The 57,671-nt window shown below is 36.5% G+C and carries 57 protein-coding genes and 5 tRNA genes (1 of these 62 running past the window's edge); 17 read left to right on the top strand and 45 right to left on the bottom strand.

Annotation, left to right across the window (positions count from 1 at the left end):
* The 5 genes in view from GXX20_03680 to GXX20_03660 are tightly spaced (at most 26 nt apart) and all read right to left on the bottom strand, a layout consistent with a single transcriptional unit that may run on beyond the window.
* Positions 1-576: the start of a pyrimidine-nucleoside phosphorylase gene (locus GXX20_03680; protein ID HHW30763.1), read on the bottom strand. Its footprint begins 747 nt before the window's first position; 576 of the gene's 1,323 nt are visible here — the first part of the coding sequence; the start codon lies at positions 574-576; the stop codon falls past the left edge of the window.
* Positions 577-602: 26 nt separating this feature from the next.
* Entirely contained in the window at positions 603-1,277 is a 675-nt protein-coding gene (deoC, locus tag GXX20_03675; protein HHW30762.1) for a deoxyribose-phosphate aldolase, read from the bottom strand.
* 14 nt (positions 1,278-1,291) lie between these two features.
* Entirely contained in the window at positions 1,292-2,164 is an 873-nt protein-coding gene (locus GXX20_03670; protein ID HHW30761.1) for an NAD(P)/FAD-dependent oxidoreductase, read from the bottom strand.
* Between the two features lie 14 nt (positions 2,165-2,178).
* Positions 2,179-2,850 carry a TlpA family protein disulfide reductase gene (locus GXX20_03665; GenBank protein HHW30760.1) on the bottom strand — a complete coding sequence of 224 codons (672 nt, stop codon included), beginning with the start codon at positions 2,848-2,850 and terminating at the stop codon, positions 2,179-2,181.
* Between the two features lie 14 nt (positions 2,851-2,864).
* Positions 2,865-3,560, bottom strand: a complete 696-nt coding sequence (locus GXX20_03660; GenBank protein ID HHW30759.1) for a cytochrome c biogenesis protein CcdA — start codon at positions 3,558-3,560, stop codon at positions 2,865-2,867.
* A 277-nt stretch (positions 3,561-3,837) separates the two neighbouring features.
* On the opposite strand from GXX20_03660, the gene GXX20_03655 reads away from it, so the two are divergent.
* The 5 genes from GXX20_03655 to GXX20_03635 all read left to right on the top strand — a co-directional run bounded on the left by GXX20_03655 (position 3,838) and on the right by GXX20_03635 (position 5,827).
* Entirely contained in the window at positions 3,838-4,032 is a 195-nt protein-coding gene (locus GXX20_03655; GenBank protein ID HHW30758.1) for a hypothetical protein, read from the top strand.
* A 150-nt stretch (positions 4,033-4,182) separates the two neighbouring features.
* A complete protein-coding gene (locus tag GXX20_03650) occupies positions 4,183-4,485 on the top strand; it encodes a hypothetical protein (protein HHW30757.1) in 303 nt (100 codons plus the stop codon).
* Between the two features lie 139 nt (positions 4,486-4,624).
* A complete protein-coding gene (locus tag GXX20_03645) occupies positions 4,625-4,948 on the top strand; it encodes a membrane trafficking protein (protein ID HHW30756.1) in 324 nt (107 codons plus the stop codon).
* 99 nt (positions 4,949-5,047) lie between these two features.
* Complete coding sequence (locus GXX20_03640; protein HHW30755.1) at positions 5,048-5,440, top strand: hypothetical protein; 393 nt, start codon at positions 5,048-5,050, stop codon at positions 5,438-5,440.
* A 12-nt stretch (positions 5,441-5,452) separates the two neighbouring features.
* The gene (locus GXX20_03635) at positions 5,453-5,827 is read left to right on the top strand and encodes a hypothetical protein (GenBank protein ID HHW30754.1); all 375 of its coding nucleotides are present in this window, start codon (positions 5,453-5,455) and stop codon (positions 5,825-5,827) included.
* A gap of 15 nt (positions 5,828-5,842) precedes the next feature.
* Here the strand turns inward: GXX20_03635 and GXX20_03630 are convergent, their stop codons facing one another.
* The 12 genes from GXX20_03630 to GXX20_03575 all read right to left on the bottom strand — a co-directional run bounded on the left by GXX20_03630 (position 5,843) and on the right by GXX20_03575 (position 18,239).
* Complete coding sequence (locus GXX20_03630; GenBank protein HHW30753.1) at positions 5,843-6,682, bottom strand: hypothetical protein; 840 nt, start codon at positions 6,680-6,682, stop codon at positions 5,843-5,845.
* A 484-nt stretch (positions 6,683-7,166) separates the two neighbouring features.
* On the bottom strand, positions 7,167-8,273 hold the full coding sequence (locus GXX20_03625; GenBank protein HHW30752.1) for a peptidoglycan-binding protein: 1,107 nt from the start codon (positions 8,271-8,273) through the stop codon (positions 7,167-7,169).
* A gap of 413 nt (positions 8,274-8,686) precedes the next feature.
* Entirely contained in the window at positions 8,687-9,481 is a 795-nt protein-coding gene (locus tag GXX20_03620; GenBank protein ID HHW30751.1) for an SH3 domain-containing protein, read from the bottom strand.
* Positions 9,482-9,661: 180 nt separating this feature from the next.
* Complete coding sequence (uvrC, locus tag GXX20_03615; protein ID HHW30750.1) at positions 9,662-11,449, bottom strand: excinuclease ABC subunit UvrC; 1,788 nt, start codon at positions 11,447-11,449, stop codon at positions 9,662-9,664.
* A gap of 70 nt (positions 11,450-11,519) precedes the next feature.
* The gene (locus GXX20_03610; GenBank protein HHW30749.1) at positions 11,520-11,789 is read right to left on the bottom strand and encodes an HPr family phosphocarrier protein; all 270 of its coding nucleotides are present in this window, start codon (positions 11,787-11,789) and stop codon (positions 11,520-11,522) included.
* Positions 11,790-11,959: 170 nt separating this feature from the next.
* Complete coding sequence (locus GXX20_03605) at positions 11,960-12,856, bottom strand: VanW family protein (protein ID HHW30748.1); 897 nt, start codon at positions 12,854-12,856, stop codon at positions 11,960-11,962.
* Positions 12,857-13,062: 206 nt separating this feature from the next.
* On the bottom strand, positions 13,063-13,512 hold the full coding sequence (rimI, locus tag GXX20_03600; protein HHW30747.1) for a ribosomal protein S18-alanine N-acetyltransferase: 450 nt from the start codon (positions 13,510-13,512) through the stop codon (positions 13,063-13,065).
* Positions 13,509-14,249 carry a tRNA (adenosine(37)-N6)-threonylcarbamoyltransferase complex dimerization subunit type 1 TsaB gene (tsaB, locus tag GXX20_03595; protein HHW30746.1) on the bottom strand — a complete coding sequence of 247 codons (741 nt, stop codon included), beginning with the start codon at positions 14,247-14,249 and terminating at the stop codon, positions 13,509-13,511. The genes rimI and tsaB overlap by 4 nt, the downstream gene beginning before the upstream one ends.
* A 46-nt stretch (positions 14,250-14,295) precedes the next feature.
* A complete protein-coding gene (gene tsaE, locus GXX20_03590; GenBank protein ID HHW30745.1) occupies positions 14,296-14,766 on the bottom strand; it encodes a tRNA (adenosine(37)-N6)-threonylcarbamoyltransferase complex ATPase subunit type 1 TsaE in 471 nt (156 codons plus the stop codon).
* Complete coding sequence (locus GXX20_03585; protein HHW30744.1) at positions 14,753-15,946, bottom strand: amidohydrolase; 1,194 nt, start codon at positions 15,944-15,946, stop codon at positions 14,753-14,755. Before GXX20_03585 ends, tsaE begins: the two co-directional genes overlap by 14 nt.
* Before the next feature lie 155 nt (positions 15,947-16,101).
* The gene (locus GXX20_03580; GenBank protein ID HHW30743.1) at positions 16,102-16,794 is read right to left on the bottom strand and encodes a hypothetical protein; all 693 of its coding nucleotides are present in this window, start codon (positions 16,792-16,794) and stop codon (positions 16,102-16,104) included.
* Between the two features lie 530 nt (positions 16,795-17,324).
* Complete coding sequence (locus tag GXX20_03575; GenBank protein HHW30742.1) at positions 17,325-18,239, bottom strand: EamA family transporter; 915 nt, start codon at positions 18,237-18,239, stop codon at positions 17,325-17,327.
* 621 nt (positions 18,240-18,860) lie between these two features.
* Here GXX20_03575 and GXX20_03570 point away from each other — a divergent pair.
* The gene (locus tag GXX20_03570) at positions 18,861-20,429 is read left to right on the top strand and encodes a diguanylate cyclase (GenBank protein HHW30741.1); all 1,569 of its coding nucleotides are present in this window, start codon (positions 18,861-18,863) and stop codon (positions 20,427-20,429) included.
* A gap of 131 nt (positions 20,430-20,560) precedes the next feature.
* Here GXX20_03570 and cysK read toward each other — a convergent pair whose 3' ends face one another.
* Complete coding sequence (gene cysK, locus GXX20_03565; protein HHW30740.1) at positions 20,561-21,493, bottom strand: cysteine synthase A; 933 nt, start codon at positions 21,491-21,493, stop codon at positions 20,561-20,563.
* Positions 21,494-21,801: 308 nt separating this feature from the next.
* Between cysK and GXX20_03560 the strand changes: the two genes are divergently transcribed.
* The 3 genes from GXX20_03560 (at position 21,802) to GXX20_03550 (ending at position 24,869) form a co-directional block, all read left to right on the top strand.
* On the top strand, positions 21,802-22,248 hold the full coding sequence (locus GXX20_03560) for an Rrf2 family transcriptional regulator (GenBank protein ID HHW30739.1): 447 nt from the start codon (positions 21,802-21,804) through the stop codon (positions 22,246-22,248).
* 166 nt (positions 22,249-22,414) lie between these two features.
* Positions 22,415-23,551, top strand: a complete 1,137-nt coding sequence (locus tag GXX20_03555) for a PLP-dependent transferase (protein ID HHW30738.1) — start codon at positions 22,415-22,417, stop codon at positions 23,549-23,551.
* Between the two features lie 136 nt (positions 23,552-23,687).
* A complete protein-coding gene (locus GXX20_03550; protein ID HHW30737.1) occupies positions 23,688-24,869 on the top strand; it encodes a pyridoxal phosphate-dependent aminotransferase in 1,182 nt (393 codons plus the stop codon).
* A gap of 17 nt (positions 24,870-24,886) precedes the next feature.
* Here GXX20_03550 and GXX20_03545 read toward each other — a convergent pair whose 3' ends face one another.
* Positions 24,887-26,689 (bottom strand): hypothetical protein, encoded by a 1,803-nt coding sequence (locus GXX20_03545; GenBank protein HHW30736.1) that lies wholly within the window; start codon positions 26,687-26,689, stop codon positions 24,887-24,889.
* 602 nt (positions 26,690-27,291) lie between these two features.
* Here GXX20_03545 and GXX20_03540 point away from each other — a divergent pair.
* The 3 genes from GXX20_03540 to GXX20_03530 all read left to right on the top strand — a co-directional run bounded on the left by GXX20_03540 (position 27,292) and on the right by GXX20_03530 (position 31,200).
* The gene (locus GXX20_03540; protein ID HHW30735.1) at positions 27,292-28,497 is read left to right on the top strand and encodes an OFA family MFS transporter; all 1,206 of its coding nucleotides are present in this window, start codon (positions 27,292-27,294) and stop codon (positions 28,495-28,497) included.
* 317 nt (positions 28,498-28,814) lie between these two features.
* The gene (locus GXX20_03535) at positions 28,815-29,972 is read left to right on the top strand and encodes an amidohydrolase (protein ID HHW30734.1); all 1,158 of its coding nucleotides are present in this window, start codon (positions 28,815-28,817) and stop codon (positions 29,970-29,972) included.
* Between the two features lie 55 nt (positions 29,973-30,027).
* Positions 30,028-31,200: a pyridoxal phosphate-dependent aminotransferase gene (locus GXX20_03530; GenBank protein HHW30733.1), complete on the top strand. Its 1,173-nt coding sequence runs from the start codon at positions 30,028-30,030 to the stop codon at positions 31,198-31,200.
* 189 nt (positions 31,201-31,389) lie between these two features.
* Here the strand turns inward: GXX20_03530 and GXX20_03525 are convergent.
* From GXX20_03525 to ugpC, 26 genes are all read right to left on the bottom strand, one after another.
* A tRNA-Cys gene (locus GXX20_03525) sits at positions 31,390-31,464 on the bottom strand.
* Positions 31,465-31,510: 46 nt separating this feature from the next.
* The gene (gene thpR, locus GXX20_03520) at positions 31,511-32,110 is read right to left on the bottom strand and encodes an RNA 2',3'-cyclic phosphodiesterase (protein HHW30732.1); all 600 of its coding nucleotides are present in this window, start codon (positions 32,108-32,110) and stop codon (positions 31,511-31,513) included.
* A 25-nt stretch (positions 32,111-32,135) separates the two neighbouring features.
* Positions 32,136-33,062, bottom strand: a complete 927-nt coding sequence (locus tag GXX20_03515) for a DMT family transporter (GenBank protein HHW30731.1) — start codon at positions 33,060-33,062, stop codon at positions 32,136-32,138.
* Positions 33,063-33,151: 89 nt separating this feature from the next.
* Positions 33,152-33,226: transfer RNA gene (locus GXX20_03510), tRNA-Gly, on the bottom strand.
* A 47-nt stretch (positions 33,227-33,273) separates the two neighbouring features.
* Positions 33,274-33,349: transfer RNA gene (locus tag GXX20_03505), tRNA-Phe, on the bottom strand.
* Between the two features lie 58 nt (positions 33,350-33,407).
* Positions 33,408-33,484, bottom strand: a tRNA-Asp gene (locus tag GXX20_03500).
* A gap of 172 nt (positions 33,485-33,656) precedes the next feature.
* Positions 33,657-34,616 carry an alanine-tRNA synthetase second additional domain-containing protein gene (locus GXX20_03495; protein HHW30730.1) on the bottom strand — a complete coding sequence of 320 codons (960 nt, stop codon included), beginning with the start codon at positions 34,614-34,616 and terminating at the stop codon, positions 33,657-33,659.
* 250 nt (positions 34,617-34,866) lie between these two features.
* Positions 34,867-35,184 carry a DUF4387 domain-containing protein gene (locus GXX20_03490; GenBank protein ID HHW30729.1) on the bottom strand — a complete coding sequence of 106 codons (318 nt, stop codon included), beginning with the start codon at positions 35,182-35,184 and terminating at the stop codon, positions 34,867-34,869.
* Positions 35,181-36,551, bottom strand: a complete 1,371-nt coding sequence (locus tag GXX20_03485) for a DUF1446 domain-containing protein (protein ID HHW30728.1) — start codon at positions 36,549-36,551, stop codon at positions 35,181-35,183. Before GXX20_03485 ends, GXX20_03490 begins: the two co-directional genes overlap by 4 nt.
* 7 nt (positions 36,552-36,558) lie before the next feature.
* Entirely contained in the window at positions 36,559-37,818 is a 1,260-nt protein-coding gene (locus tag GXX20_03480; protein HHW30727.1) for a methylaspartate ammonia-lyase, read from the bottom strand.
* A gap of 12 nt (positions 37,819-37,830) precedes the next feature.
* Positions 37,831-38,013 (bottom strand): hypothetical protein, encoded by a 183-nt coding sequence (locus tag GXX20_03475; GenBank protein ID HHW30726.1) that lies wholly within the window; start codon positions 38,011-38,013, stop codon positions 37,831-37,833.
* Between the two features lie 4 nt (positions 38,014-38,017).
* Positions 38,018-39,469, bottom strand: coding sequence for a methylaspartate mutase subunit E (locus GXX20_03470; GenBank protein HHW30725.1), 1,452 nt, complete (start codon positions 39,467-39,469; stop codon positions 38,018-38,020).
* Complete coding sequence (locus GXX20_03465; protein ID HHW30724.1) at positions 39,466-40,854, bottom strand: MutL protein; 1,389 nt, start codon at positions 40,852-40,854, stop codon at positions 39,466-39,468. Before GXX20_03465 ends, GXX20_03470 begins: the two co-directional genes overlap by 4 nt.
* 1 nt (position 40,855) lies before the next feature.
* Positions 40,856-41,269, bottom strand: a complete 414-nt coding sequence (locus tag GXX20_03460) for a methylaspartate mutase subunit S (protein HHW30723.1) — start codon at positions 41,267-41,269, stop codon at positions 40,856-40,858.
* A 56-nt stretch (positions 41,270-41,325) separates the two neighbouring features.
* On the bottom strand, positions 41,326-42,354 hold the full coding sequence (locus GXX20_03455) for a GntR family transcriptional regulator (protein HHW30722.1): 1,029 nt from the start codon (positions 42,352-42,354) through the stop codon (positions 41,326-41,328).
* A gap of 233 nt (positions 42,355-42,587) precedes the next feature.
* Positions 42,588-42,663, bottom strand: a tRNA-Val gene (locus GXX20_03450).
* A 138-nt stretch (positions 42,664-42,801) separates the two neighbouring features.
* Complete coding sequence (hslO, locus tag GXX20_03445; protein HHW30721.1) at positions 42,802-43,689, bottom strand: Hsp33 family molecular chaperone HslO; 888 nt, start codon at positions 43,687-43,689, stop codon at positions 42,802-42,804.
* A gap of 241 nt (positions 43,690-43,930) precedes the next feature.
* Positions 43,931-44,134 (bottom strand): cold shock domain-containing protein, encoded by a 204-nt coding sequence (locus GXX20_03440; GenBank protein ID HHW30720.1) that lies wholly within the window; start codon positions 44,132-44,134, stop codon positions 43,931-43,933.
* 307 nt (positions 44,135-44,441) lie between these two features.
* Positions 44,442-45,212: a class I SAM-dependent methyltransferase gene (locus GXX20_03435; protein ID HHW30719.1), complete on the bottom strand. Its 771-nt coding sequence runs from the start codon at positions 45,210-45,212 to the stop codon at positions 44,442-44,444.
* A gap of 60 nt (positions 45,213-45,272) precedes the next feature.
* Positions 45,273-45,446, bottom strand: coding sequence for a small, acid-soluble spore protein, alpha/beta type (locus GXX20_03430; GenBank protein ID HHW30718.1), 174 nt, complete (start codon positions 45,444-45,446; stop codon positions 45,273-45,275).
* Between the two features lie 108 nt (positions 45,447-45,554).
* Positions 45,555-46,694 carry a S41 family peptidase gene (locus tag GXX20_03425; protein ID HHW30717.1) on the bottom strand — a complete coding sequence of 380 codons (1,140 nt, stop codon included), beginning with the start codon at positions 46,692-46,694 and terminating at the stop codon, positions 45,555-45,557.
* Positions 46,695-46,886: 192 nt separating this feature from the next.
* Entirely contained in the window at positions 46,887-48,020 is a 1,134-nt protein-coding gene (locus GXX20_03420) for a peptidoglycan DD-metalloendopeptidase family protein (GenBank protein HHW30716.1), read from the bottom strand.
* A 25-nt stretch (positions 48,021-48,045) separates the two neighbouring features.
* Entirely contained in the window at positions 48,046-48,954 is a 909-nt protein-coding gene (locus GXX20_03415; protein HHW30715.1) for an ABC transporter permease, read from the bottom strand.
* Positions 48,917-49,624 (bottom strand): cell division ATP-binding protein FtsE, encoded by a 708-nt coding sequence (ftsE, locus tag GXX20_03410; protein ID HHW30714.1) that lies wholly within the window; start codon positions 49,622-49,624, stop codon positions 48,917-48,919. The genes GXX20_03415 and ftsE overlap by 38 nt, the downstream gene beginning before the upstream one ends.
* 142 nt (positions 49,625-49,766) lie before the next feature.
* A complete protein-coding gene (locus tag GXX20_03405) occupies positions 49,767-50,846 on the bottom strand; it encodes a PucR family transcriptional regulator (protein ID HHW30713.1) in 1,080 nt (359 codons plus the stop codon).
* Positions 50,847-50,961: 115 nt separating this feature from the next.
* Complete coding sequence (gene ugpC / locus GXX20_03400; GenBank protein HHW30712.1) at positions 50,962-52,074, bottom strand: sn-glycerol-3-phosphate ABC transporter ATP-binding protein UgpC; 1,113 nt, start codon at positions 52,072-52,074, stop codon at positions 50,962-50,964.
* Between the two features lie 296 nt (positions 52,075-52,370).
* Here ugpC and GXX20_03395 point away from each other — a divergent pair, with 296 nt between their 5' ends.
* The 5 genes from GXX20_03395 (at position 52,371) to GXX20_03375 (ending at position 57,422) form a co-directional block, all read left to right on the top strand.
* Positions 52,371-53,411 carry an N-acetyl-gamma-glutamyl-phosphate reductase gene (locus GXX20_03395; protein ID HHW30711.1) on the top strand — a complete coding sequence of 347 codons (1,041 nt, stop codon included), beginning with the start codon at positions 52,371-52,373 and terminating at the stop codon, positions 53,409-53,411.
* 101 nt (positions 53,412-53,512) lie between these two features.
* Positions 53,513-54,382, top strand: a complete 870-nt coding sequence (gene argB, locus GXX20_03390) for an acetylglutamate kinase (GenBank protein ID HHW30710.1) — start codon at positions 53,513-53,515, stop codon at positions 54,380-54,382.
* Positions 54,383-54,397: 15 nt separating this feature from the next.
* On the top strand, positions 54,398-55,597 hold the full coding sequence (locus tag GXX20_03385) for an aspartate aminotransferase family protein (GenBank protein ID HHW30709.1): 1,200 nt from the start codon (positions 54,398-54,400) through the stop codon (positions 55,595-55,597).
* 332 nt (positions 55,598-55,929) lie between these two features.
* Positions 55,930-56,847, top strand: a complete 918-nt coding sequence (gene argF, locus GXX20_03380; protein ID HHW30708.1) for an ornithine carbamoyltransferase — start codon at positions 55,930-55,932, stop codon at positions 56,845-56,847.
* Positions 56,848-56,933: 86 nt separating this feature from the next.
* Positions 56,934-57,422 carry a GNAT family N-acetyltransferase gene (locus tag GXX20_03375; GenBank protein HHW30707.1) on the top strand — a complete coding sequence of 163 codons (489 nt, stop codon included), beginning with the start codon at positions 56,934-56,936 and terminating at the stop codon, positions 57,420-57,422.
* The last annotated feature ends 249 nt before the right edge of the window (positions 57,423-57,671 follow it).

Below are 57,671 nucleotides of genomic sequence, written 5' to 3'. Positions count from 1 at the left end.
ACCGGCAGCAATCTTCTTACTCATAATACTTGCTGCAATTAGAGAAATATTGTCTACAGTTCCGGTTACATCCCTTAGCGCATATAACTTTTTATCTGCAGGTGCAAGATTAGTTGTTTGGCCTATAACGCTCAATCCTATTTCTTTAACAATTTTTATAAACTGCTCAATAGGGATTGATGTTGTAAAGTTTGGAATTGATTCAAGTTTGTCCAAAGTACCCCCCGTATGTCCTAAACCGTGTCCGGACATTTTTGCTACCGGAACTCCGCAGGAAGCAACAATAGGGCAAACTACCATGGTTGTTTTATCTCCTACTCCTCCCGTACTGTGTTTATCAACCTTTATGCCGGGAATGGAGGATAAATCCACCATACTGCCTGACTCTGCCATAGATTTGGTTAACAGGGAAGTTTCCTGGCTGTTCATACCTCTAAAAAATATTGCCATCAATAAGGCAGATATCTGATAATCTGGTATTCTACCATTGGTATATCCATCAACAAAGAAACGGATTTCTTCCTCTGTCAGGCTTCCACCGTTTCTTTTTTTGATAATGATATCATACATCCTCATAAATCCTGCACCTCGACGTAAACAACTTAATAAGTCTCACTGCCTTCAATCTTCTGGCCTTTTATGTTTTTTATCAGTGTACTGGTTCCTAATCTGGTTGCACCAAGATTAATAAAATCTTCTGCAGCTTCTAAGGTTTTTATCCCGCCTGCTGCTTTTATTCTTACACCTTTACCTACATTTTCAGCAAATAGCTTAACATCTTCCCTGGTAGCTCCCCCCACGGTAAAACCCGTTGAAGTTTTAATGAAATCAGCACCTGCATTTGTAACTATTTTACAGGCGGCGATTTTTTCCTCTTCTGTCAGGACACCTGTTTCTATTATTACTTTCAGAGTTTTGTTTCCAACTGCTTCTTTTATTGCTTTAATTTCATCTTCTACTGCCTGAAAATTTCCAGACTTAAGCCATCCAATATTTAGAACCATATCAATTTCATCTGCGCCATCTTCTATTGCTTTCTTTGCCTCAAATATTTTTGCCTCTGTAGTATTATATCCATAGGGGAACCCGGTTACAGAACCAATGTTAACCCTGTCCCCTACATATTTCTTTGCATTAGCCACATAACAATTGGGAACACAAACACAGGCAACTCCATATCTTATGCCATCATCACATGCCTGCTTTATGTCTTCCCAGGTGGCTGTATTTTTAAGTATTGTATGGTCCACCATACTTAAAATTTTGTTAACCTCCATGATAAACCCTCCATTCATAAACTTCTCACATATTCTATTATTCTTCTTGCAGCCAAAGCACCTTCTCCGACTGCTGTTGCTATCTGTTTCAATCCTCCTGTACAATCTCCCGCGGCAAAAATGCCAGGTATATTGGTCTGTTGATTTCTATCTACAGAAATAGAATTTCCTTCGGTCATTATCCCCAGCTTTCTTGCAAAATCAATACTGGAAGCACTGTCATAGGCAACAAAAAGCCCGTCTATCTCCTCACTTGTACCATCCTCAAACACTATCTTGCGAAGGAAATCATTTCCTTCTAACTTTGCTATTTTATTAAAGTTAAACTTAAATCTTGTAACCTTTTCTCTAAAACTATCGGATATGTCAAGACTGGCGCCATTAGTATAAATGATGATGTCCTTAGTAAACACCTCCATTTCCATAGCCTCATGTATTGCATAATCTTTAAACCCTAATATTCCAACTTTGCGTCCTCTATAGAAGAAGCCGTCACAAGTTGTGCAGTAACTTACTCCCTTTCCGACAAAATCATCCAGATTACCTATTTTGACTTTTTTCTGTGTCTGCCCTGTTGCCAGCAGTACTGCTTTTGCCTCATATTTCCCGTTGGGCGTGTGTATATGAAAATTCTGGTCCTGCTCAATAGATACAACTTCATCTTCAATTATTTCCGTTCCAAGTCTCAATACTTGTTTTTCACCTTCACGGAGCAACATTTCTCCGCTGACAGGTTCAGAAAATCCAAAATAATTTTCTATTTTATCCGCTTTTTTCAACGCACTGTTGCCCTTCCCGATAACCAGAGTTTTTAGGTTTGCCCTTACAGTATATAAAGCTGCAGATAAACCTGCAGGTCCTCTTCCGATTATTATTATATCATACATGATCTACAACTCCTTTACTTTTCTGATTCTTTCATTATTTCTTCCAGAACTCCCATAATAGTATCATAGTCTGTAGCTCCAATTATTCTCCCATATAGGGCACCTTCTCTGTCTATAACATAGGTAACAGGAATACCACTTACATGTATTCCATATAGCCTGCTTGCCTCCCCTTTATAATCCATAAGTACAGGCATGGATAAATTTCCCTCTTCTATAAATTTTTTAACCGTTTCCAATTCTTCCTGAACATTTACAGCAATAATAACAGCATCTCCTTCTTTTTCCATTTCTTTATATGCTTTGTCCAGGTCCGGCATTTCTTGTACACAATAACCACACCAGGTAGCCCAGAAGTTCATAAAAACATATTTACCTCTGAAATCTGATAAAGAAACTTTGTTTCCTTCCATATCTTCTATGGTAAAATCAGGAGCCAAAGGAGCATCTTTTTTTGTAGAATTTTTCTCAGAATCAGAAGTATTATCTTCAGGTTCTTCAGCATTTCCTTCATCACTTTCATCAGTATCTGATAAGTTATCTTTTTTATCTAAAGTGTCTTCTTTCTGGCTGTTCGGAAACTTCTCTATAGCATCAGGCTTTATCTTGTTATAAATCAACGTTGCTGCAGCCATAATAACAATAAATAGTATAATCCATATTATAACATTTTCATTTCTTTTCAATAATATCTTCCTTTCTATAAACTAATACTTATATATTTTAACTTGTCAAAATACACCAGAAGGCCTGCAATTATTAATACAGTACCCGAAACCAGGTTTATTATTCTATTATGCTTTTGTATAAGCTTAAAGGCAATTTTCGCTTTATCAAATATAATTGAAGATATAATGAACGGAATACCCAGACCTGCCGAATAAATAACAAGTAACAAAATCCCCTGTCCTATGGTATCTGAATTCCCGGCAATTAATAATGCTGACCCAAGAAATGCTCCTACACAGGGAGTCCACCCAAAACCAAAAGCCGCTCCAAAAATTATTGAGTTAATAAACTTTAGTTCCTTGAATTTGTAATTTATTCTCCTATCCTTGTTTAAAAAACCAAGGTTAATAATGCCCAAGAAATTAAGCCCAAAAATAATCATTATAATGCCACTCAATTTTCTGAAAAAATCTATATTTTCTTTCAGAAAATGGCCAAGAGAAGTAGCTGCGGCGCCCAATACCACAAAAACAATGGTAAATCCTATAACAAATCCTATAGAGTTAGTTATTAGTCTTCGGGACTCAAATCCATTTGAAGATGCGTCATCTTTTATTTTTTCACCTGCCAGGTAAACAAAGTATACAGGCAGAAGGGGTAATATACATGGAGAAATAAAAGTAAGTATACCCTCTACAAATCCCAGAATATATGAATTAAAACTCACATAATCCTCCTTTCACTGCAGGTATTTAATACAGGTAAGTTTTGCCAGAATGAAATTTAAATCATAGTTCTTCAAACCATGGTTCTTAGAGATAATAATTATTCTGCAAACCTCAAATTATCACCATTAGCAATAACTGAGTATAAATTAATTTATACCACATAATTAATAAACAAAACAGTTGTATTTTCTCATTTTATTTTTCCCCCTGGAACACTAACTGTTTCCCGGCAATATTATGTAATATGAATATTAACAAAGGGGGCTTGTTATTTATATGACAAATATTAAATGTAAATCAGAAGACTGCACTATACTGTTTTTTATCCTGGTCTTTCTTATGCTGTTCTATGACACCAGGCCTCTAGTACTTTTAAGAGGTGGAACACTTTCAGATAATATAGATTTATATCGCGGAGATGATACTATTTTATTTTTCATCCTTGTATTCCTAATGCTGTTCTATAAATAGGACATACAATAAGGATAATCAAACTCGCTTTGCTCGGGGATTAAATAAAAGTGGCATTGCCACTTTTATTTAATATTTCTGTAACATTTTTCCTTCATTGCTCATAGAACTATATATGGCAATATATTAATAATTAATGGAGGAGATGAAATGGGTCTGTTCAAGCAGTTTTCCCAATCCATCGAAAGGTTGTTTGCCAGCAATAATGATGAAATTATTTTTTTCATCATAGTATTTATTCTCTCGATTTTCGGCGGCAACCGTGATGATAGAAATACATGTCCTGACGGCAGCAGCCCAAATAATGCTTTGTTATTTATTATTATTAGCTTTCTGTTTATGTTTATAGCAAATGAAAGCAGGAACGATGAGATTACTCTTATTCACGAACCGGCTGGAGCATTGGATAGAACTGAGCAAAGAGTTGATTTAGACCAGCAATTACATAATTAACTACAAAATTAAAGTTTAAATCAATGCTCAAAGTAGGATCCATTACTTAAAGTTTAAATCATTATTCAATAACAAGACTTATAAATAGCATAAATAGATATTCAATAACATTACTAGAAAATTAGAAAGGGATGGTTTTATGAATAATTCTTTTAACAAAAAGCTCGCTGAAATATTTGGGAAAGTGGATGAAAAAGTTTTACAGGCAAAGCTAAATGCTGCCATTGATATGCTTAAGAAAGGAGAAATAGATGATCTGGTAAAGAAAATTAATAAAATGGATAAAGATGAACTTATGAGAAAAATAAATGAATTTGATATGTCAAAGTTTAATGATTTAAACATAGATAAAGATGAAATAAAACAACTGGTTTCCAAGTCTGATTTTGATAACATGGCTAAACTTATAGGTGACCAAGGTGAAGAAATAATAAAAAAAATAAAAGACATTATTGAATATTAACTGAATATACTATTAATTGAAAATATTTTAATTTCATACATACATTTTGAGTTTAAATAGCAAAAAGTGTTGCGTAAAAAGCTTTTGGAGGAATATTAAATGAGTGATGAGCTGAACAACAAAATAAAACAGCTGACGGAATTGTTAAGCCAGGAAAACCTTCCGGAAAACCTTATGGGAATTCTTTCTCTCTTGGGGGGCCAGTCCGGCAAAGAGGATTCTTCCCCAAAGGCAAATGAGCAAAAAGAAAAGAATCAAGAAAAACATGAAAAGCAAAATTCTTCACACCATCCAGATAATACAGAAATGTTGAATTCACTTATGAGAACTATAAATGCTAATATGGCTAATGATCCAAGGATTAATCTCTTATCCGCATTAAAACCCTTTATGAGCAAGAGAAGACAAAAAAATATCAATAACTGCATTAATATTATCAGAATGTCAAAGTTAGCAAACATTCTGGATAATAGTAATAAAATCGACTATTAGGAGGGTGAGCTTATGTTATATGGAAAGCCCCCGTACATAAACAGAAGATATTACTATCCGGAAGTAAAGAGAAGGCCTGTTACAGAAAAAACTTGGACTGAGAAAGAAAAAGAACAGATTGATGATGCCGGTGCTGAAGCTTCATCCTCAAAATCAAAAATTGATATACCTCTTCCAAACCAGGAAGAAAATATCAGCTCTACAGACAGAAAAATAACGGGCAGAGTTCTGCATCCTTCTCAGTATAGGCCTTCTTTAATAGATATTATCAGAGAGCATATACATCTGGAAGAATTAATATTGATAGGGCTGATTATTTTATTTCTTAAAGATGGAATAGAAGATGAATTGCTTACAATATTACTGATATATATACTTCTGGCTTAAACAGCCCTGGCTTTTTCACTTGGTATATTCTTTCCTGAATATTTCATATGTATAGAATATATATGAAACATATAAAAGAATTAAAAATGTATAAAAAATCAACTTAGCTATGAAAACCAGGGTTGCATTTGGGACTTTCCCTAACAGGAAATTAACGCCTACCAATATTGCATCAAATAACAGAAAACTAAATACAAATCTCCAAAAATGTTTGTTTACTAACTTCCGGGAAGTCAGAAAAGGTTTTTTTGCTCCCTGTATTATTGCAGGGTACCAATAGGATATATATACCCTGAAGTACATGAATAAAAAATAAAGTGTTAAAGCTGTCAATATCCCAATAAGTATTGAAGGTGTGCCAAATCCGGTTCTTCCCTCTGAAGCAAGCTTAGAAATAACAATTGCAGGAATTGATGATATAGCCATAAATATCATTAAAGCCAATCCGAACAAGATGACCCTGAATGTTGCCAGAATGATTTTACCGCCATAAATTCTTACTCCTGAATAGAATTCACCCTTTTTTCTTGGTTCTGCAATCAAAGCATTGTATAAAACGTTAAAGTATCCTGAGATAAAAATTCCCAGCAATACAGATCCAATTATTGATAAACCTAACAGGGCTGCAAGTATGTAGGGAAAAATTTCAGGATCTATTGATATCTGCAAAAAAGAAATTATGCTCTCAGAAACAGTACCTCCTGTTACTTTTCCAAGGCCAAGAATTATCGGCATAACTGGATTATATCTTGCAAATATTAAATATACAAAAACTGCCATTGCCATTAACCATAGTAAAGCCGGTCTTCTCTTTATTATAGCAACTGTATAGTAAATGGTTTTCATTATAAACATAAACCGTCCTTTTAATTAATGTTTCATTCTCAAAAAGTAAATATCATTTCAGTCTTGCATTATATTATCATGTTTATATAATAATTTTCAATAACAAAAAAGTCACACATTACTGTATGACTTTTTGTTTATAAATTCGCTGAGTTTTATCTCTTTTCTTCGCTGATGTTCCTTGAGAGCCTTCCCTGAGCTGGATTTTCACCTAGCTGATCATTTGCAGCAGAAGGTTCTGATTTTGCACTTTTGCTCTTTTTCTTTTTCTTGCTCTTATCTCCCATTTGTTTGCTACTCCTTTCATTATTTTTACTTTTTCATAATACAATGGCAGCAAGTTTTCATTTTAGAGAAATTTTCTTGCTTATATATTATCTCCTTTTATTTCAATATTTATCCATAAAAAAAAGTACTTAAGCTATTCCACTTAAGTACTTTTCTTTGAGAGTATGTTTTATTAATGTGGCCGTAACATTATATAAATGTTACTCTAATAATTATTTTTAGCCCATTCGTTTGCTTGCTGAATTGCTTTTTGGTGGGCACTGTTTACACTGTTTGTTCCATGAGTTTTGCTACCTTTAAAGTGAATGTCAAAATGTCCGTCCATTTCATTGCCTTTAACAGTGTCAAGGTTAGTTCCTGCGCCATAACCGCCGCTTCTCCATTTAACATATGTATTGGCAGCAGCGCTTTCATTTCCGGCATGCGGCATTCCAGCCATGGAGGCAGCAATTTTTGTCCCGTCTACATCCAATATTATTGGACGCCTGTCCCAACTCCATTGTCCGCCGTATATTTCTTTCATGATTCTGGTATCCTCTGCAGTAAGTGTTTCGCAGTCTGCATGGTTATATCCATACGTTCTTTTTACATTAAAGCTCTTACCGCTCCAGATATCATATACTGTTGCAACCTTTCCTATAGTGAATATCTGGGAATTTACCTTGCTCCAGGATAAATCATAACTTTCCTGCCTTGATTCACTTCTTACATCTCCGCTTCTTGATGCAACATCCTGGTTACTGGCTGTCTCTCTTCCCAACAATCTGTTTATAAGTCCTGCAGTGGATGAACCAACCACACCGTCTATCCAATACCCGTACTCCTTCTGCAGGTTTTTTACCGCTGTTTCTGTAACATCCCCAAAATAGCCTGTAACTTCGTTGTTGAAGAAACCAAGACTTTTTAAATCATTCTGCAATGTAGTGACCAAATCTCCGCGCATACCTTTTTTTAGAGTTGTTGTATATGGATTTGCCATTTCTGCTGATGCTCTTGAAGAAGTATTATCCAAATCTCTTATGAGCTTGTCCACTAAATTCAAGGTTTCAGGCCCTGCTATGCCATCAATCCAATACCCGTATTCTCTCTGCAGGTTTCTAACTGCTGTTTCTGTAATATCCCCGTAATAACCTGTGGGATTAGAATTAAAGAAACCAAGCTTTTTAAGATTACTTTGCAGTGAAGTGACCGCGCTTCCTTCCATGCCTTTCTTCAATACTACCGATGCCGACACCGTATTAGTATTCAAGAAAATAATGGCGGACATTCCAACAGCTATCACTGTCGTGAAAGCCTTCTTTCCCTTCCTCATACTACCCCTCTCTTCTTTATGCTTACGAGGTTAGTTGACGGGTTAGGTAGAAGAGATCACCCCTTCGTTATGGCATAAAAAAGCACAACGAAATTAACCCCAAAAAATATCCCCCGTTCCTTTATTTCTATGTATGTATTTTAAAGGATTCAGCACGTGTATATTATACCATTATGTAAACAATTATCCAATATAAAAAATTACCTACAATTGTTAACTTATGTACGCATAAGCATAAAGGGACATTCCTTCACTTAATGCTAAAAGTGAAGGAGTGTCCCTTTATTGTTTTGGACGTTGAAGAATAAAAAAAGTTCCACAATCGGAAAGGGGACACTCCTTCACTAATAACACAAAATTAAAGTGTAAAAAGTGCAGGAGTGTCCCCTTATTCCGGGAGTGTCCCCCTACTCTTATCTTCCTATAAACATTTGAACAAGTATCTTTCCGTAAGTGTTACTTGGTACAATACCAAATCCTACATAATTGAAGCTTCCGTTAAGTATGTTTCTTCTGTGTCCTTCAGAATTCATCCATGCCTTGAAAGCACCTTCAACCGTTCTGTTTCCTGCTATGTTTTCTCCTGCTGTTCTGAAGCTGATATTAAACTGCTTCATCATGTCAAAAGGAGAACCATAAGTAGGTGACTGGTGAGAGAAGTAGTTATTATCTACCATATCCTTCGCCTTGAGTCTTGCTACTTTCATCAATTCCATGTCAAATTTCAATGCGCCTACTCCCGCTTCTGCTCTTGCTTTATTTACAAGATCAAGAAGCTGCTGTTCCTCGGCTGATATATCCGAAGGAGTTGTACCTGGCTGTTCTGCCGGAGGTATATCGGGCGCTGGCGTTGGTGTGGGTGTTGGAGCTGGTGTGGGTTTTGGGGTGGTCTTAGGCCAATTAATGGTCATGTAATTAGCACTGACTGCTCCTACATAATCTGTTGAAGGGTCATGTATTACATACCAGTTGCCAAGTTTCCCAAGCACTTTAACTTTTTGCCCTTTATAAAGGACATGTACAACTTTGTAATTAACTGAAGGTCCTGATCTGACATTCAGACCCGAAGAAGTTACAACACCTTCCACATATCCATATACATCAAAACTGGTTGCTGCCTGAACATTTCCCTTTTGAGAAATAAAGGCACCAATTACTGACGTTAATACTAATGTCAGTACTATTAAGCAAATTATTTTTTTCCTCATATTATCCCTCCAAATTGTCTGCTTTACCTTAGAATTAAAGTACTGATAATAGTATTAACAGATTTAACTTAATTATTTACAAATAAGCACTAATAATTTAAAAATCTGTGAAGATTATTCCAAAGAAAGTCTCTCAGGAAAACTCACTTTTATCAAAGAAATAATCAAGAATTTTCCTTATCACTTATTCACCTTATGAAAAAAATCATATATTTCCTGAGCTAACGGTTTGCTTATACCCTTTACGGTAGCCAGTTCCTCAATGCTGGCTTCCTTAATCCTGCTTACAGATCCAAAATGTTTGAGCAGGGATGCTTTTCTTGCTTCACCTATTCCCTTAATGTCATCTAATTCCGAGGCTCTATATCTCTTTGCCCTAAGTTTTTTATTATATTCCAGTGCAAACCTGTGAGCTTCATTTTGAACAGATGAAATAAACCTTAGTAAAGTTATATTAGTTGAGAGGTCAATTTCACTTTCCTGAAACACCAGGGATCTGGTACGGTGCTTTTCATCCTTTACCATACCCGCTACAGGGATTTGTGCATTTAATTCATCAAGAACAAGCTTAACAGATCTGACATGGCCTGAGCCGCCATCTACAAGTATAATATCCGGCATTTTATTAAATTCTGTATTTCTAAATCTCCTGTATATTACTTCCTGCATAGCGCCATAGTCATTTATGCCTTCCACCCATTTGATTTTAAATCTCCGATATTCTTTTTTTGCAGGCATTCCTTTTTCAAACACAACCATTGATGCAACCATCTCTGTCCGGCCTGTGTTTGAGATATCAAAAGCTTCTATTCTTTCAGGATTTGTCTTTAAACCCAGGACTTTTGACAGATTTTCCAGTCCTTCCTCGGCAAATTTATTCTCTGACAAAACTCTTTCCTTGAAACGGGATAATTCAATGGCAGCATTATTTGCAACCATTTTTACCAGATCGAATTTTTCACCTCTTTTTGGTACTTTTATATAAACACGAGTACCTTTTTTATTACTCAGCCATTGTTCAATTAATTCTCTTTCCTCAATTTCACCACTAATCAATATCTCTTTGGGAACAAAAGCTGCCGAACTATAGAACTGTTTTATAAATGAAGTAATTAATTCAGAATCCCCATCTTCAATCTGATCAAAAATATAATGTTCCCTGCCTAGAAGTTTCCCTCCTCTTACAAAAAAAACCTGAGCACAAGCCATGCCGGGTTCCATTGCAAAAGCTATAACATCCATATCTTCAAAATTTACAGATACTATTTTCTGTTTTTCCAGAACATGCTTCAGACTGTTTATTTTATCCCTGATAAATGCTGCCTTTTCAAACTCCATTTCCTCAGCAGCTTCCCTCATTTGCTGTTCAAGCCTTTCTATGATTTTTTCCTGCCGTCCTTCAAGAAAACTGCATATATCTGCCATAACAGCCCTGTATTTTTCCTTGTCGACATCTCCTTTACATGGCCCCAAACACTGTTTTATATGAAAATTCAGGCATGGCCTTTCCTTACCTATATCTCTTGGCAATACCCTGTTGCATGTTTTCAGGGGAAAAAGCTTTTTTAATAAATCAACAGTATCTTTTACAGCCCCTGCATTTGAGTAAGGTCCGAAATATCTGGAACCGTCTTTTACTATCCTCCGTGTAATAAGTATTCTGGGATATTCTTCTCCCATAGTTATCTTAATATATGGATAAGTTTTATCGTCTTTTAAAAGTATGTTGAATTTTGGCCTGTGTTTTTTTATTAAATTGCATTCCAGGATTAATGCTTCCATTTCGGTATCTGTTACTATATACTCAAATTTCTTTATTTTGGGTACCATAGCATTAACCTTTGGAAGTTGTCTGGCCTGAGGTTGAAAATACTGTCTTACTCTATTCTTTAAATTAACAGCCTTTCCTATATAAATAATTTCTCCATCTTCATTCTTCATAATATAAACGCCCGGTAATTCGGGCATTTTTTTTAATTCTTCCTGAATATTAAAATTTTCTGTCAATTACTACCTCCTACTTCCTTATTACTAAGAGTTATGTATTCTCTATACCGTCAGATTGCAGGTATTCTTCCAGTTCATTAAGCGCCTGCTGTTCATCTTCTCCGTCCACTATAATTGTAACTTCTGAACCTTTTCCTATCCCCAGGGACAAAAGCCCCAAAAGACTTTTTGCATTAGCCTTCCTCTCTTCTTTTTCAATCCATATGCTGGATTTAAAACCGGATGCTTTTTGTATAAACACTGCAGCTGTCTTTGATTGCAGCCCGGTTTGTATGCCAACCTTTATTTCTTTCATTATCATTCTAAAATCCTCCCTGCCATACTTTGCATCGTTTTTGAGCCTCGTTTATATTTTAGCAATTCATCTCCCACATTTAATGCAGGAGTATACTTGTTGATTTTTTAATAAATCTTTAAAAGTATTATAACAAAAAAAATATAATACGATAAGTACATATCAAATTTATTACTTTAGTTTCTGTTTTCATATATTTCAGCAATTACCTTCTTATTATGAAGATAGACTTTTATCATTATAGAATGGTCCCTGTTGTTTACAAATCTAAAATCTACAGATCCGTAAGAAACCGTAGCATCTTTACCTTCAGGTACATAATTAATATCTTTTGAATGCATGTGTCTTTCTGTCACTTTAAGGCCGCATTTTGCTACTGCATTATAAATTGTGGTCGATACCTGGCAAACTCCTCCTCCTACTCCATATCCTTTCTCAGGCCCATCCTCGGTGTTTACTATAATAGGAGCAAGTTCATAACCTTTGCCTTCTGTTCTTCTCCCTACTATCCTATTAAAAGAAAACTCTTCTCCGGGAGCAAGTTTTATACCATTTATTTTTTTTGCAGCCAGCTTTATATTATTAACTCTTGAAGGGGTTCTATCAATTAATGGTGTTGAATAACTTGCTATTAGTACTATATTGTTTTTAACCATTTCTGAAGTAATTTCAGGAGGAATTTCCTCAATTACATAATCTACCTTTTCTCCTTCATTAGCGTTCATAACAAGTTCAAGAGTCTTCTCAACATTAACTCTTTTACCTGCCTTTTCAGGATAAATCTCCCAGGTTTCAGGGTTAATACTAGCATTTATCATTTTAATATCCACATCCAGGGCATGCAGCTCTATCTTATGCAATACTGACGACCTTTCCATACCACCCACATCCATTTCTCCCAGAAAAACTCCAGGTTTTACTGTTGGTTCCGGAGGAGGTTCAATCTGGGTGGATTCCTGCTCGCCTAAAAGCTGCTTACCTGCATCAGGCAGGTCTTCTTCAGGCAATCTGTTTGAAGAAGCACAGCCCGTAAGTACAAATATAATCATTAATAATGCTAGTTTTTTTAGCATCAGCAAGTTTCACCTCCATTAAACTAGTATGATTTTTTTTTTAACTTATATCCCTTGCTTAATTTTCTAGGAGGCTCAACCAAGCTGATTATAAATATTTTTATCTTATGTTATATTTTAAATTTTATGTCAATTATTCTATTTTCAATCATTTAAGCCGTATTATTTTTTATTCTCTACTGAATTCCCGGGCGAAGCGAGTTTGCTCAGAAAATTTCTTTCCACATAATTATGGCATCCTCTCCATTGTCTGAGTAATATGCCTTCCGGATTCCACTGGGCTTAAACCCATGTTTTTTATAAAGTTCCTGAGCTCCCAGGTTGCTTTTTCTGACTTCAAGGGTCATTGCATATACATCATTTTCTCTTGCTATTTCAACAAGTTTGCTTAATAGTCTGCTTCCTATACCATTTCTTCTGAATTCAGGATGAACAGCTATATTTGTTATATGCCCTTCTCCGCATATAATCCACATTCCTGCATAACCCACTATCTGATTTCCTATCCTTGCACATATATATTTCGCAAAACTATTTTTTGTAATTTCATCAGTTATTGAATTACGGGACCATGGAATTCTAAAGCTAAGATTTTCAACAATCATAATTCCATCAATACATTCTGGGGTAGCATTAAAAATCTCAACATCTTTCATACTTTATCACAGACCTCTTCATTTTCACCCTTATTATTTTTTTCAAGCACTCTCTCAGCCTGGGATTTTCTCAGATAAAAGGGCACCAGTTCAAAAGCTGTCTCTATCTCGCCCCGTGAATATTTTGCAGCTGCAGCCAGAGCTACAGAACTTGCCCTGACAAGCATAAGATTTGCAGGCGTAAATACAGCCTTATTTCCTAACTGTTCAGCAATATACTGTCTGTGTACCTCAACGCCGTCACCTACAAAAGCTACTTTATTATTATCCTTCATATTATCCATTATTAATAATATTAATTCCTGAACCGCTATTCCCTTACATTCAGTAACTGCCTCCAGGAAGTTTCCCTTCCATTTATATAGCGCAGTATACACTTGATTATTTCTTGCATCCATGATAGGGCAAACCAAACCTTCCCACAGAGGCAGATTATATGCCAATGCTTCTAAAGAAGGTACTGCAATTACAGGCTTTTTTACCGCATAAGCCATTGCTTTTACCGCAGTAATACCAATCCTGAGACCGGTAAAAGAACCTGGCCCGCTGGTTACTGCATATAAATCAATATCCTCGGGAGAAATATCCAGGTTCTTTAATAGTTCTTTAACCATTAGCATCAAAATCTGCGAATGCTTTTTTTTGCTGTTTATTGAGTACTCTCCCATCAGTATGTTTTTATCCAATATTGCCACAGAGGCCACCGAAGAAGATGTATCCAGTGCAAGTATCTTCATTTCAGTCTTCGGATGCTCCGATTTTTCCATCAGGTATACCTCCAAATCATTCCGCTAAAAGTTTGTTATGATAGTCCTCGTACCTTGAACCTATAAAATCAATCTTTATCCACCGTCCATCCTGCTGATTATCCTTGTCTCTTTCAATTGTAACGCGGATATATTGGTCAGGCAAAATATTTTCTATCAATTCCGCCCATTCAATAATAACAACGCCATCGCCATCAAGATACTCTTCAAAACCGATTTCGTACATTTCATCAGTGGAACCTATTCTGTATACATCAAAATGATATAAAGGCACTCTACCGTCATAATATTCATTTACAATGGTAAAAGTGGGACTGGTTATATAGCCTTTCACTCCCAGGCCGAGGGCAATTCCTCCTGAAAATATTGTCTTGCCCACTCCAAGTTCTCCTGAAATGCAGACAATATCACCTTTATGTAACAGTTTCCCTAATTTATATCCTGTTTCTTTTGTTTCTTCAGTTGATTTGGTTTTAATTTGCTTCATATACAATATTCCCGTTAATAATTGTTGTTAATACCTTTGATTTTAGTTCAAAAGGATGGTCTGAAAAAATTACCATATCTGCGTCTTTCCCAACTTCAAGACTTCCAACTCTGTGGTCTATCTCGCAAATCTGGGCTGCATTAATTGTTATAGCCTTAAGAGCTTCCTCTTCATCCATACCTTCCTTAACTGCTATGGCAGCACACAAACACAGGTACTGTACAGGTATAACAGGGTGATCTGTCATTATGGCAACTTTAACACCGGCTTTTGAGAGTATACCCGGATTTTTCAGGCTCATACTTCTCAATTCTATTTTAGACCTGTCTGTAAGAATAGGCCCTACAATAGCTTGTACCCCTTCTTCAGCTAATATATCTTTTATTAAATAACCTTCTGTACAGTGATCAAGAGTATATCTTAAACCAAATTCTTTAGCAATCCTGATAGCAGTCAATATATCATCTGCCCTGTGGGCATGTGCCTTTAAAGGAATTTCTCCGTTAAGGACCTTAACCAGGCTTTCCAGCTTAAAATCTAATTTGGGTTTTTCATTATTATTCTTATCCTTATTATACTCATCCAATTTTTCTTTATATTCTATGGCTTTTAGGAGATTTTCCCTTAGTAACGCCGCAGTTGCCATTCTTGTTGAAGGCATTTGCTTTTTTTCTCCGTAAACCCGTTTAGGGTTTTCTCCAAAAGCAACCTTCATGGCAACTGGTTCCTTAATAATCATATCCTCAACCCGTCTGCCATAGGTTTTTAAAGCTGCAAACTGCCCTCCTATTACATTTGCGCTGCCTGGGCCTGTTACTACGGTTGTAACACCACTTTCTCTTGCTTCAGTAAAAGACCTGTCTGAATAGTAAACACCATCTATTGCTCTGAGATGAGGAGTAATAGGATCAGTACCTTCATTCCCATCTGCGCCCTCTATACCAACAGAATCTTCCCACATGCCTACATGGCAGTGGGCATCAATAAATCCAGGTAATACAAAAGCTCCTTTAGCATCAATTATTTTAACTTTATTAAAATCCATAATTAAATTCTTTACAAAATCTGCTGTACCGCTATCTCCTATAGCTGTTATCTTGCCGTTTTCTGTAAAAATATACCCACTTTCATAATTTACTCCTGCCATGGTAAGTATTTTTGCATTTTTAATTAATAGCATAAACGCCTCCATAGACTTTTTTTTAATTTTATAATATCTACAATTTAAATACAACTTAATCTGCGACTTAAATAACATAAATAAATAATACGGGGTGTTTCTATTATCATCCCCGTATTCTCCATTATCATTAATAAAACATGATATTCTGTCATTTAAGTGGCTGGATTGACTCCCTGGAACATCCTGTTAAATTCTTCTATTATATTTTCCATAGGTCTGTTTTTGTTAATATCGTCAGATAGTCTTCTCATATCTTTCATTATATCAGGTGATTCGCTTACCCTCACATCAGTAAGTGAATTATCAATTTCCTTTACTTTTTGCACTATCTGGTTTCTTACAGCCGTTCTTTCTCCTGCAGAAGCAGAAGTCCTGCAGCTTACAAGAGCTGTATTCCCGTTTATCAATACATTCACATCTTCAATGCCCCTCATCTTCTTTAGCTCAGTTTCAATTTTTCGGGACTTATCTACATCAATTCTTGTACCTTGCGTATTTGCACCGTTTACTCCGTTGTTCCCGATAGTGTTCCCGTTTCTGTTTCCTTTATTAGTTCCCAATAATCCATTCTGATTGAGGTTATTTCCTTGCGATTCATTCTGGCCGGGATTTATCCCCAGTAATCCGGTTCCTCCCTGATCAGTACCAGAAATTCCGTCATTCATCCTTTCTGAACTAAGCATGCCTATTTGTCCAGGTGCGTTTGTGGTACCTTGCATATTATCCTGAGGTGTTTGCATTCGGTTTCTGTCCTGACCGCTTTGGGCACCACATCCGCTTAATAAAATCGCAAAAAGGCTGATTGCTAAAACAAATATGGTGAAATTTCTAATTTTTTTATCCATATATTTATATTCACCTCCACCTTTATTCTTATCCGAATTATTTCTTTTATAGCCAATAAATATTGGCATTATGCCCGGTATTTATTAAAGGCGGAGTTGCTTGATATGGAATAAATTATCCTATAAAATAGTCATATTTTATTTATGTTAATTTCTTTTAATTTATATAATTCACCGTTTGGTATTTTTTTATGTTTATATTTATATAATTTTTAAGTTTTTATCATTGTTTTAATTATTTAAATAGTTTTTTATTTTTGAATTTTTTAAATTTTTTATTGAAAAACTGAAAATCTAAAATATCAAATTTACTTTATAGGCTTAATAAAATAGGCTTAATAATATAAAAAATAATGAGAGTAGTTTTTCGGTATACTCTATTCTATAAAGCTTTTTGGGGATTTATAATTATTGTATTCATATTATATTCAAACCTGAAAATATGACTGATTGAAATATTTGATTTAATTTCCACATTTCCCATATAGACATCTTTTTAACCTTCTTGGCCTGATTTTTATCCTATTGCTTTAACCCTGCTTTCTTACTTTGCTTAATGAGAAGCTCTTTTGCTTATGTTCAGGAAATATATTCACTTCAAATTCGTTTAGCAGCGTAAATCCAAGTATCATCAACCCACCAATAATCTGCACAAAATTGATGGATTCCTTCAATACAGCCACTGATATGATTATAGCAACTAGTGGATCAATATAGCTTAAAATAGCGGCTTCCTGTCCATTTAAATCTTTAAGGGAGGAAAAATATAAAACATAAGAAATACCTGTGTGAAAGAAACCCAGTATTAAAATATTTATTATGCCGGTTCTATCCATATTGCCAATATTTATCCCTGTTGTTGCGCTTACATAAGGTGTAAGAACAATTATTGCGGCCAGAAACTGTATTAATGTCCTGTCTATGCCAGTGACTTTTTTGATATATTTGTTTATTATTACAACAGTTGCATAAAGTGCTGCAGCACCAAGGCCAAAACCTATGCCCAGGATATTATTTCCAGTCTTCCCCGCACCGTCAACACCAATTACCATAATAAGTCCCAAAGTTGCCATAATAAAGCATAGAATCTGTTTAATTGTCAATTTCTCTCTGAACAAGGCCGGACATAATACCATTATAATTACAGGTGCAAAATAATAACTTAATGTAGCAATTGATACTGTTGTATACTTATATGCCTGAAAAAGCAAAATCCAGTTGAAACCCATTGCAACACCTGAGATAAAAAGTAAAGGCAGGTCTTTTTTTATTTCAGAAAAAATAATCTTCTTCCCTGATATTAGCTTATAAGCAACAATCACAAGAGAAGCTATGACTGCCCTGAAGAGAGCAATTTCACCGGTGGAAAGAGGGATATTTTTCACAAAAACTGCGATTGTCCCGAATGATGCCATAGAAAAAATTATTTTTAATTTCGCTTTCATCAATATGCAGATCTCCTTTAGTCATTAATTGCCAATATTCGAGTCACCCTTCTGCTTTTTTCTTTTATCTCCTATTACACAAAGAGTATATAGCAGAGCAGAGAATGAAACAAGACATGTAAAAATAACATGATTGAGTTCAGAAACAAATTTATGAAAAATAATTGTCGTGATAAGTACGACCAAGGATATTACTTTGCCAATTATAACTTCTATTTTCCTCATAGAATCACCTATAAAAAATTTTGATAGTCTATGCAGAACGCTCTCATTTTCGAATGAGAGATGAATGTAAAAGAATTACCCTAACTAACCTTATTGCATTATAATACCATATAAAGTTTAATTGTTAAAGAAAGGATATCACAAAAGCCATATCAGAACACTTATATCATGTCAGCACCAAAATGTTGACAATGCATGAGTACTGTATTATCATGCTTATATATGGAAGTATGGAATTCTATTGTATGGCTGCAATAAACATAAATATCAGATGTTTGAATCAAAGCAAATGCGGTATCTATTTCCGAAGAGCTTGAATTAGATGTACATGAAATATTCAATTTGTTCCATAGATAAAACCATATATAGATTGAACTCTTTTTGTGAGAGGTTAATATGGATTTAAGAACTATAATATTAATGCTGGCAATCGGATCATTCTTATTCGGAATATTGTTGATAATATTTAAATTGAACAAAAACGATCCACAAGAAGTTCCATACTGGATTCAGGCAAAAATTCTTCAGGCTGTTGGTTCACTGTTGCTTTACTACAGGACAAATACCTATGACAGCTTAACATTGCTTGCTAATATTGTTCTAATCTTAGGTTGTGCCTATGAAGCCTGGGCTGTTAAAATATTATCCGGACAACTTGTAAAACGCCAACTACATGTATTAACATCTATAGGTGTTATACTCGCATGTTCATTAACCATATTTTTAGTTGAGCCTTATCGGGCAGGATTAATATTCCTTCTTCAAAGTTTTATATATTTTTTACCGAGTTTATTTCTGTTCAGTAAATCAGAAAAGAAATTTTCTTTGCAATTACTTATGGCTGTTTGTTATTGTGTAACAGCAACAATATTTCTTATAAGTTCCATTTTATGCCTGGTTTTTCCTGAATATGCCTTAAGCCTGCACGGTAGTGCCATATTCAGCATTATACCTGTAGTAAGCTATTGTGTGTTTTTAATAAGCGGATTTATTTTGCTTATGCTTGCTAAAGAAAGAAGCGATTTGCAAGTACAGGAAATTCAGAAAACATTGCAAAAAAGTGAAATCAGATTCCAACAAATTGTGGAAACAGCCATCGGAGGAATTCTTATTTTTGATGAAAATTTTAAAATCACTTTTGCCAATGAAAACATGGCTTTAATACTTGGATATACAATTGATGAAATGCTTGGAAGGCCATATATTTCTTTTTTCCCTGAAAGCCATCTGGGTGTATATAATTATCAAGAATCCCTTCGGAAAAGTGGTAAAGATTCAGTCTATGAATGCTGCTTGCTAAGAAAGGACGGACAAAAACACTGGTTTTTGGTTTCCGCAAAATCTATTTTAGATGAATCCGGAAAATTTGAGGGATCTTTTGCCATGTTAACGGACATAAATGAGAGAAAGGAAATGGAGCTGTTACTGGAAGAATCTAACCGTAAGTTAACGGAATTAAGTAATAAGGATAGTCTAACGGGCATAGCAAACAGAAGACGCTTTGATGAAACTTTGGAACGCGAGTATTCCAGACTTAAACGTTCAAACTCTAAATTATCAATAATTTTATTAGATGTTGATTATTTTAAGACATATAATGATTATTATGGACATGTCTTGGGAGACGAGTGTTTGCGTCAGATAGGCAAAGTATTAGAACGCTGTATAAACCGTTCTGTTGATCTGGCAGCCCGTTACGGAGGAGAAGAATTTGCCTGTATATTACCTGATACAAACATTCATTCTGCAGTAAAGATAGCTGAAAACATCCGGCAAAAAATTCAAGACTTAAAAATTGAACATGAAAAATCTCCTGTTTCCGAATTTGTTACTGCAAGCTTTGGAGTAACTACAGTTAAATATTCACCAGATACCACTCTGGAAGATATTATATCTGCAGCTGATAAATTGCTATATAAAGCCAAGGTTTCCGGCCGCAACAGGATAGAATACGCGGAATCATAGCAAACTCGCTTCGTTCAGGGATTCAGTGGGGGTCTTGCAATCCCCCACTGAACAAGGTTGTCATTATAATTTGCATAAATTTATCTCCCTCTTTTAGAAGCGAGAAACTTCTTGACTCTTAGTTAAGGGGATTATTCAGAAAAAAGCGGTGTGGAAAGATACCTCTCACCGGTATCAGGGAGGACAGCCACAATAACTTTACCGGCATTTTCCGGACGCTTTGCAACTTCTGTGGCAGCCCACAAGGCCGCACCGGAAGAAATACCTACCAATACTCCTTCTGTCCTGGAAAGATCTTTGCTGGCAGCAAATGCATCTTCATTTTTTACCCGGATAATTTCATCATAAATGGAAGTCTTAAGTACTCTAGGAACAAAACCTGCTCCGATTCCCTGAATCTTATGTGGGCCGGGGTTTCCTCCGGAAAGTACAGGAGATGAATCTGGTTCCACCGCCACTACCTTAACGCTTGGCTTTTTAGCTTTCAAATATTCACCTGTACCAGTCAGAGTGCCTCCTGTACCAACACCCGATACCAAAATATCAATGGCACCGTCAGTATCTTCCCAAATTTCTGGGCCGGTTGTTTTCCGGTGGATTTCGGGATTGGCAGGATTGTCAAACTGGCCTGGGATGAAAGAATTAGGGATTTCTGCTGCCAGTTCTTTAGCTTTTGCAATGGCACCGGACATGCCCTTGGAACCATCGGTAAGTACAAGTTCAGCCCCATATGCCTTGAGCAGGTTTCTGCGTTCAATGCTCATGGTTTCAGGCATTGTAAGAATAATGCGGTATCCACGGGCAGCAGCTATCGCTGCAAGAGCAATACCTGTATTCCCGCTTGTCGGTTCTATAATTACTGATTCAGGAGTCAATAACCCCTTCGCTTCTGCATCTTCTATCATTGATTTTGCAATTCTGTCTTTTACACTTCCTGCAGGATTAAAATATTCCAGTTTTCCTATTAGTGTTGCCTGAAGCCCATGCTTCTTTTTATAGTTAACCAATTGAAGCAATGGTGTTCTTCCGATTAGATCAGTTATACTACTATAAATTTTTGCCATAATCACACATCCTTTTTTATATAATTCATATATGTTTTATATGAATTATCATACTACGTATAAATTACAGTGTCAATATTTTTATTAAAAATAACGGAAAAAATTACATATAAATTTCAAAATGTAATTTCAACTGTTTCGTTCAACCAGTTTCGTACCTGACGATGTTTTGTTTAATCGCCTGATAATGATTTTTCCCGCTTCGCATTTATGCAACAATATTAAAAACTATATTGACATCACCTTTTATTATCTTTATTATATTGTATTATAAAAACATACTATTTATATATGAAAGAGTGATAATGATGAGAATTTCAGCGAAAGGACGGTATGCCCTGGCAGCATTAACATTCATGGCACAGCAATATAATAATGGTGAGTATGTTACCATAATCACCATTTCGGGAGAACTTGGCATATCCAAAATATATCTGGAACAGGTATTTTCATTGCTGAAAAAAGCCGAACTCGTTTTTTCCTCTAAAGGTTCGCAGGGCGGTTATCAACTGTCACAAGCACCTGATCAAATAACCACCTTTGATATATTGTCTGCTGTGGAAGTATCACTATTTGAGCAAACCCAGGATACTGTTCCTGAAAAAGCACCTGAAATTGAAAAAGCCTTGCGGTTGTCCATTTTTAATGTGCTTGATCAAAATATTATAAAACTATTAAAAGGAATAACCCTGGCAGACCTTGTCAATGAAGCAGAAAAACATAAGCAGGATCATGCAATAATGTTTTATATATAAAAAAGGATACTAAATACTTGATGGTGATATAAATGAGATGTAAATATAAATGATCTGCAAAAGATATAGATATATAGATCTATAAAATATATTAAGTACTGGTAAAGGTTGATAAGAGTGTAAAGATTTATAAAACATGGTATTAAATGAGTAAAGGAAGATGTTTATGGATTTTTCAACGTTATGCATCCACGGAAGTAATAAAAAGTATGATACCGTCGGCGCTGTCAGTGTTCCAATTTTTCAGTCGGCAACCTTTGTGCATCCCGGGGTGGGCTTAAGCACAGGTTTTGATTACTCCAGATCCCAAAATCCTACCAGGGAATATCTCGAACAAACGGTGGCAAAACTGGAAGGCGGTTTGGATGCCATGGCTTTTTCCTCAGGAATGGCTGCCATTACTACACTGATGGAGTTATTTTCTCCGGGAGATCATATAATTTCCACCGATGATTTGTATGGAGGTTCTCACCGCTTTTTCCAATATGTTTCCATGAAAAACGGGCTTACCTTTGATTACGTGGATACCTCTCATATTCAAAATATTCAGGAACGATTAAGGCCTGAAACAAAAGCGGTTTTTATCGAAACACCCACAAATCCCATGATGAAGGTTACTGACATTGCAGCAGTTTCCCGGTTCTGCAAGGCAAATAATCTTTTGCTGATTGTTGATAACACCTTTCTTACACCGTATCTTCAAAAGCCGCTGCTATTAGGTGCAGATGTGGTAATACACAGCGGTACCAAATATTTGGGTGGGCATAACGATACACTGGCTGGTTTCTTAATTGTGTCCAATGAGGTTTTGGCCGAACGGCTCAGGTTTCTGTCCAAGACGATTGGAGCATGCCTCTCACCCTTTGACAGCTGGCTTCTGATCCGGGGTATCAAAACTTTACCAGTACGTATGGAACAGCAGCAGAAAACAGCCTTTGAGATTGCGCAATGGCTTCTCGAGCAGGACAAGATTAAAGCTGTACATTATCCTGGATTTCCGGATCATCCTGGATATGAGATTACAAAAAAGCAGACTTCCGGCTTTGGTGCTATGCTTTCTTTTGAAACAGACTGCAGTAAAACCGCCCACCGAATACTGGAAAAGGTATCGCTTATCCAATATGCAGAAAGTCTGGGCGGTGTAGAAAGCCTTATCACATATCCGATGCTCCAGACCCATGCGGATATCCCGGCCGAAGAGCGGGAAGCAAGAGGAATCGGGGATTGCCTGTTGCGGCTGTCTGTCGGTCTGGAGTCTGCCGGGGACCTTATAGCTGACCTTAGGCAAGCCCTGAATGGATAGATGGATGCTTAATAAATAGAGTTGTATATAATATTGGTCTATGCGGTTTATATAGGACGCGGGCCGATAGATTGAGGCTTGGATGGTGGCCTGAATAGAGACTGTAATGGAGGAACTATCAATGTATAATTTTGAAATGCCATTGTATGACTTTAATGAAATAATAGAGCGCCGCAAAACTTGCTCTTTAAAATATGATCTGGCACAAAAACGGAGCATGCCCGAAGATGTACTCCCTTTCTGGGTGGCAGATATGGACTTTAAATCACCGCCTGCTGTTCTCGAGGCATTATCCAGAAGAATACAACATGGTATTTTCGGATACAGCGATTCCATGGACGAAGCTTACTTCAATGCCTTGCTTTGCTGGTACCGGAACAGGTTTGACTGGCATATCAAGCCTGAATGGCTTATAAAAGCACCTGGTGTGGTTTTTGCCATTTGCACTGCCATTCGCGCCTTAACCAAGCCTGGAGATGCTGTTATGATTCAGCAGCCGGTGTACACTCCCTTCGAGAATTCAGTGAAGATTAACAACCGCCGATTGGTGGTTAATGAACTGCTTTACAGAGATGGCCGTTATCATATGAATCTGGATGAATTTGAACGTCAAATTGTAAAAGAAAAAGTAAAGTTGTTTATTCTTTGCAGTCCTCATAATCCTGTTGGCCGCGTCTGGACAAGAGAAGAGCTGACTGCCCTTGGAGACATATGCCTCCGGTACGGAGTTTACGTTATTTCCGATGAGATACATCATGATTTTGTCTACCCCGAATACCGCCATCTGGTGTTTGCAGGTCTTAAGCCGGAATATGCCGATATTACTGTGACCTGCACAGCTCCATCCAAAACCTTTAACCTTCCCGGGCTTCAAATTTCAAATATTTTTATAAAGAATGAAAAAATCCGCCGCATGTTCATTGAAGAATTTTGGAGAACCGGTTACAGCCAGCCCAATCTGATGGGATTGCTTGCCTGCCAGGCTGCCTACGAGCAGGGAGCACAGTGGCTGGATGCCCTAATATGCTATTTAACCGATAACCTTGCACTGTTTAGAAGTTTTTTGAATAATGAACTACCTGCTATACGCATGGTCAATCCCGAAGGCACCTACCTTGTTTGGCTTGATTGCAGAGAATTAGGGCTTTCAGACCGGGAGCTGGAACAGTTTTTGATTCAGAAAGCAAGAATTTGGCTGTTTTCTGGTCCTTCATTTGGAGCAGGAGGCCAGGGGTTCCAGCGTTTTAATATCGCCTGCCCCCGTGCTGTCTTACAAAAGGGATTGAACCGCCTGAAGGAAGCAATCGCACAATTGTAGATAAATGGAAAATAGAGTTACTTTTGGGAACCTGATAAATCTATCCCTAATTCGTAAATTCTTTTATTCCTGCTTACAGATAAAAATTTAAACATTTTTCCATCTTCTGCTCTTCGTTTAATAGGGCTTGCAATATAATCAACATCGCCCAATAATTTTTTAAAGTTTTTATCAAATTTAAACAGGTTTACACCCCTTCCTATTTCTTCATTGCAATAGTGTACGTATCCTGTTTCATCAGCCACATATGCTGTTGTTATATTCAACTTCCGACATGCCTCTATAAGATTGTCATTACTATAACCTTCTGCATCAAGGTAATCTATTAACAACCCTGCATCAATCAACATTTTAATTTCCATAGATTTGTCTCTTAAGTTATAAGCCATATCACACAAATTATTAACAAGCTTAATTAAAGAATCAACATAGGGATTCTGATTACTCATACTATTGGATGCCTGGTTCATATTTGCAGAATTCTCTTGATTAACAGCATATAAATTTGTTATTAACTCTTTAATTTCTTTTGCCTGTTCTAATATTGTTTCTCCGGACTCATTTAGTTTAACTATGTAATTTTGTGTGGATGTAGTAGATTCGTGTATTTTATCCAATAGATCATCCATATCTTTTACTCCATTTATTTCATTCTCTATAGCCGAATTTACTTTATTCAATGCATTAACGGCGCTAACTACGCTCTCAGCCAAAGCTGTTGTATAATTTTGTATTTCCTTAACATATCTATTGGTTTCGGCGGATAAACTCCTTATTTCTTCTGCTATTACTGCAAATCCCGTATTGGATTGTCCGGCTGCAGACGCCTCTATGGCAGCATTTAAAGCCAGCAGATTAGTTTGTGCGGCTATGTGTTTTATATATTCACCAGCAGAAACTATTTTATTTGTATTATCACTGGTTTCATTGACCATTTTATTTATCTCTGCAACTGCATTTGATGTTATTTCAGTTATATTACTCAATTCACTCATTAATTTTAGCCCTTGATTCTTAATATCTATTATTCTATCCATATTTTCAGTAACGCACCTTATATGCTCCCGATTATCTGAAAGAGTTTTTTCTAATTCGTCCACATGTAATGCTATTTTTTCAGTATCAGCTATTATACTTGAAGAACCCGCAGCAATATCTTCAATAGCTTTAGTGACATCTTTTAATGATACCTGGAACTCATTGCTGCCTTTCCTTAGTATTTTAGTCTCAGATTCTAATTGCGTTACTTTTTCATATATGTAATTAGCAATATCTCCAACATTCCTAAAGTTGCCTGTTATCTTCCCTGTATTGATTTTTACAAGCTCAACTGTTTCCCCATATATCCTTAATGAAATATATGTTGTACAAATAAGACCAACTAATATCAACAGATTTAATAATATATCTAACATGTTTATATTATCAGACATCTTTGAAACAGTAAAAACTACATGTGTTAATATAGCTATTGCCAAAATTGAGTATGTAAACTTCTTGTCAAAAAACATTAAAGACATGGTTATCAATATAATAAATACAATAAAATTACTTAGTGAAATTTCTGTTGCGATCATTAGGAACAAATGATTTATATATAGCCCTGCAAAAGTAATATATTTAATTAACTTAGAGACCTTGTTAGCTTTATATATAAAAAATAAAGCTATGCAACTTACTAATCCTAATACAATGGAAACAATTAAAGGTGTTTGTGTGGTTTTGTCAGTTAGATATCCTATAATACAATTAATTATAAAAATTATATATGTTATAGGTGTCAACAGAATTAATTGTTTATTAGCTTTTTCTAAATTCACTTAACTGCCCCCCAAATTATTTAATTTTATGTACTTACAAGTACAAATTATATTAATATAAATGTTTAAATCCTTTCTTTAATTTTATCGACAAAAACGGTTTCAAATTTACTACGCTTATCGTATTTTAACTTTTCTTATTTTAACAACTTTACAATAAGCTGTTCATAATATAATATATAATGTATCATTATAAAATCAGTATGTGATAACAATAACTAATTGATTATTGTTTGTAATTTGCATTAGTTAAATAAATAGTTATAGTTGGTTTTTCTTTAAATGATAAATAAAATTTAACAGGTTTTCTTAAGTTGTTTTCATAAATCTTTTATACTTGGTAAAGCTTTATGGGTAAACATCTCTAAGAAAATCAGGAGAACTTTTCTGGGACCTTCGGTTTTGGATGCCCGAATTGGTTCAGGTATTCAGGTAATAGACGGCTCCCTAAAGATTAGAGGTAGATAAAAATATCTACGCAATTTTTATTATTATCTTTAGGGGGTGTATTAATGTCAATCTTTTAATTCCTATCCGGATTCATTCCTTTAACAAATTAACAGAAAAAATAAAAATTAATATTTATAACGGAGGTTATCTTTATGCGTAATTTCAAAGGATGGATTGTAACTTCTGCTGCCACAGGTATTAATCTAATATTGGGTGTACTATATATATGGAGTATTATGAGTAAGGCATTGATAAAAGAGTTCGGATGGACCAGTACAGAGGCTTCATTGCCTTATACTGTTTGTACACTTGTCTTTGCAGTTATAATGATTTTTGCAGGAAAGTTTCAGGATATAAAAGGTCCGAGGCTAATCTCCACTATTGGAGGAATTCTTTTGGGGTGCGGACTTTTATTGTCCGGCATAACAAGTAATCCTTTAATGATGGTATTGACTTTCGGCATTTTAGGTGGTGCCGGAATAGGTTTTTGTTATGCGGCTACAACACCTTCAGCGGTAAAATGGTTCCCGGTAAATAAAAAAGGTTTAATTTCCGGAATAGTTGTTTCGGGTGTAGGTTTTGCAGCTGTCTATATATCTCCTCTGACAAACAGCCTGTTACTAAGCTATGGCATTTCAAAGGCATTTTTTTACCTTGGAACTGGTGCCTTTATACTATTGATTCTCTTTTCCCAGCTTTTATTTGATGCTCCCACGGCGCAACCAGCAAAAACATCATCTTCGGTTAATAGAAAACAGAGTTCAGAGCCTGAAAACAATATGGACTATGACTGGAAAGATATGTTGAAGACACCGAACTTCTATAAACTATGGATTATGTATGCTTTCACTTCTTCCGCAGGTCTGATGATAATCGGTCATATTGCGAATATAGCAATAAAGCAGGCTCAATGGGAAAATGGCTACATGCTTGTAGTACTGCTTGCCATTTTCAATACATTAGGCAGGATTATAGGTGGTTTTGTTTCTGACAGGTTCGGACATACAAATACAATGAGGTTTATATTCTTATTACAGGCAGTTAATATGGCCTTTTTCAGCCAATACTTATCCTATGGTTCTCTTTCTGTAGGTGTAGCTATTGCCGGACTATGTTATGGAGCCCTATTCTCTGTTTTTCCGGCTGCTACGGCTGAATCATATGGCATAAAAAATCTGGGAGTTAATTATGGTCTGGTATTTACTGCCTGGGGGTTTGGAGGAGTTATTGGGCCGATGTTGGCAGCCAGAATTATTGATTCTACTGGAAGTTATAATGCTTCTTATGTTGTATCTGCCGCACTGCTTATAATTGCATCAGCTCTTACCTTCCTTAGGCAGAGAGCAGTAAAGAATTAAATAACAGTCATTCAAGAAGTCACTCGCTTCTTTAAGCGGAATCTTAAATTTAAATAATTAAAATTATTATATCAATCTTGTTCAGTGGGGGGCTGCAAAGCCTCCACTGAATCCCTGTGCAAAAGGGGTTTTTATCATTCTGAGCATTTTTTCAGAATACTGCGAAATATTAAGTCATTAATGTAAATAAGGTTTGCCTTTCTCGGTAAAAGAACTTGCATTCTCTTTCTTAAAAAATTATCATAAGTTTAAATTATTTAATTTTCCGAAACTGAGATGATTATAATGAGATCAAATACTTAACGGGGGGCCATTCCATGAATACAGAAAAACTTGATGAATTGCATAAATATTCAGTAAAAATCAGAAGAAAGCTACACGAATATCCTGAGATTGGTTTTGATTTGGACAGAACGGTCGGGCTTGTTTCAAAAGAGCTCGAAAATATGGGTATACCATACACCCATAAATACGGAAAAGGAAGTGTTGTTGCCGAAATAGGAAATACCGGAAAAATTGTTGCCCTTCGCGCAGATATGGATGGACTTCCTGTTGAAGAGAAATCAAACCTTCCCTATTCTTCAAAAATTCCCGGACAGATGCACGCCTGCGGTCACGACTCTCATACCGCTATACTTTTGGCAGTTGCAAAATATTTAAAAGAAAATGAAAAATCTTTCCCCGGCAGAGTAAGACTGATTTTCCAACCAAGCGAAGAAGGAGCAGTCAGTGGTGCAAAAATGATGGTAGATAACGGAGTTTGCGATGGTGTTGACCATATAATATGCACACATTGTGAAAACACTCTTGAAACAGGTAAAATTGGAATTCACTATGGTGACTATATGGCGGCATGCATACCTGCAACCATACGCTTTTTAGGAAAGACCTCACATGCCACACTTCCCGAGTTCGGCATTGATGCTAACGCAATGGCTGTAGAAGCATATCAGAAAATGCGAGACATGGTAAAGGAAGAAGCAGATCAAATTCCCTATATCTGGTCAGTGGGCAAAATAAAGGGCGGCCATGTACACAACGTTATTTCCGACTTATGTGAAATGGATATTTCCTTCCGTTTTTTCGATATGGATTTTGCAGACCGCGTGGGTAAACGGGTTAAAGAAATCTGTACGGATATAGCAAAGAAATATGGCGGAAATGTAGAAATAATCTGGAACATGAGTACGGGTCCGGTACGTAATGACGAGAAAATTCTAAATGATTTTGTGAAGATAGTAAAAAGTGTAAATTTAGAAGTTGAAGAAGTACCTCGCAAAATGAGTTCAGAAGACTTTGGCTGGTATCTTACTAAAGTGCCGGGGATGTTGTTCCGCTTTGGTACAGAAAATAAAAGATGCGGAAAACTTACTGTTGCACACAATAATGACTTCGTGATTGATGAAGACGGTATGAAAAGTGCAATACTTGCTTTTTGTTCCTATATATTAGATATTAGCAATTTTAAATATTAAATTATATTATATTTTCTTGTGCTAAGTTTTGGTAATTAAAGAGGAGATAATACTTATGAAAAATAGAAACATATTAAGTACAGCAGCTCAAAACGCTCTTCCCAGCGGAGTAAGAAGAATGTTTGAGCTTGCCAGGAAATACGACGACTCAGTTAACCTTACCCTCGGCGAACCTGGCTTTATAACTCCCGAACATATAATTAATGCAGCAATCGAGTCTCTCAAGGCAGGCAAAACAAAATATACTCCCAATGCAGGTATTAAGGAGCTGAGAGATGCACTTGCATACAAGCTGAAAAAAGAAAACGGGATTGAGTGCGATCCCGATAAGAACTTAATTGTAACTGCAGGTGCCACACAAGCACTTATGCTTGCAATGGTAACTCTTGTAAACCCTGGCGATGAAGTAATTATCCAGGGGCCAAACTGGCCGGATTACCGGGGGCAGATTGATATGGTTAACGCAAAGGCCGTTTATGCAATGGTTGATGAAAAGAACGGTTTTAAAATGACTGCAGATTTAATTGAACCTCTTATTACGGAAAAAACAAAGCTGATAATAATAAATTCACCCTCAAATCCTACAGGCGGAGTTCTTGACTGGGAGGATTTATTGGAGATTGCAGAGCTTGTTAAGAAATACAAAATCTTCATTATCTCTGACGAAACTTATGAAAAGATCGTTTACGATGGCTTTGAACAAAAGAGCCTTGCATCAATTCCCGGAATTGAGGATTATGTACTGACAATTAACAGCTTTTCAAAAACATATGCCATGACTGGATTCCGCGTTGGGTACATATGCGCAAATCAAAAGATAGTTGAAAACCTCATTAAACTTCATGAAAATATGATTGCCAGCGTTCCCGAGCCTATGCAAATGGCAGCGGTTCGCGCCATATATCATGGTGAAAAGGACGTAGCTGAAATGGTGGAATGCTACGACAAGAACCGCCACTTAATTGTTGAAGGACTTAACAGAATCAGAGGCTTCTCCTGCGTTTATCCCAAGGGTGCTTTTTATGTGTTCCCAAATATATCGGAATTTGGAATGTCCTCTGAAAAAACGGCTGAACATATTTTAGAAAAGACCCATGTTGTCACTTCTCCCGGAAGCGCATTCGGTCCCGGTGGCGAAGGCTATATCAGAATTTGTTACGCATCCAGGTATGAGGACATTCAGGAAGCTCTGCGCCGATTGGAAGAAGCTTTTGGTACAAAGGAATAATGAAATAATGTGACATATTCTCGGATTAATTAATATTTAACACTCTTCTTAATTTTTGAGACCGGAAGCATATAGATTTTCCGGTTTTTTCTATGCCCGCTTTTTTCTATGCCCGCTTTTTGCTTCTTTGGTGCATGCAAAAGAAAAAATCCCTAAAATGTCTTTAAGGACACTTTAGGGATTTCAATTTGGAGGCGCCACCCAGATTTGAACTGGGGAATAAAGGTTTTGCAGACCTCTGCCTTACCACTTGGCTATGGCGCCATTTTCTCACCCGCACTGTATAGTTTAACAGGAAAACTTACTTAAGTCAATAGGGAAAATCCAGGGCTTTTGAATAAATCTCCGTATACGTGAGCTTTCCGTTAATTCTTTCAGATTTCATAAGGCTTATCTTATCTACTTGAATGGTTATGGGATTAATTGATTTTGAAAATTCTTTTCTGTCAAAACCATATTTTAAAACTATTTCTCTGCCTAATGTTATATGAGGTTTATATTCCCGCTTCTCAACATTTATTCCTCTCATGACAAGTTCATCACAAATCTGACTGTATATTTTTACAAGATTCTTGTTTTCTTCGACACCTATCCAGAATATATCTCCTCCAGTACGGTGGAAGCTTCCAAATCCCTTTAAATCAAGATTAAACCTCGGTGCATCAATACTGTCCATGGCTTGCTTAATATCATTGACTTTTGATGTTTCACCTATAAAAACTACAGTCAGATGGTAGTTCTCCCATAAGGTATAATTGCCCTTTACAGAAAGTTCCTTCAACTTCTGCCCTATATTATAAAGACAGGTTTTTGTATTATTATCAAAGTTTATTGCAATAAAGAGCCGCATATTAAACCTCATATCTGGAAGCATGGGGACGGTTCTTATGCTTCCATCTCCTCTTTCCACTTTTTATCTTCTCTTACTACTATGCTTAATTCAAACCCCTGGTTTTAGAAGGTCTTATTAACTTACATATACCATCCCAGTATACAATTATGGCTATACCAAGAATTATCAGTCCAGTACCAATAAAAAATTCAGCATAGGGTTCTTCGCCAAGAAGAAGCATTGCAAACAGGATGGAAAATACAGGTTTTAAAAAGAATACAAGAGAACCTTTACTGGCACCAGCAAGAGATAATCCTATAAAATATGTAAAGTATGCAAGTCCGGTTACAAACACCGCAAGATAAGCAAGTTTTAAAAATACAATAATATCAAAACTTGTTATTGGACTGTCAATAAAAAACAGTACTGGAATCATTGCAAGACTTCCGCCTATAAATGAGTACGCATTCATTTTCAAACTGCCAATCTTTACTGACACTCTCCTTCCAAGCACTGTGTATATACCAAATAAAATTGCTGCCAGCAATGCAAGGAGTGGTCCTTTATATTCTATGCTTCCAATTCCTATATTCTTTGAAAAAATTATAAAAATACCTGCTATTCCAATAAGTAAACCCAATAATTTTTCAATCCCGAATTTTTCCTTGTCCATAATCGCAGAAAATACCGATACAAAAATAGGATTACAGCTGAATATTACAGCTATAATGGAAGCCTGGGCGCCTGGCTGGCTGAGACTAAACTGAAGCAGGTTCATACTGAATGAAACATTGATAATTCCTACTCCTATTGCATAAATTAAATCTTTTCTGCTTATACTAATATCTTTTTTTACCAATAACAGCAAAAAAAGAACCAATCCGCCTACCAAAAATCTTACAAAACTGGTAAAAAAAGGATTTACCGCGCCTACCAGCGTCTTACCGACAACCTCAAATGTACTAAAAAGTATTACTGTGTTTAGAAGGCATAAATATCCTGTTTTACTAACATTGTTACCTTTGTCCATAAAAAAGCCTCCTACGGTTTTTTCAAATATTAATACTAATATACCACCTAATAACAAAATAAGCTGCCTTTATTGGCAGCTTATTTTTATGGAGCGGGTTACGAGATTTGAACTCGCGACTTTCACCTTGGCAAGGTGACACTCTACCGCTGAGTTAAACCCGCAAATCCTAGAAAACTGATAACAGATTTTCTGCCACCATCTCTAGTAATGGTGCCCAGAGCCGGAATCGAACCAGCGACACGAGGATTTTCAGTCCTCTGCTCTACCGACTGAGCTATCTGGGCTTGCGGTTTGATAGTGAAAGCCAGATTATTATCTGGCTGTTCAAAACTATCATTAACGTGGCGACCCGGAAGGGGCTCGAACCCTCGGCCTCCAGCGTGACAGGCTGGCGTTCTAACCAACTGAACTACCGGGCCATCTCTTTTAGTGCACTTCTTGTGCTCGGTGCCACATGCTATATATTACACTACGCCCAGATGTTTTGTCAAGCATAAATAATAAATTTTTGCTTGCCAATATAATGCTATTTTTAGTTTATCTTAAGTTTATCTTAAAAAATATCCTTAAAGCTACTTCTTAATCTTGCATTTATATCTTATTGCACTTCCTCATAGCGCTTAATAGCACTATCTTATTTAAATCTCCTATATCCACGCTTTTTTCGCTGCCAACAAGCCCCACAAGGGCATATTGTCTGGATATGGGATCATACTTGAACTCTTTCAATAACCTGAAGTTTATTATTTCTCCTGTATTCCTTACATGAATACGAGGACCGGTACAGTGGAATTTCTCATTCTCTCCTATCCGTATATGATTCTCATCCATAAAACTTATGTCAACTTCATCTTCTATATATTTTTTCACCAGTCTCTCCAACAGTTCAAGATCTATTTCAGGCTTTTCACTGAATTCCAGTACAAAACCATGCTTTACATCACTATGGTTCTGTGCGTGAGGGAATCCAAATTTTTCTTCCAGTATCTTGCATGTAAGGTCTTCAGCAGTATGAGCCATTCTTCTGTACTTTATGGATTTATAAACAATGTCGGCGATATCTTTTGGTTGAGGACCAAAAATATTCGGCCTTGTTACAATTACTTCTTCTCCTATACCTATAAGCACTTCCGCATTAAGCCCAAGATGGGGGTAAATTATATCAAAATGCTCAACTATAACCCTTTTATCTTGTTCTATAGCCCTTTTAATAGCATCAACCAGAACATGCATTTGTGTAAAAGCAGATTCAAATCTTACATCCACATGATAAGTATGGCTGCTGAAAAAACCCTTGTCTAAATTCTTCAGCAGAGGAAGAGGCCGTACATTTATTCCTTCATCGTCGTTGGTAAGCTCCAGTCCGGGAAACATACCCTTTATTAAAAGCGATTTTCCTGCTCCCGCATCTCCTATGAATCCTATAAGCTTATCCAAAGCACTTAGATGCCTCTGAGCAAGCTGGTTTCCTAACCCCAAAAGCCGCTTTTTCCCTCTTGGAGCAAAATATACAGCGTACATAAGTGTTTCATGTATAGGAGTAGCCGACATTAAAGAATCCCCCTGCGTTACTAACTATATTGATTGATATTTTTTTGGAATAATCGTTATATTTCTCATACTAATACATGTATTAATAAATTATATTAATAACTGTATTTATATACTAGCAGCTTTATTTACGAAACTGTATTTTTGTATTTATATATTAAACCTGTATTTATGCCTCTGAACAAGCTAATTACTCTTGCCAGCCACCTTCGATATCTATCTGATGCCTCATTATAATTGCTGCACCTCTTTATACTTCCAGTACAAGGTTTAATAAAGGAGCATGTTGCTGTGCACCGTAAACATCGGTTTCTCCCAGCTCTCCGGAAGCAATAGGCCTGACAATAGTAGCTTTTATGGCTTTCGCAGGTATAAATTCAATTATGTTTATAACCTGTTCTTCAGATATTCCGTATAAGCCGCTTATTAATTTTTTATTAATTGCCTTTGCATTACATACTTTATAAAACATATCCCAATCTTTAAATATTATATCAAATGTAAGTTCATAAGGGCCGGAATTTTTACTTCGTATAACCTCTGCAATGTCAATCAGCCTTACTTTCACCTTTTTCCGCCTCCCATCTCAATAATCTCCATAGGGAACAGTTCACAGGGGTCCTCCACCTGAACAATGTGATATACATTAAATACATACACTTCTCCAGCCTTAAAATCTGAAGGTGAATATGGAAATGCCAGATTGCCTGCCGTTGATATCCTGCCTTCATATCCATAGTGCAGCATGGTGGAACGGGCAAAACTGCATATTGTATTGGCAATTTCCTGGCTCTCGGCTACAGCTTCAATAATAATTCCTAGTTCATGACCTGCTACCTTCTCTTCAGGCTCTAAAGCACCCATAACTCCTGATTTCCCGTACACTTTGAAATCCAGGAAATATTCAAATTTAGCATCTTTGAAATTATCGTCGACTCTTTCTTTTACTCCAGAAATTATATCATCAATTTTACTTATGGCTATAGGGTCTCTAGTCCCTGCAATTGATACCGTCCTGTAGCCGGTTTTCTTTACTCCTTCAAGTTTTATAGTGTAGCTTTCAGAAGGAATAAATCTGCTTCCTGAAACTTTGACAGCATTATCTGTATATTGTTCAAACTTTGTATTGGTTAAATCCAGAACTCCTCCAGGGCCTGGCAGAATATAAGGATTTGTTTTTTCATACAGCGTGTGGGCTGCAACAGAAAGAGTGGTACATTTTCTTGCAGGATTAAGAGGTTCCACAATAAAATAGTCCTTTCCAAGATACCCAATCATGCAGTCACTCCCGCTGCCAGGTACAGCTGCGATACAGGCACATTCAAGAATTTTTCCCATATGTAAAGCCAAACCTTTATCATATCCTCTTTTTACCGCCATAGCAGCAAACACTGAGGGATCATATGCCCTGCCTGCAAGTATGACCCGGGCGCTTTCATCCAGTGCTTTCACAATAGGCTCCAAGCCCATCTGTCCAACAATTCTGGTGGTTTTCTCAAGCTCATCTTCGGTGATGTCCGGTGCAGGATGCAAAGGAGTAACTTTCCCTTTTCTTAACATTTCAACTACATATCCCTTATCAATCTCTGCTCTGATAACTGCTAATTTAAAGCTTAATCCTTTTTCTTCAGCAATTTCCTTTATAATTTCAAGATTCCATTCCAAGTGTGGGTTACCGCCGCTTCCCCCTGCAGAACCTATTATCAGGGGAATATCTTCTTCAATTGCTGCGGGAATTAATATTTCAAGATCCCTCTTTACTGCATTTCTGTCGGTAAAAGATACGCCTGCGCCTAAATAATATGGCCCGGGATCAGTTGACCCCGCATCTACGGCTATAACATCGGGATGTTTCTCCATTCCCTTTTCAAAGGATGCCATAGGAAATCCATAACCCAGTATACCTGTTGGGGATAAAACCTTTAACTCTTCCATTTATCAATCACTCCTTATTCCGATTAATCCGATTCCTTAGTGCAAGAATTCTTTGCATCTCATTATAAACTATCATCAATCCTTCATCCACACCCATTCCAGGTTTTGCAAGAATCTGATCTGGTTTTGTGGCCATAGCAAGATGTACGCATACCTGTGCTGAGCGGTCTGTTTCATTGCAGGTTCCTCCCTGATAAGCTCCTACACCTTTTTCCTTACAGTAAAGCACTGCTTCAACAGTATTATTAATACCGCCAAGATCGGGTGTTTTAATCTGGATCATATGCCCTGCTCTGTTATCCGCAAAATATTTGATATCTTCAAGAGTGTTGCACCATTCATCTGCTACAATCTGTACGTTGATACCTCTTTTATCTATTCTTTCTGTTAATTCTTTAAGAGCAAGCATTTGGCCTTCACGTTCTTCCACATCAATAGGCCCTTCTATGCGCAGCTTAAAAGGTGCAGCCACTTTTCCCAGTTCAGCAAGATAGTTCTCCATCATATCGTAATCATTATTGAATGCAATGCCGATTGTTCCATAAACATCTATATGAATTACAGGAGTATAATCCTCATAAGGCTTTAATTGTATTATTCTGTCTTTAAGCCACTTAACATATTTTAAAAGAAGTTCACCCTTCTCACCCAGTTTTGTTGAGACATTGTTAATTAATCCATGGGGAAGAACCTGAGCACCTTTGATAATCATCTTATCAACATTATTATACCTTTCATCGCCGGATTGTGTAAAAATTGGTATCTCTCTGTCAGAGACCTCTGTTCCGTATTCTGAAGCGACAACCTCTGTCATTAGCTTTCTTTGAGCCTTTGCTACTGCATCCAGTACTGCCTGGGTTACGCCATAGCGTATGGCGGTATGAAGTTTATTGCCTGTAGCGGGATTTACTATCTGGTCCACTTCTACTGCAAGCTGCCTGAAGCTGTCCAGTTCTTTTCCTATCAAGCATGGAGTTACATATTTTTCAATAACAGGAATAAAATCTTCTGCAAGAAAAAGCGGATCCCTTCCTCCTGCTCCTGAGTATTGAACTGCCGCACAATCTCCGTAAGCTATCTGTCCATCTTCCAAAACAAGCATAACTGATATTGATTCACCTGCTTGCCTTACTGCTGTAAATCCCGGTGTAACCGGCTCTCCTTTATATGTTTCTCCATCAGGTATGGCACCTTTTTTAATGGCTCTCTGATCGTCGAAAAAAAACCCTGTACGCCCTTTTGCACAAACTATATCAACGATTTTCATTATTTATTCCTCCTATATTTTTGGAAGCATGGGGACGGTTCTCTTGCTTCCTCTTCTGCTTCTTTCTTCGGAAGCATGGGGACGGTTCTCTTGCTTCCTCTTCTGCTTCTTTCTTCGGAAAGAGAAAGGAAGAAGAACCATCTCTCTTTTGGAAGCAGAGGAACCGTCCCTCTGCTTCCCCTCTGCTTCCCTCATGCTTCTATCTGGGGCGGCCTACCAGGTAACCTTTTCCAATAGCATATATATCATCTATAACCATCTGAAAGCTAACTTCCCTTTTTTCATATTTTGCCCTTTCTTCTATTTTTGCCTTGTGGAAGTCGATAATGTCTTTGCTGAAAGGTATATTGCCACAATCCAGAAGACGTACAGCTCCGTTGTTGTCTCTCGCGGGAAGTACTTTCCCCATATTATACTTGCTTGGAGCAAAAGGCACATCAATCACCCCTGCTTCAAAAGCTCTTACAGTACCGATGGCAATATCACCCTCACCAAGTTCATATACCCTGTTTAATATGCACCTGGTTTCCTCAATTATTATCTCCATTTCTTTCTCTAATTCATTGGTTAAAGGCATTTTCTGATCCCTCAGCATGGTTATCAGCTGTTTTGTAGCCCTAAGTCCTGCTGCATTTGCCTCCTTGGTAGGTATACCCAAGGCTTCATGAGGTGACTTAACAATAACCTTAGTAGCTCCTGATAATGCTGCCGCAGCGGCTCCCCAGGAAATAACACCGAAAGCTTTAGCCTCATCCTGCGGGAATCCGCCCATCCATTGATGAAATACAGTGGTTATTGTTACATTTTTGTAGCCAAACATATGCAAATATTCTTCTGTGAGTTTTTCTAATGTTTTTACAGCCGCCACATCCTGTATCAGATTTCCACATTGTCCATAACCGACAGTAATACTTTTTACACCCTGTTCTGCTGCCAACAGGCTTTCTATAATCGCTACCGCATGAGAGATACAGGGCGGGACCAAAGTACCTGTTAAAGGGCCGAAAGGTTCTCTGTTGATTGATACTCCTGCTTCTTCATACAATCCTACAAGTCTGTCCACATACTGCCAGTCGTATATTGTTTTTTCAACAGATGCATTTTTAGCATAAGGAATATTATATGATATGCCGCCCCCTTCGAAGGCTGTAAAACCCCCGGCAATAGATATTTCCGCAAGCAGTCTTGCATCAGGGGTACCATGTCTAACCTGGACAGGCAGATTCACTGATTCATTTATTCGTCTGCAGTTCTTTATACCCTGGTTGACTGCAGGATATCCATTTAAAAGGGATCTTCCCTTTATCATGCTTTCTTCCATTCCTTTTTCTGCTTCTTCATATCTGTTCTGCCTGGTATAGCTGTCTATGGTTGTAGGTAATAAATCTGCTTCTCCCTGCTCTTCAAGGAATTTAAGGAGTTCAATATGCTCATCGGTTAATGCTACACCAGCCCTTGGTTGTATAAGAGTTTCACTGCTTTTTCTGGCTTTTTCTAAACGGTAGGCAAATACTTTTTTACGGGGAATTTTTTTATGGTATTCTACAGCTTCATCAAAATTTACTTCTCTGCCTGTAGGCCACTGGTTCAGTACTTCCAGGCGCAGCTTGGTAAAAATCTCCTCATCCAGCTTTTTATTAACCACTTTCATGAAATCATCTCCAATTCTCTCTTAATAATTCTGACGGCAATTTCAGGATACCTCTCAGACAAAATCCCCATGGCTGCAAGTATGTATCCGGCATCAATATATATATCAGCATTAACGGGCTTTAATATTTCAGGCGTATCAGGATCGTACAAGACATTCTTCATAATTTCCAAAGGTCTTTTGCTGTTAATTATTACTCCTCCGGTACCAATTACCGTCCTTACATCAGTAAGATCCTTTCCTGTTTGTGTGTATAAAAGCCCCATGGGGGTGTATATTTCCTGGATATATCCCGCATGTCTGTTAACGGCTTCTTTGATAGCCAACGAGGATAATCCAAAATCTAATCTGGCAAGTTTTTCATTATTCCCGGGCAGTAAACCGGGATTAGCATTTATTTCATCCAGGCAACATCGGGTATCTTCTACACTTAGACCTGATATCCCTGCGATAGTTTCTATTCCAACTACCTCTGTCAAACTGGCAGACCCATATCTTACTCCAAGATCTCCCTCTACAGTCCTCTTTGCAAAAGGTTCTGGAAGTCCTTTCATCACCACGCCTGCCCGTGTAGGTTTTCCATCACAAATTGAATATACGTCTGTTGTAGCTCCGCCCACATCAACGGCAAGAATATCTCCTAATCCATCTTCATTGTGATATCCGGTGGATAAAACATGAACAGCCTTCAACACAGCCAAAGGAGTTGGCATTAGTATGCCTTCTATCAGTTGTTGTACTTTCGTGAGACCTTTTGCCTTAATAATCCTTTGTAGAAATAAATCCCTTATAGCATCTCTGGCTGGCTCTATATTTAATTTCCCAAATTCAGGCATAACATTCTGGCAGACTCTGACTTCTTTCCCTGATGAAAGCAGTATATCCCTGACTTTAGAAGCAACGCTTTTATTACCTGCTACGACTATGGCGAAATCTCCTTCTACAACAGACAATTTTTCTGCATTATGCAGTATGGTGCTCTTGTTCCCTCCGTCTGTTCCTCCTGTTAGAAGTACTATATCTGGCTTAATTACCTGTATCTCATCCAATTCTTCCTGATCTAATTCAAAAGAAAACACACCTGCTACTTTCGCACCTGCACTTAGGGCGGCACGTCTTGCAGCTTCTGCAGTAAGGTCAGGAACAAGGCCTATGGTAACCATTTTAAGTCCACCGGCAGCACTACTGCAGGCAAATTTGTATTCGTACTCTATCTTGCCGGTTTTTTGTTCCAATATGCGAACAGCTGCTTCAAGTCCCTGGCTTATATCTGAACTGGCTGTAGTAAATGATTCTGCAGTTCCCAGTATTTTTTCCGATTGTACATCAACAGAAGTGACTTTCGTATACGTACTGCCGAAGTCGATTAAAAGTATCGGTTTCATATCAGGCAACTCCCAAATCTTTTTTCAGATCAGCGATACTGATTTCAGGAGAGGTTCCAGGTGGATACACTCTATTGAAACCCATTGCTTTGAATTTTTTTTCTACAGTTTCAAAAGGTTGCTTTCCTATTACCAGATTGCCACCAACATAAAGAGGAATTCCCTCCAGACCCGCTTCATCACATTTTTCTCTTAATCCCCTGCAATCAATCTCTCCATGACCGTAAAGAGATGATACGATAATTGCATCTGCTGCTGTCTCAATTGCTGCTTTTATAAATTCTTCCTGAGAAACCATGACTCCCAGGTTTACTACATTAAAACCTGCCTGTCTGAAACAAAGCTCAAGTATTTTGTTCCCGACAGCATGTACATCAGAACCTATTACACCCATAACAATAGTCTTTCCATTCATTTGACCACCCCACAAAATAATCCTTAAAACAATTCATATAAATAATTCTCCAGTGCTTATCCGAAGGGATTCAAGAGAACCGTCCCTGCGCTTCCTTTATTGTTTAACGCATTTGATATTTGTTCTTCTATGTACATCATTGAACCCCGTTCAATCTGGTACTCAAAATTAATTATTTTTCCCCCTTTTTCCTTGAAACCGCTAATTATTTCAATAAGGTATTCTCCCTTTTCCACAAAAAAGCCAGGAGGCACTATCAGTGTAGTGCAGTTTCTCAGTGTATCTTGCAAGTAATCCATATCTTTTTCAAAAACGTGGTATGTCTTACTAAGATCAATATTAAAACCTTTGAGGTGCTCTCTAATAATATTTAAGAACATATCACTGGTACACAATATACAAATATTTTCATCCTCAGGTATGGTAGCAAGATCAATAATGGTTTGCCTGCTCAGGGATACAGCCGCCTGTATTATTCTATTGGTCAGCTCCGGCATTTCCCTGCATAAATCGTGATAGTGGTTTGAAGTAGTAATTATAATGTCAAACCATTTTAATATATCCACTGATTTTTTATATGATAAAACATCATCAAGTAAAAATCTGGAAAGTTCTAAATTCTTAATATATGATAATTGCCTCATAAAAATTGACAGGGCTTCCGGATTGCAATCAATTGTAGCCACTCTTACCTTCTTAAGCCCTTCTTCTCTTTCTCTTATACGTAAATTAATAAACGTAGATATTTCACGATATGTAAATTTTAGAGATTCGAGTTCGTCCAGCATCTGGTCAATGAGCTTTATTGCCCTCTCTTTTCTGCTTTCTTCAACTACATCCTGTTCTTTGGAGACAAAACTTCCACTTCCTTGAATTACTTCAATAACTTTATTTCTTTCTAGTTCCTCATATGCTCTTTTAATGGTTCCCCTTGCGACATCCAGCTGAAGGGCCAGTTCTCGTTCAGGAGGGAGCTTATCGCCGGACTTTAGAACTCCATTTCTGACAGCTATAGTTATTTGTTCAATGACTTGTTTATAAATCGGACTTGTACTTTGTTTATCAATTTTTATATCTAAATCCATATTAACAGCCGCCATTCCATGTATTGGTATATACCATTATTATAAATTGGTATATACCAATCGTCAAATTAATAAGTGCCAATATTAGGCAATGTTCTGTAAAGAGAACATTTTTCATGGAATTATCTTCTATTCTCACAAAAATTCACAGGAAATCAAAAAGAGAAAAGTGTACGTCTTCCTATAACAAAACCCTTGGTTATGTTCTAAAAACATAACCAAGGGTTTTGTCCTGGTGGGCACTATAGGGCTCGAACCTATGACCCCCTGCTTGTAAGGCAGATGCTCTCCCAGCTGAGCTAAGCGCCCGCGCAGTTATCATTGTCAGTACTCTAGTAGTATATATAAATTATTATTTAAAGTCAACAGGTTCGGCCTTAATAATTTTAATTTATTCGGCTTTTCTTTTTAAATTCTTGGCTTATCTAAATATTTCTTTATATCATGTTATTTCTCATTAATACCTTTTACCAAATTTAGCAACTCTTCTTCTGTGAAATAGTATTTCTTGTTACAGAAATGGCACACTAATTCTGCTCCATGCTGTTCTTTCACCATATCTAGAATTTCTACTTCGCCAAGGCTCACAAGATTCCTCTCCATTCTTTCCCTCGAACAGTTGCACAAATATTTGCATTCATTTATCTCATGTATCTCCAGCCCCGTGCTCCCCAAAATCATGTCTAAAATATCCTGCATACTTTTTCCCTGAGATAATAGTTCAGTAACCGGAGGAATAGAGGCTGTTTTTTCTTCTATAATATCTATTGTTTCATTTTTTACGTCCGGCATAACCTGTATAAGAAATCCTCCGGAGTTTAAAATACTCCCATCTTTATCTATCAGAACTCCTAGTGAAACCACTGACGGAATCTGCTCTGAAACAGTCAAATAAAATGCAAAATCTTCTGCTATTTCTCCCGAAACCAGTCTTACATACCCATTATACGGTTCTCTTAAGCCTAAATCCTTGATCACATTTACGTAACCTTCTGTTCCCACGGCTGCAGCTATTTTCAGTTTACCTTTTTGGTTTATAAAAGTTTCTGTATCTGGATTATCAACATAACCTTTTACATTAGCTTTAGAATCAGATACTACAACTATTCCTCCCAAAGGTCCATTTCCTTTTATCTGAATAGTTATAACATCTTTATCCCCTTTTAAAGTCTGGGATAATAATGCTCCGCCAGTTAATGTCCTTCCCAATGCAACTGATGCCGTAAGGCTAAGATTATGGATCTTTTGAGCTTCCCTTACAATTTCAGTTGTAACTGCCCCAATTGCTCTTACAGTACCTTCTGCTGCTGTAGCTCTAATAATGTAATCACTCATTTCCCAGTCTCTCCTATAAGGTTTATTTCTTCTTTAAGGTTTTTTCCCTATAAATTTATTTCTTTTGGATTATAGCATAACAATAGCAAATTTTCGATTATATTATAAATTTTACCTTTGTTCTTTTATTACCTTTATTCTATTAATAATTATATTAATAACATAAAACAACGAAAATCCCGGTATTTTCATACCGGGACTACTTGGCTCCATCAATTTATATTAAAGAATAAATCTTTGTCTACACGGTTTTTGTCACGTTTGCTGCCTGGGGGCCTTTGGCGCCCTCAACAACCTCAAACTGAACTTCTGCACCTTCTTCTAAAGTTTTGAAGCCGTCCATTTCGATAGCCGAATAATGAACAAATACATCATTACCGTCTTCTCTTTCAATAAATCCATAACCTTTTTCGGCGTTAAACCATTTTACTCTTCCTTTTTCCATTCAAAAAACCTCCTGAAATAAAACTAGTTAGCTTGAGCAATTCAGCCAGCAAACTGTCTTGAGTGTATCACATTATGGCCTAGCTTGTCAACTTGATAAAATTGCTCATTAAGCTATAACTATTAGTTTTCAATTATTTAAAATTGCTTCATCTTTTGAATCTATTATGCCGTCTAATTAAAAATATTATTCTATAAGCTTCTGCCAGTACTTTATAAACTTTTCTTAACTTATAAACTTTTCTTAACTTGCTGAATTCTGATTTGGTTACTGAATCGTTTTTAAGAAGTGTTTTATGCAAAATATTTCATACCAATTTTTTACATACAAAAAATATTCTTTCACTTTTATTATCAGGATGTGTAAATTTCATGGCATCATAAATATTCAAGACTTTTAATCCCGACTGTTCTGCCAATTTTCTAAGTTCATCCTCAGAATAAGCTCTTTCATAATGTATTTCATCATATCGCCTGTACTTATCATCTTCCTTAATAAAAAGTGTTATATCAAACTGGCATATTTGCTTTTTCTTATTATATTTATTCTCCCATATATATGTAACTTCATTATCCACGCTGTAGAATACATTATTTCCCAATATTTTTTCAAATTTATACCGGGTATTTATGTCAAAAATAAAAAGCCCTCCGGGATTTAAATAATTATAAACAAGTCTAAATAATCTTCTGACATCATTTTTCCTTGTAATGTAATTCAAACTGTCCAAAAGGCAGGTAAAAGCATCAACAGTACCGTGAAGTTCAAAATTACTTATATCCTGATTAATAAACAATATATCAAGATTTTTTTCAAGAGACTTGTTTTTAGCGCAAGAAAGCATGTCATAGGAAATATCGATTCCAATCATTTCATAGTTTCTTTCTGCCATTTCAATACAGAAACTTCCCGTCCCACAGCCTAAATCTGCTATTAAAGACGGCTTATAATCATTTTTTTCAAAGATCTTTTCAATGTAATCTGCCCATTTTGTATAATCTACATCGCTCATTAGCTTATCATAGACATAAGCAAGACTTGTATAAATTATCGTTCCCCCCTGTATAAAGCAAACCATGGTCTTATAATCCTGAAATATACATTCAGGATTATAAAACCGTAAGTTAATAACTAGCATTCACATTTGCTGGCCTTTATCCAACTGTAAAGCTTTTTTCTTTTTTGACATTAACCCTCCTATTCTTCCTGTCTCCTTAGCAGATAAACTTTTCCATCCGAACTTTGTTACCTTATCTAACAGTCCCAGTTCAGAAGCAATTTCATATTTGAGTTTTTCATCTATATTCCCCACCTATATCCACCTCCATGAATATATTTTGCGAAGAATACCTTTTTTATTCAATTTTTACAATAATCTATGAGAATTCTCTCATATTATTAGAGGTGCAACAGGGAGGCATTACTGTTGTTTAGCCTTTAATATCTGAATTGCTGTTTCAAGTTGTGTGTCTTCACCTCTGGGAACCTGGGATACCGGCAAGTTACTATATTCTTTGGGAAGAAGTACTTCTACATCGGGCTCAATGCCAACATCCTGGATACATACTCCCGAAGGAGTAAAATACCTGGATACAGTTACTTTAATTCCGGCACCTCCGGTCAAAGGAAGGACAGCCTGAACCAATCCCTTGCCAAAAGTCTTGGTTCCCACTAAAACACCTTTTTTATGGTCTTTCAATGCTCCTGCTAAAATTTCAGATGCGCTGGCACTGTTATTGTTTATCAATACTGCAATAGGCATCTGCAGATTAAGTTTATCAGACTTTTCCTCAACTCTGTTATTGTTCCTATCCTCTGTGTAAACAATCAAACCTTCCGGAAGAAGGATGTCTGCAATTTTAACTACCTGATCATAGGAACCTCCCGGATTATCTCTAAGATCAATAATCAGACCTTTCATTCCCTGCTTTAATAATCCATAAAGATGCTGTTGGAAGTAACTCGCAATCTCTGAATCAAACATAATAATTTTAATATATCCAATATTATCAGCCAACATTTCGCTTTTAATATTTGCTATCTTTATTCTTTTTCTTGGTATTTCAAAATCAATAGCCCTGCCTTCAGAGGGCCTTAACATGGTTATTTTACATATAGTACCCTCTTTCCCCCGTATCATGCCGATTATAACATCATCGTCCCTTATTGATGTTACATCAACACCATCAACATTAATAATTTTATCTCCCTTTTGAACTCCCGCCTCCAGTGCAGGAGAACCTTCGAAAGGCTCCACTACCGTAAGCAGCCCGTCCTTATCTTCAATAACTGATACTCCTATGCCAACATAACTTCCGTCTGATTTTTCCCTGAATGCCTTCATCTGGTCTTTAGTAAGGTATACAGTATAAGGATCTCCCAGTGAATTGGCCATGCCCGCAATTGCTCCCTCAAGCAAAACATTTTCATCTATATCCTTATAGTACTCCTTCTTTAAAATATTCCTGACTTCATTAAACCTCTTGATATTATTTATGTCTACAGAATCGGAATCGAAATAGATTTCATATTTGGCATTAAAAAAAACATTGCCAAACATTATAAATACTGTTGTAAAAAATGTAATCACTGAGGTAACAGTGATTATGGCTACTGTGTAGATAATTAATTTTTTATTTCTGATCAAAATAAACACTCCTCCATAACCTGTGTCTTAAGCTGCTGACAGCTTTTATAATAGAAAATATACTCTGATAATAAACATATGCACAGGGTAATGGAAATAAACCAATTATTTAGACAAATATCCCTTTAAAGGATCTACAGTTTTATCGTTTTCCCTTACTTCAAAATGGAGATGCGGCCCTGTAGAGAGACCAGTACTGCCTACTTTTGCAATTACCTGGCCTGCTTTAACTTTATCGCCAACTGAAACAAGCAACTTGCTGCAGTGAGCGTAAAGAGTGGATATTCCTCCCCCATGATCAATAACTATTCTCTTGCCATAACCTGAAGTAGTCCCCGACAAAATAACAGTCCCGTCATTTGCAGCAACAATGTCATCCCCCGTATCAGCGTCTATATCAATTCCGCTATGCATTCTGTTCACCTTAAGAATTGGATGGAATCTCATCCCATACTGGGACGTAACTCTATAATTCCCAGGCGCTGGCCAAACCATGCTTCCACCAACATAAGGATTATTACTAAGCAGCGCAGCTATTTCCTTATCTGCTTTCCTGGATTCTTCCAGAAGCTGGTCCTCAAGCTGTTCAATCCTTTTTAAGTCTTGAAGTCTTTGATTCAGTCTTTGTTCAATTTCAGCTCTTGAAGCTGTGAGATTATCTAAACGTTCCCTGGTTTCAACCTTTTTATTTTCTACTCCCTCTATTTCTTGTGCCTTTAGTTGTCTCATGTATTCAACGTCTGCTTTCATAAATTTTAATTCTTCTATCATTTCACTATCTTTTTTAGCTATAAAACTAATAAGTTCTATTTTTTCAAAAAAGTCCGTTAATGACTTTGAATTAATAAGAGAATAAAGAATGGAACTTTTTGAGCTCTCATACATAACTCTCAGTCTTATTTTTACCTGTTCGGTCTTTTCTTCCAAATCTTTCTCAGCTTGACGTATGCTATCCTCTATCTTTGCTAATTCTTCTTCCAGTTTATTCAGTTCTTCTACAAGTTTTTCATACTCCTTGGTCTCTTGAGCCTGTGCATTTAAAAGGTTTTTCTTATCTTCTTCCAGTCTTTTTTTCTCTGCCTCAAGTTCCTTTTTTTCTTGCGCAACATCTTTTAACTTACTTTCAATTTCATTCTTTCTCTGTTGAGCTTCTTCCAATTGACCAGCTACTACAGTAAAAGCACAAGAAAAGATAAATATCAGAATTAGCCCAACTGACAAAATTCTTTTAGCTTTCATTATAGCAACCTCCCAAAAATGCACATCAAACACTTAAATATTTTCGAATTGATATCAGACTGCCTACAGCACCCACCGTGCATCCTGTCAGACAATAAAATAATGATAACCGGAGACTGATATCATTCTTACTGACTAAACTAAAGTAATTACTTCCGACTTCAAACAATTCTGTATTAAACTTAGTTTCAATAATGCCATATCCATAATTTGTAAGTACTGCAGCTATAATTGCACCTATTAAGCCTATTATAACACCTTCAAATATAAAAGGCCAACGTATAAACCAGTCTGTAGCCCCAATATATTTCATTATGCTTATCTCTCTTCTTCTAGCAAATACTGTCAACCTTATTGTATTAGATATAATAAATACCGATATTAATAAAAGTATAAATATCAATACCCAGCTTACAGCATTAATCCATTTTGACAGTCTTGAAATAAAGTCAATAACTTCCTGATAATAAGCTACTTTCCTTACTCCTTCAATAGCCATTATCTGCTTTTCTGTTTCTCTGCTTAGATCAGGGTTGTTTAGTGTAACTATAAAGGAAGCAGACAGAAGGGTATTTTCATCAAATCCTTCCAGGATATCTGCGTTTTCTCCCAATTCAATCTTATATTCTTCAAAGGCTTCCCTGGCGGTTATAAGTCGGTAATCTTTAATATTCTCAATTTGTTTCAGAGCCTTCTCAATTTCCTTAATTTTTTCCTCTTCCAGTTCATAATCGCAAAATACCTTCATTTCCTGCTGTTCATTAAGGATATTTGCGTTATATCTTATGTTCTCCAGCAATAGAAAAAACAAACCAAATATCACTAATGACGCAATTACCGCTGTTATTGATGCAAGTGACATCAGTTTATTCTTATATGTATTTATCAAACCTTCTTTAAACATGTATCGGAAAGTTCTTATTTTCATCTTCATAGAGTCCTTTCTGCTGGTCTCTTACTAATACCCCTCTGTTTAGTGCTATAACCCTTTTCTTCATGGCATCTACAATACTTTTTTCATGGGTGGCAACTATAACTGTAGTTCCTCTGTTATTTATTTCCGCTAATAACCTAATTATCTCCCATGAATTTTCAGGGTCAAGATTTCCGGTAGGTTCATCGGCAATCAGAATAGAGGGGTTATTCACCAGTGCACGTGCTAAAGCTGTTCTCTGCTGTTCTCCTCCTGAAAGCTGTCCGGGACAAACATTAGCCTTTCTGCTTAATCCTACAAGCGCAAGCGCCATTGGAACCTGGCGGCGAATTTCTTTTGGAGTAGCTTCAGTTATCTGCATGGCAAAAGCAACATTTTCATAAACTGTCTTATTGGGAAGAAGTCTAAAATCCTGAAACACTACTCCAAGGCTTCTTCTTAAGCTGGGTATTTCTTTCCTGCTAAGGGATGCTACATCATACCCGTTTACAAAAACCTGACCGGCTGTAGGTTCTTCCTCTTTCATCATAAGCTTGAGCATTGTGGATTTCCCTGAGCCGCTTGAACCTATAATAAATACAAATTCACCTTTATCTATTCTAAAACTGATATCTTTTAAAGCGACAGTACCATTAGGATATTTTTTTTCTACACCTATAAATTCAACCATTTTATTCGCCTCATCCATTTGTTGCATTCTCAGTAATTATTCATATTTATCCACTATACATAATTATTCATTATAAGCTAAAATAACTTATAACTCAAGGAAAAAACCCTGTCAATTGTTCGCATCATCACACTACGGCAAATTAACCCTTGGCTGCATAGTTATCCAGATATTTTTTAACTAAGGTTGATACCTTAAAAGTTATTGCATCATCCAATTTTCTAAGGTCAAGCCCTGTTATCTTATATATCTTTTCTAACCTATATACGAGGGTATTTCTATGAACATACAATTGACGGGAAGTTTCGCTGATATTAAGATCATTTTCAAAAAATTTCTGTATGGTAATAAGAGTTTCATCATCCAAAGACTCTAAAGCCCCTTCGGGGAATACTTCATTAAGGAACATTCTGCAAAGAGTTTCCGGCAGCTGGTATATTAATCTGCCTATTCCAAGCTTCTCATAATTCACGATTTTCTTTTCACTTTCAAATATAGCTCCTACCATTAATGCAGTTTGAGCTTCTTTAAAAGAACGTCCAATATCCTTTATATCATCAACAACAGTTCCTATACCCACGTGAGCTTTTACCATTGATTCGGCATTAAGGTTGTCTATAATTACTGCAGCTATTTTTTCAATTTCTGCTTTATCATCTTTAGATTTTAACTCTTTTACCAAAACTATATTTTCTTCATCCAATACAACAATGAAATCTTTAGATCTATTTGGAAACAGGTTTTGAATAATTTCACTGGAATAAACTTCGCTGGATTTTTCTGTCTTTATCAAAAATACCACTCTGTAAACATTGGTAGCCATGCGAAGTTCCTTTGCCCTGATAGAAATATCCCCTGGCAGAATATTATCTAAAATAATATTTTTAATAAAGCTTCTCTTGTCAAATTTTTCTTCATGATATGTTTTTAGATTAATTATATTTATGCAAAAAAGAGACAGATAGTTATAATACTCTTCACTATCAGATTTGATGAATGTAATATACTCTAATTTATTTCTTATGAATACCTTTCTGTAAGTAATACCATCTACTACAATGGATAAATTCTGTCCTTCAATGAAATCTTCCGGTATATCCATTTTCTTTCCTACATTTCTCTCATCAGAACAGGCTAGTATCAATCCACTTTCATTGATAACCCCAAACTCAGCCTTAATATTTTGTTTTGCCTGATTTACAAGGTTCTGTAGTAGTTTCATCAAATCTTGTCCTTTCCTTTTTTCTTCTATTTATTATACTATTTTATAATAAAAAGAGGAAGATATATTAAATCTTCCTCTTTTTTAATTCAAAGACTATTATTTTATATTTTCATTAATTGATTATTGTTTTCTCAGTTTCTTTGTCAAACAGATGGCATTTATCTGTATCAAGACAAATCTTTACTCTCTTTCCTGCCTTAGCCTTTGTATTCGGGTTAACTCTTGCAGTTAAGTTAATATCGTCAACATGCAGATACAGGAATGTTTCAGAGCCAAGCATTTCAAGCACTTCAACATCTGCTTCAAGAACACAGTCAGGATTAGCCTGTACATCATCTTCATCATCTGAAATTGCCTCAGGCCTGATACCCATGACAACTTCTTTTCCTACATAATCTGTGCCTTCCAATAATTTAGCTTTATGAGCAGGAAGCTTGATTGCATTTTTGCCAAAGAGCATGTATGTTTCTTCGCCACGTTTTTCTAATTTTACATTAATGAAGTTCATTTGAGGGCTTCCGATAAATCCTGCAACAAACATATTACATGGCTTAGTATATAATGCTTGCGGTGTATCAACTTGCTGTATAAATCCATCTTTCATAACTACGATTCTTGTACCCATTGTCATAGCTTCTGTCTGGTCATGGGTAACGTAAATTATAGTTGTTTGTAATTTCTGGTGCAACTTACTGATTTCTATTCTCATCTGAACTCTTAATTTAGCATCCAAGTTTGAAAGAGGCTCGTCCATAAGGAATACCTTTGGTTCACGAACTATAGCACGGCCAAGAGCAACTCTCTGTCTTTGTCCACCTGACAAAGCCTTTGGCTTTCTGTCTAACAGATGCTCAATATCGAGAATTTTTGCAGCTTCATGAACTCTTCTCTTTATTTCATCCTTAGGAGTCTTTCTTAATTTAAGTCCGAAAGCCATGTTGTCAAATACTGACATGTGAGGATAGAGAGCGTAGTTCTGGAAAACCATTGCGATATCTCTGTCTTTTGGCTGAACATCATTTACCAGCTTACCATCAATATAAATTTCACCTTCGGAAATTTCTTCGAGGCCTGCTATCATTCTTAATGTAGTGGTCTTACCACAGCCAGAGGGACCAACTAAAATAATAAACTCTTTATCTTCGATATCAAGGTTAAAATCACTAACAGCTGTTACTCCACCCTCAAACCTCTTATACACGTGTTTTAACTGTACACTTGCCATTTTTTCCCCTCCTATATATCTAAAAAAGATAAATTAACACGTATAGTATAACACTTAATTCTCGACAACAACTAGTATACTTTTAGACAAATTTAATTTTTTCAATTTAGCCATATTGCATAATAAAATAGGTATAATTTTATCTTCATATCTCGTTACCAAAATATAATCAGCAACTCATATTTGAAAATATTGTATACATATAACAAATTTCTCTAATTCCTATTGAATTTTTATACATTTGGATGTATAATTATGAAACAATTATTTAACTTTTTATATCAGAGGTGTTATAAGTGGTGAATGTAAGTATTATCGGCGCTACAGGATATGTTGGTATTGAAATGGTCCGCCTGATTCATAACCATCCGGAATTCAATATTGCTGCAGTAGTTTCTCAGAATTTTGTAGGAAATAAGATTTCGGATATTTATCCAAATCTAAAAAATGTTTTTGATATGGAGTGTAGTGCCCTGGATATAGACAAAATTGCCCAGGTTTCAGATATAGTAATCACTGCTCTTCCCCACGGGGTATCCAAAGATGTAATTCCCCAACTTATATCAAGAGGAATAAGAGTCCTTGATCATAGTGGTGATTTTAGATACAAATCTGTTGAAGTTTATGAAAAATGGTACAATACAACCCATGGCATGCCTGAATTACTGGAAATTTCAGTATACGGCTTGCCTGAAATATACAGAAATCAGATTAAAGATGCTCAACTGGTGGCTAATCCGGGCTGCTACCCAACCTGTTCTATTCTGGGTATCTGGCCTCTTCTTAAAAATAATCTTATTGAGAAGAAAAATATTATTATTGATGCCGCTTCCGGAGTAACAGGAGCCGGAAGAACCACAAGCCTGCCCTACCAGTTCTGTGAATGTACTGAAAACTTTAAAGCATATAAAGTGGCAACACACAGGCATACTTCTGAAATAGAACAGGAACTAAGTTTTATAGCAGGCGAACCTTTGATGGTATCTTTTACTCCTCACCTTGCTCCTATGAAGAGAGGCATGCTTGCAACAATTTATGCAAACTTGGCGGAAAAAATAACTGCATCTGAACTAATAGATATATATAAAGAGCACTATAAAAACGACTTTTTCGTAAGGATATTAGATGAAGGTCAAATTCCTGAAACCAAGAATGTAGCAGGTTCTAATTTCATTGATATCGGATTGGTTGTAGATGAAAGGCTCAACAGAGTTATAGTATTATCCGCTCTGGATAACCTTGGTAAAGGTGCCGCAGGCCAGGCTGTCCAGGATCTTAACATTATGTGCGGATTACCTGAAGAAACAGGACTGTCCAGCCCAGGCTATTATTTATAAGGAATAAGTAGTAATAATAAAAAATTGAAGTTTGCTATTCAAGATAAAATATTTAGAAATAATGAATTTAACCCGGTGTAAGGAGGTTTTTGGGAGGTCCTATGGAAACGATTATTAAAAAAGCTCAGATATTAATAGAAGCTTTACCCTATATTCAGAAGTTTTATGGCAAAACCGTAGTTATTAAGTACGGCGGAAATGCAATGATAAACGACACTTTGAAAAACTCTGTCATGGAAGATATTATCTTGTTAAAATATATAGGTCTCCATCCAATTGTTGTTCACGGAGGAGGCCCGGATATCAACAAGGCTCTCGAGAAGTTTGATATAAAAAGTGAATTTGTAAACGGGCTGAGAGTAACCGATGCTGCCACAATGGAAGTAGCACAAATGGTGCTTGTAGGAAAAACTAATAAGGAAATAGTATCCATGCTAAATCACAAGGGAGGCAAAGCTATAGGTCTTTGTGGCATTGACGGGAACCTCCTGGAGTGCCGGCAGCACAAACCGGTAGTTGACGGAGTGGAAAGAGATATAGGTTATGTGGGAAAAATTATCAATGTAAACGCAAAAGTTATAGAGCTTATATCAAAGGATGAATATATCCCTGTAGTAGCCCCCATCGGGGTAGGCAAAGACGGCAAAAGCTACAATATTAATGCAGACACAGTGGCAAGCGAAGTTGCCGCTGCTTTAAAAGCTGAAAAACTTATTCTTTTAACTGATGTTGAAGGCGTGAAATTATCCAAGGACAGCAATGAAATTATATCTTCACTTACTATACAAGAAGCAAAGGAACTTATAGAAAAGAACGTTATAGTCGGTGGTATGATACCTAAAATTTTAGGTTGTATTGAAGCCCTTGAAAAAGGTGTTGGTACTACGCATATACTTGATGGAAGGGTACCTCACTCAATTTTGCTTGAAGTCTTCACAAATCAAGGAATAGGCACAATGATAATAAAATAACAAGGAGTACTGAAAATGAACCTTAGCGAAGTTATAGAAATGGATAAAAAATATTATATGAATACTTTTGGGAACAGGACTCCTGTCTGTTTTCAATATGGTAAAGGAATTAATCTCTGGGATGACAAGGGTAATAAATATTATGATTTTCTCGCAGGAATTGCGGTAAACGCGCTGGGACATTCTCATCCAAGACTAGTTAAAGCTATACAGGAGCAGGCCGAAAAATTTATCCATTGCTCAAGCCTTTATTACATTGAAAATCAGGCAAAGCTTGCAAAGGTTTTAGTGGAAAATTCCTGTGCTGATAAAGTATTTTTTGCCAATAGCGGAGCAGAGGCAAATGAAGGCGCAATAAAACTTGCCCGTTTGTATTTCAAGAAGAAAGGGTTTAATGATAAATACGAGATAATAACACTTGAAAATTCCTTCCACGGAAGAACTCTTGCTACAATAGCCGCAACAGGCCAGGAAAAGTATCAGAAACCCTATTGTCCTCTCACGCCCAAATTTACTAAAGTCCCTATAAATGACCTGGCTGCTCTTGAAAATGCAATTAATGACAATACCTGTGCAATAATGCTGGAACCTGTTCAGGGAGAAAGCGGCGTGCGTCCCACCACATACGAATATATGCAGGGTGTACGCAAATTATGTGATGAAAAAGGCATATTATTAATACTTGATGAAGTACAATGCGGTCTTGGAAGAACAGGTAAACTTTTTGGGTATCAACATTATGATATAGAACCTGATATATTTACATTGGCCAAGGCTTTAGGTGGAGGTTTCCCAATAGGAGCTTTATGCGCAAAGGATTTCGTTGCACAGGCCTTCGAACCGGGAGACCATGGTTCAACATTCGGCGGAAATCCTCTGGCTTGCGCAGCCGGATTGGCAGTTATGGACGTGTTGTTAAATGAAAATCTAGTAGATAATGCCGACAAAATGGGCCGGTACTTCGCCGGGAAGCTATCTGACCTCAAAGAGAAATACAGTGTCATAACTGAAATCAGGTACAAAGGATTGCTGTTAGGAATTCAGTTTTCCATACCAAAAGCTAAAGAAATTAAGGATGAATGTTTTAATAGAGGATACTTAATTGGAAATGTGGGAACCAATATTCTCAGAATTTCCCCTCCCCTGATAGTCACAGAAGAGGATATAGACGGTATGGTATCTGTATTGGATTCAGTACTGGGTAACCTGGAATAAATTTAAAACCAGAAGATATATTTAATTAACTGGAAGATTTAAATTTAATTATCTTGCATAAATTATTTGTATCCGAATTATTTGTATCCTGACATTGAATAGTAGTTCTTTTATTGAGTTGTTTGTAGTAGTTGTTTTGAAGTAGTTGTTTTGAAGTAGTTGTTTGTAGTAGTTGTTTTGAAGTAGTTATTTTGTAGCAATTGCTTGTAATGATTTTTTGTAGAGGTTATTTGTTTGGTAGCAATTATTTTATATTGCCTTTATCATTTTATATTGCTTTTAATCATTTTTAATTATTTTGTATTTCTTTTAATTTTATTGGAGGTTTGAACATGAAGCATTTATTGTCCTTAAACGACCTTTCACTTCAGGAAATAGAAGAGATATTCAGACTTTCTGAAAAACTAAAAAGGCAGTTTAAAGAAGGAGTCCAGCACCATTTACTGAAAGGGAAAACTTTGGGCATGATTTTTACCAAATCTTCCACAAGAACAAGAGTTTCTTTCGAAGTAGGAATGTATCAGCTGGGAGGCTATGCCCTGTTCCTGAGCTCCAACGATATACAGCTTGGAAGAGGAGAGACAATTTATGACACTGCCCAGGTATTGTCAAGATATCTGGACGGAATAATGATAAGAACATATAAGCAAAAAGATGTTGAAGATCTTGCTGAATTTGGCAGTATTCCCGTAATTAACGGTCTGACTGATCTTATGCATCCATGCCAGGTGCTGGCGGACCTGTTTACTGTATATGAAGCAAAGGGAACATTAAAAGGCTTGAAAATGGCCTATGTTGGTGACGGCAATAACGTGGCTAATTCACTCCTTCACGGTTGTGCCAAAGTTGGTATGGATATTTCAGTCGCCACCCCCGCCGGATTTGAGTGTAATGACAGTATTGTTCAGGAAGCCCTGGCATCAGCTGAAGTATCAGGCTCCAGGATAGTGCTTACTCACCATCCTGAAGAAGCGGTAAAGGATGCTGACGTAGTATACACAGATACATGGGTAAGTATGGGACAGGAAGCTGAAAAAGAAGAAAGGATAAAAATATTCAAACCATATCAAGTAAATAAAGAATTGTTCTCATTGGCAAAGGATGATGCCATATTCCTGCACTGCCTGCCTGCATACAGGGGTTTTGAAGTTACTGAAGAGATAATTGACGGACCTCAGTCAATGATTTTTGAAGAGGCAGAAAACAGGTTGCATGTGCAAAAAGCTATCATGGTACTGCTTATGGGTTAGAATGATACAAAGAATAGAGTATAAAGAAGTAGATATCTATGAATACAGTATTAAGGGAAACTATAACTAGTAAAAAATATGCTGCTATGACAGTTAACAAATATGATTGTTTTACAATCAGAAAAGCTATAAAAGATGATGCAGAAGCCATATTGAATATAACCAGGGAATCTTTCATCAAATATGTGAAGGATTCCGGATTGACTGTGGCAATCGAGGCCCTTACCGAATCCCTTGATGATATTGTTAATGATATTGATAAAAAAGATGTATATATTTTATTAGTAAACAAAAAACCTGTTGGTTCAATAAGGGTGGAAATTTTGCAGGATGGCTCAGCTTACATTAGCAGATTTGGAGTTTTGCCAGAATACCAGAATCTTGGAATAGGCAAATCACTTCTTGAGCACGTTGAAAATGCCTTAAAAACAAGAGGTGTGAAAAAAATTGTGCTTCACACGGCATCAAAAAATAAAGATTTAATATGCTTTTATTACAGCAGAGGGTTTTATGTCGACTCTACTACAAAAGAACGGGGATATATCAGGGCACTTATGGTAAAGGAGCTGGAATAGCTCCTTTTTTTAAGTCTTCATGTTGTAAACATCAAATAAACTCGTTCCATTGCAAATAAAGTCGTTCCGCTGAAAATAAAGATGTTCCTTCGGAACAGGATTAAGTGAATAGGTTTAAGGGATAAGGATGTTATCCAATAAAATAAATCAATCCTTTGTAATCCACTTATCATGCTGGTTACAAAGGATTTTATCTTTCTATCCTTATCCCTTTTCCCTTACCCCTTTCCCCTGTAAAAGGAACAACTT

Source organism: Clostridiaceae bacterium (genome assembly GCA_012840395.1).
Classification (GTDB): domain Bacteria; phylum Bacillota; class Clostridia; order Acetivibrionales; family DULL01; genus DULL01.
Note: the sequence above shows the minus strand (reverse complement) of the source record. Positions and strands in the feature narration are given on the sequence as shown.

What these genes read in the sequence shown, in the direction of transcription:
- ftsE (HHW30714.1), bottom strand. Translation starts at nt 49,624, where the DNA reads ATGGTTGAATTTATAGGTGTAGAAAAAAAATATCCTAATGGTACTGTC.
- GXX20_03465 (HHW30724.1), bottom strand. Translation starts at nt 40,854, where the DNA reads ATGAAACCGATACTTTTAATCGACTTCGGCAGTACGTATACGAAAGTC.
- GXX20_03420 (HHW30716.1), bottom strand. Translation starts at nt 48,020, where the DNA reads ATGAAAGCTAAAAGAATTTTGTCAGTTGGGCTAATTCTGATATTTATC.
- GXX20_03480 (HHW30727.1), bottom strand. Translation starts at nt 37,818, where the DNA reads ATGAAAATCGTTGATATAGTTTGTGCAAAAGGGCGTACAGGGTTTTTT.
- GXX20_03580 (HHW30743.1), bottom strand. Translation starts at nt 16,794, where the DNA reads ATGGATAAAAAAATTAGAAATTTCACCATATTTGTTTTAGCAATCAGC.
- GXX20_03645 (HHW30756.1), top strand. Translation starts at nt 4,625, where the DNA reads ATGAATAATTCTTTTAACAAAAAGCTCGCTGAAATATTTGGGAAAGTG.
- GXX20_03610 (HHW30749.1), bottom strand. Translation starts at nt 11,789, where the DNA reads ATGATAATGAAAGAAATAAAGGTTGGCATACAAACCGGGCTGCAATCA.
- GXX20_03485 (HHW30728.1), bottom strand. Translation starts at nt 36,551, where the DNA reads ATGGAAGAGTTAAAGGTTTTATCCCCAACAGGTATACTGGGTTATGGA.
- GXX20_03560 (HHW30739.1), top strand. Translation starts at nt 21,802, where the DNA reads ATGAGAATTTCAGCGAAAGGACGGTATGCCCTGGCAGCATTAACATTC.
- GXX20_03530 (HHW30733.1), top strand. Translation starts at nt 30,028, where the DNA reads ATGAAAAATAGAAACATATTAAGTACAGCAGCTCAAAACGCTCTTCCC.
- GXX20_03535 (HHW30734.1), top strand. Translation starts at nt 28,815, where the DNA reads ATGAATACAGAAAAACTTGATGAATTGCATAAATATTCAGTAAAAATC.
- GXX20_03455 (HHW30722.1), bottom strand. Translation starts at nt 42,354, where the DNA reads ATGGATTTAGATATAAAAATTGATAAACAAAGTACAAGTCCGATTTAT.
- GXX20_03515 (HHW30731.1), bottom strand. Translation starts at nt 33,062, where the DNA reads ATGGACAAAGGTAACAATGTTAGTAAAACAGGATATTTATGCCTTCTA.
- rimI (HHW30747.1), bottom strand. Translation starts at nt 13,512, where the DNA reads ATGAAAGATGTTGAGATTTTTAATGCTACCCCAGAATGTATTGATGGA.
- argF (HHW30708.1), top strand. Translation starts at nt 55,930, where the DNA reads ATGAAGCATTTATTGTCCTTAAACGACCTTTCACTTCAGGAAATAGAA.
- GXX20_03570 (HHW30741.1), top strand. Translation starts at nt 18,861, where the DNA reads ATGGATTTAAGAACTATAATATTAATGCTGGCAATCGGATCATTCTTA.
- GXX20_03405 (HHW30713.1), bottom strand. Translation starts at nt 50,846, where the DNA reads ATGAAACTACTACAGAACCTTGTAAATCAGGCAAAACAAAATATTAAG.
- GXX20_03650 (HHW30757.1), top strand. Translation starts at nt 4,183, where the DNA reads ATGGGTCTGTTCAAGCAGTTTTCCCAATCCATCGAAAGGTTGTTTGCC.
- GXX20_03540 (HHW30735.1), top strand. Translation starts at nt 27,292, where the DNA reads ATGCGTAATTTCAAAGGATGGATTGTAACTTCTGCTGCCACAGGTATT.
- GXX20_03585 (HHW30744.1), bottom strand. Translation starts at nt 15,946, where the DNA reads ATGCTATTAATTAAAAATGCAAAAATACTTACCATGGCAGGAGTAAAT.
- argB (HHW30710.1), top strand. Translation starts at nt 53,513, where the DNA reads ATGGAAACGATTATTAAAAAAGCTCAGATATTAATAGAAGCTTTACCC.
- GXX20_03655 (HHW30758.1), top strand. Translation starts at nt 3,838, where the DNA reads ATGACAAATATTAAATGTAAATCAGAAGACTGCACTATACTGTTTTTT.
- deoC (HHW30762.1), bottom strand. Translation starts at nt 1,277, where the DNA reads ATGGAGGTTAACAAAATTTTAAGTATGGTGGACCATACAATACTTAAA.
- tsaB (HHW30746.1), bottom strand. Translation starts at nt 14,249, where the DNA reads ATGAAGATACTTGCACTGGATACATCTTCTTCGGTGGCCTCTGTGGCA.
- GXX20_03670 (HHW30761.1), bottom strand. Translation starts at nt 2,164, where the DNA reads ATGTATGATATAATAATAATCGGAAGAGGACCTGCAGGTTTATCTGCA.
- GXX20_03460 (HHW30723.1), bottom strand. Translation starts at nt 41,269, where the DNA reads ATGAATGGAAAGACTATTGTTATGGGTGTAATAGGTTCTGATGTACAT.
- GXX20_03575 (HHW30742.1), bottom strand. Translation starts at nt 18,239, where the DNA reads ATGAAAGCGAAATTAAAAATAATTTTTTCTATGGCATCATTCGGGACA.
- uvrC (HHW30750.1), bottom strand. Translation starts at nt 11,449, where the DNA reads ATGCCCGAATTACCGGGCGTTTATATTATGAAGAATGAAGATGGAGAA.
- GXX20_03375 (HHW30707.1), top strand. Translation starts at nt 56,934, where the DNA reads ATGACAGTTAACAAATATGATTGTTTTACAATCAGAAAAGCTATAAAA.
- GXX20_03640 (HHW30755.1), top strand. Translation starts at nt 5,048, where the DNA reads ATGAGTGATGAGCTGAACAACAAAATAAAACAGCTGACGGAATTGTTA.
- ugpC (HHW30712.1), bottom strand. Translation starts at nt 52,074, where the DNA reads ATGGCAAGTGTACAGTTAAAACACGTGTATAAGAGGTTTGAGGGTGGA.
- GXX20_03620 (HHW30751.1), bottom strand. Translation starts at nt 9,481, where the DNA reads ATGAGGAAAAAAATAATTTGCTTAATAGTACTGACATTAGTATTAACG.
- GXX20_03435 (HHW30719.1), bottom strand. Translation starts at nt 45,212, where the DNA reads ATGGTTTGCTTTATACAGGGGGGAACGATAATTTATACAAGTCTTGCT.
- GXX20_03415 (HHW30715.1), bottom strand. Translation starts at nt 48,954, where the DNA reads ATGAAGATGAAAATAAGAACTTTCCGATACATGTTTAAAGAAGGTTTG.
- GXX20_03555 (HHW30738.1), top strand. Translation starts at nt 22,415, where the DNA reads ATGGATTTTTCAACGTTATGCATCCACGGAAGTAATAAAAAGTATGAT.
- GXX20_03470 (HHW30725.1), bottom strand. Translation starts at nt 39,469, where the DNA reads ATGAAAGTGGTTAATAAAAAGCTGGATGAGGAGATTTTTACCAAGCTG.
- GXX20_03625 (HHW30752.1), bottom strand. Translation starts at nt 8,273, where the DNA reads ATGAGGAAGGGAAAGAAGGCTTTCACGACAGTGATAGCTGTTGGAATG.
- GXX20_03385 (HHW30709.1), top strand. Translation starts at nt 54,398, where the DNA reads ATGAACCTTAGCGAAGTTATAGAAATGGATAAAAAATATTATATGAAT.
- GXX20_03635 (HHW30754.1), top strand. Translation starts at nt 5,453, where the DNA reads ATGTTATATGGAAAGCCCCCGTACATAAACAGAAGATATTACTATCCG.
- GXX20_03550 (HHW30737.1), top strand. Translation starts at nt 23,688, where the DNA reads ATGCCATTGTATGACTTTAATGAAATAATAGAGCGCCGCAAAACTTGC.
- GXX20_03440 (HHW30720.1), bottom strand. Translation starts at nt 44,134, where the DNA reads ATGGAAAAAGGAAGAGTAAAATGGTTTAACGCCGAAAAAGGTTATGGA.
- GXX20_03495 (HHW30730.1), bottom strand. Translation starts at nt 34,616, where the DNA reads ATGTCGGCTACTCCTATACATGAAACACTTATGTACGCTGTATATTTT.
- GXX20_03605 (HHW30748.1), bottom strand. Translation starts at nt 12,856, where the DNA reads ATGCTAAAAAAACTAGCATTATTAATGATTATATTTGTACTTACGGGC.
- GXX20_03425 (HHW30717.1), bottom strand. Translation starts at nt 46,694, where the DNA reads ATGTTTGGCAATGTTTTTTTTAATGCCAAATATGAAATCTATTTCGAT.
- hslO (HHW30721.1), bottom strand. Translation starts at nt 43,689, where the DNA reads ATGAGTGATTACATTATTAGAGCTACAGCAGCAGAAGGTACTGTAAGA.
- GXX20_03630 (HHW30753.1), bottom strand. Translation starts at nt 6,682, where the DNA reads ATGTTTATAATGAAAACCATTTACTATACAGTTGCTATAATAAAGAGA.
- GXX20_03475 (HHW30726.1), bottom strand. Translation starts at nt 38,013, where the DNA reads ATGAGGGAAGCAGAGGGGAAGCAGAGGGACGGTTCCTCTGCTTCCAAA.
- cysK (HHW30740.1), bottom strand. Translation starts at nt 21,493, where the DNA reads ATGGCAAAAATTTATAGTAGTATAACTGATCTAATCGGAAGAACACCA.
- tsaE (HHW30745.1), bottom strand. Translation starts at nt 14,766, where the DNA reads ATGAAGCAAATTAAAACCAAATCAACTGAAGAAACAAAAGAAACAGGA.